Source organism: Arthrobacter ipis (assembly GCF_014694315.1).
GTDB lineage: Bacteria > Actinomycetota > Actinomycetes > Actinomycetales > Micrococcaceae > Arthrobacter > Arthrobacter ipis.
Genome location: NZ_JAAOXD010000009.1, coordinates 223,632 through 281,302, shown reverse-complemented (window position 1 = coordinate 281,302; position 57,671 = coordinate 223,632). Strand labels below are relative to the sequence as shown.

At 64.7% G+C, this 57,671-nt stretch carries 53 protein-coding genes and 2 pseudogenes (1 of these 55 only partly in view); 30 read left to right on the top strand and 25 right to left on the bottom strand.

Translation table 11 applies throughout. The features are described from left to right. The 3 genes in view from G9E11_RS20020 to tkt are tightly spaced (at most 30 nt apart) and all read right to left on the bottom strand, a layout consistent with a single transcriptional unit that may run on beyond the window. Positions 1-1,035, bottom strand: partial view of a glucose-6-phosphate isomerase gene (locus G9E11_RS20020; protein WP_190609071.1) — the 5' portion only. Its footprint begins 600 nt before the window's first position; only the first 1,035 of its 1,635 coding nucleotides appear in the window; its start codon is at positions 1,033-1,035; its stop codon lies off the left edge, out of view. Positions 1,036-1,041: 6 nt separating this feature from the next. Beyond that, a complete protein-coding gene (gene tal / locus G9E11_RS20015; RefSeq protein WP_190609070.1) occupies positions 1,042-2,160 on the bottom strand; it encodes a transaldolase in 1,119 nt (372 codons plus the stop codon). A 30-nt stretch (positions 2,161-2,190) separates the two neighbouring features. Further along, a complete protein-coding gene (gene tkt / locus G9E11_RS20010) occupies positions 2,191-4,308 on the bottom strand; it encodes a transketolase (protein ID WP_190609069.1) in 2,118 nt (705 codons plus the stop codon). A 518-nt stretch (positions 4,309-4,826) separates the two neighbouring features. On the opposite strand from tkt, the gene G9E11_RS20005 reads away from it, so the two are divergent. Next, on the top strand, positions 4,827-5,774 hold the full coding sequence (locus G9E11_RS20005) for a heme o synthase (protein ID WP_190609068.1): 948 nt from the start codon (positions 4,827-4,829) through the stop codon (positions 5,772-5,774). 296 nt (positions 5,775-6,070) lie between these two features. Here G9E11_RS20005 and G9E11_RS20000 read toward each other — a convergent pair whose 3' ends face one another. The 4 genes and pseudogenes from G9E11_RS20000 to G9E11_RS19985 form a co-directional block, all read right to left on the bottom strand. Next, positions 6,071-7,015, bottom strand: coding sequence for a COX15/CtaA family protein (locus tag G9E11_RS20000; RefSeq protein WP_190609067.1), 945 nt, complete (start codon positions 7,013-7,015; stop codon positions 6,071-6,073). A 7-nt stretch (positions 7,016-7,022) separates the two neighbouring features. Then, the gene (locus G9E11_RS19995) at positions 7,023-7,781 is read right to left on the bottom strand and encodes an ABC transporter permease (RefSeq protein ID WP_190609066.1); all 759 of its coding nucleotides are present in this window, start codon (positions 7,779-7,781) and stop codon (positions 7,023-7,025) included. Further along, positions 7,778-8,746: an ABC transporter ATP-binding protein gene (locus G9E11_RS19990; protein WP_190609065.1), complete on the bottom strand. Its 969-nt coding sequence runs from the start codon at positions 8,744-8,746 to the stop codon at positions 7,778-7,780. The genes G9E11_RS19995 and G9E11_RS19990 overlap by 4 nt, the downstream gene beginning before the upstream one ends. A 54-nt stretch (positions 8,747-8,800) precedes the next feature. Further along, positions 8,801-8,978: pseudogene (locus G9E11_RS19985) on the bottom strand (recombinase family protein); the annotation flags it as partial. 572 nt (positions 8,979-9,550) lie between these two features. Here G9E11_RS19985 and G9E11_RS19980 point away from each other — a divergent pair. Then, complete coding sequence (locus G9E11_RS19980; RefSeq protein ID WP_190609064.1) at positions 9,551-10,030, top strand: hypothetical protein; 480 nt, start codon at positions 9,551-9,553, stop codon at positions 10,028-10,030. An 84-nt stretch (positions 10,031-10,114) separates the two neighbouring features. On the opposite strand, the gene G9E11_RS19975 is transcribed toward G9E11_RS19980, so the two are convergent. Further along, positions 10,115-10,360, bottom strand: coding sequence for a hypothetical protein (locus G9E11_RS19975; RefSeq protein WP_190609063.1), 246 nt, complete (start codon positions 10,358-10,360; stop codon positions 10,115-10,117). A gap of 611 nt (positions 10,361-10,971) precedes the next feature. Here G9E11_RS19975 and G9E11_RS19970 point away from each other — a divergent pair. From G9E11_RS19970 to G9E11_RS19940, 7 genes are all read left to right on the top strand, one after another. Continuing rightward, positions 10,972-11,715, top strand: coding sequence for a GAF and ANTAR domain-containing protein (locus G9E11_RS19970; RefSeq protein WP_190609062.1), 744 nt, complete (start codon positions 10,972-10,974; stop codon positions 11,713-11,715). A 135-nt stretch (positions 11,716-11,850) separates the two neighbouring features. Next, a complete protein-coding gene (locus G9E11_RS19965) occupies positions 11,851-12,705 on the top strand; it encodes a helix-turn-helix transcriptional regulator (RefSeq protein WP_190609061.1) in 855 nt (284 codons plus the stop codon). Then, positions 12,705-14,168, top strand: coding sequence for a Fe-S cluster assembly protein SufB (gene sufB, locus G9E11_RS19960; protein WP_190609060.1), 1,464 nt, complete (start codon positions 12,705-12,707; stop codon positions 14,166-14,168). Before G9E11_RS19965 ends, sufB begins: the two co-directional genes overlap by 1 nt. Further along, positions 14,168-15,409 (top strand): Fe-S cluster assembly protein SufD, encoded by a 1,242-nt coding sequence (gene sufD / locus G9E11_RS19955; RefSeq protein ID WP_190609059.1) that lies wholly within the window; start codon positions 14,168-14,170, stop codon positions 15,407-15,409. Before sufB ends, sufD begins: the two co-directional genes overlap by 1 nt. Before the next feature lie 54 nt (positions 15,410-15,463). Beyond that, positions 15,464-15,823, top strand: coding sequence for a non-heme iron oxygenase ferredoxin subunit (locus G9E11_RS19950; protein ID WP_190609058.1), 360 nt, complete (start codon positions 15,464-15,466; stop codon positions 15,821-15,823). A 97-nt stretch (positions 15,824-15,920) separates the two neighbouring features. Continuing rightward, on the top strand, positions 15,921-16,709 hold the full coding sequence (gene sufC / locus G9E11_RS19945) for a Fe-S cluster assembly ATPase SufC (protein WP_190609057.1): 789 nt from the start codon (positions 15,921-15,923) through the stop codon (positions 16,707-16,709). Between the two features lie 12 nt (positions 16,710-16,721). Then, complete coding sequence (locus G9E11_RS19940; RefSeq protein ID WP_102973549.1) at positions 16,722-17,054, top strand: metal-sulfur cluster assembly factor; 333 nt, start codon at positions 16,722-16,724, stop codon at positions 17,052-17,054. A gap of 185 nt (positions 17,055-17,239) precedes the next feature. Here G9E11_RS19940 and ypfJ read toward each other — a convergent pair whose 3' ends face one another. Next, on the bottom strand, positions 17,240-18,136 hold the full coding sequence (gene ypfJ, locus G9E11_RS19935) for a KPN_02809 family neutral zinc metallopeptidase (protein ID WP_190609056.1): 897 nt from the start codon (positions 18,134-18,136) through the stop codon (positions 17,240-17,242). Positions 18,137-18,196: 60 nt separating this feature from the next. On the opposite strand from ypfJ, the gene G9E11_RS19930 reads away from it, so the two are divergent. Continuing rightward, positions 18,197-19,618: a class I adenylate-forming enzyme family protein gene (locus G9E11_RS19930; protein WP_190609054.1), complete on the top strand. Its 1,422-nt coding sequence runs from the start codon at positions 18,197-18,199 to the stop codon at positions 19,616-19,618. Further along, positions 19,590-20,831, top strand: coding sequence for a thiolase family protein (locus G9E11_RS19925; RefSeq protein WP_311764429.1), 1,242 nt, complete (start codon positions 19,590-19,592; stop codon positions 20,829-20,831). The genes G9E11_RS19930 and G9E11_RS19925 overlap by 29 nt, the downstream gene beginning before the upstream one ends. Positions 20,832-21,087: 256 nt before the next feature. On the opposite strand, the gene G9E11_RS19920 is transcribed toward G9E11_RS19925, so the two are convergent. From G9E11_RS19920 to G9E11_RS19910, 3 genes are all read right to left on the bottom strand, one after another. Beyond that, on the bottom strand, positions 21,088-21,438 hold the full coding sequence (locus tag G9E11_RS19920; protein ID WP_190609052.1) for a hypothetical protein: 351 nt from the start codon (positions 21,436-21,438) through the stop codon (positions 21,088-21,090). Then, positions 21,387-21,725 carry a methyltransferase domain-containing protein gene (locus tag G9E11_RS19915; RefSeq protein WP_190609051.1) on the bottom strand — a complete coding sequence of 113 codons (339 nt, stop codon included), beginning with the start codon at positions 21,723-21,725 and terminating at the stop codon, positions 21,387-21,389. The genes G9E11_RS19920 and G9E11_RS19915 overlap by 52 nt, the downstream gene beginning before the upstream one ends. 309 nt (positions 21,726-22,034) lie before the next feature. Continuing rightward, the gene (locus G9E11_RS19910) at positions 22,035-22,658 is read right to left on the bottom strand and encodes a hypothetical protein (protein WP_190609048.1); all 624 of its coding nucleotides are present in this window, start codon (positions 22,656-22,658) and stop codon (positions 22,035-22,037) included. Positions 22,659-22,734: 76 nt separating this feature from the next. Between G9E11_RS19910 and G9E11_RS19905 the strand changes: the two genes are divergently transcribed. Together G9E11_RS19905 and G9E11_RS19900 are read left to right on the top strand one after the other, a co-directional pair. Beyond that, positions 22,735-23,679 (top strand): alpha/beta fold hydrolase, encoded by a 945-nt coding sequence (locus tag G9E11_RS19905; protein ID WP_190609046.1) that lies wholly within the window; start codon positions 22,735-22,737, stop codon positions 23,677-23,679. An 86-nt stretch (positions 23,680-23,765) separates the two neighbouring features. After that, on the top strand, positions 23,766-24,071 hold the full coding sequence (locus G9E11_RS19900) for a hypothetical protein (protein WP_190609044.1): 306 nt from the start codon (positions 23,766-23,768) through the stop codon (positions 24,069-24,071). A 41-nt stretch (positions 24,072-24,112) separates the two neighbouring features. Here the strand turns inward: G9E11_RS19900 and G9E11_RS19895 are convergent, their stop codons facing one another. Next, on the bottom strand, positions 24,113-24,943 hold the full coding sequence (locus tag G9E11_RS19895) for an oxidoreductase (protein WP_190609041.1): 831 nt from the start codon (positions 24,941-24,943) through the stop codon (positions 24,113-24,115). A 189-nt stretch (positions 24,944-25,132) separates the two neighbouring features. Next, the gene (locus G9E11_RS19890; RefSeq protein ID WP_190609039.1) at positions 25,133-26,383 is read right to left on the bottom strand and encodes an Nramp family divalent metal transporter; all 1,251 of its coding nucleotides are present in this window, start codon (positions 26,381-26,383) and stop codon (positions 25,133-25,135) included. Positions 26,384-26,978: 595 nt separating this feature from the next. Between G9E11_RS19890 and G9E11_RS21425 the strand changes: the two genes are divergently transcribed. Together G9E11_RS21425 and G9E11_RS19880 are read left to right on the top strand one after the other, a co-directional pair. Further along, positions 26,979-32,813: a peroxidase family protein gene (locus tag G9E11_RS21425; protein WP_284691198.1), complete on the top strand. Its 5,835-nt coding sequence runs from the start codon at positions 26,979-26,981 to the stop codon at positions 32,811-32,813. A gap of 112 nt (positions 32,814-32,925) precedes the next feature. Further along, positions 32,926-33,405 (top strand): hypothetical protein, encoded by a 480-nt coding sequence (locus tag G9E11_RS19880; RefSeq protein WP_194718363.1) that lies wholly within the window; start codon positions 32,926-32,928, stop codon positions 33,403-33,405. 57 nt (positions 33,406-33,462) lie between these two features. Here G9E11_RS19880 and G9E11_RS21420 read toward each other — a convergent pair whose 3' ends face one another. After that, entirely contained in the window at positions 33,463-33,594 is a 132-nt protein-coding gene (locus G9E11_RS21420) for a hypothetical protein (RefSeq protein WP_284691197.1), read from the bottom strand. Positions 33,595-34,120: 526 nt separating this feature from the next. On the opposite strand from G9E11_RS21420, the gene G9E11_RS19870 reads away from it, so the two are divergent. From G9E11_RS19870 to G9E11_RS19855, 4 genes are all read left to right on the top strand, one after another. Further along, positions 34,121-36,610, top strand: a complete 2,490-nt coding sequence (locus G9E11_RS19870; RefSeq protein WP_190609035.1) for a PEP/pyruvate-binding domain-containing protein — start codon at positions 34,121-34,123, stop codon at positions 36,608-36,610. Positions 36,611-36,771: 161 nt separating this feature from the next. After that, positions 36,772-37,845 carry a DNA polymerase IV gene (locus tag G9E11_RS19865; RefSeq protein ID WP_479686154.1) on the top strand — a complete coding sequence of 358 codons (1,074 nt, stop codon included), beginning with the start codon at positions 36,772-36,774 and terminating at the stop codon, positions 37,843-37,845. 108 nt (positions 37,846-37,953) lie between these two features. After that, positions 37,954-39,018, top strand: a complete 1,065-nt coding sequence (locus tag G9E11_RS19860; RefSeq protein WP_190609034.1) for a spore photoproduct lyase family protein — start codon at positions 37,954-37,956, stop codon at positions 39,016-39,018. Between the two features lie 143 nt (positions 39,019-39,161). Then, positions 39,162-39,503, top strand: a complete 342-nt coding sequence (locus G9E11_RS19855; RefSeq protein ID WP_190609032.1) for a YciI family protein — start codon at positions 39,162-39,164, stop codon at positions 39,501-39,503. On the opposite strand, the gene G9E11_RS19850 is transcribed toward G9E11_RS19855, so the two are convergent. The 3 genes from G9E11_RS19850 to G9E11_RS19840 all read right to left on the bottom strand — a co-directional run bounded on the left by G9E11_RS19850 (position 39,500) and on the right by G9E11_RS19840 (position 41,932). After that, positions 39,500-39,784 (bottom strand): hypothetical protein, encoded by a 285-nt coding sequence (locus G9E11_RS19850; RefSeq protein WP_190609030.1) that lies wholly within the window; start codon positions 39,782-39,784, stop codon positions 39,500-39,502. The two genes, G9E11_RS19855 and G9E11_RS19850, sit on opposite strands and share 4 nt — an antisense overlap. 134 nt (positions 39,785-39,918) lie before the next feature. Next, positions 39,919-40,524: a dihydrofolate reductase family protein gene (locus G9E11_RS19845; protein WP_190609027.1), complete on the bottom strand. Its 606-nt coding sequence runs from the start codon at positions 40,522-40,524 to the stop codon at positions 39,919-39,921. Positions 40,525-41,368: 844 nt separating this feature from the next. Beyond that, entirely contained in the window at positions 41,369-41,932 is a 564-nt protein-coding gene (locus tag G9E11_RS19840; RefSeq protein WP_190609025.1) for a dihydrofolate reductase family protein, read from the bottom strand. A 290-nt stretch (positions 41,933-42,222) separates the two neighbouring features. Between G9E11_RS19840 and G9E11_RS19835 the strand changes: the two genes are divergently transcribed. From G9E11_RS19835 to G9E11_RS19830, 3 genes are read left to right on the top strand one after another with little or no spacing between them, the layout of a single operon-like run. Beyond that, entirely contained in the window at positions 42,223-42,621 is a 399-nt protein-coding gene (locus G9E11_RS19835) for an RNA polymerase sigma factor (protein ID WP_246469065.1), read from the top strand. Next, positions 42,530-42,784 (top strand): RNA polymerase sigma factor, encoded by a 255-nt coding sequence (locus tag G9E11_RS21305; RefSeq protein WP_311764428.1) that lies wholly within the window; start codon positions 42,530-42,532, stop codon positions 42,782-42,784. Before G9E11_RS19835 ends, G9E11_RS21305 begins: the two co-directional genes overlap by 92 nt. After that, positions 42,781-43,239, top strand: coding sequence for a hypothetical protein (locus G9E11_RS19830; protein ID WP_190609023.1), 459 nt, complete (start codon positions 42,781-42,783; stop codon positions 43,237-43,239). Before G9E11_RS21305 ends, G9E11_RS19830 begins: the two co-directional genes overlap by 4 nt. Before the next feature lie 285 nt (positions 43,240-43,524). Here G9E11_RS19830 and G9E11_RS19825 read toward each other — a convergent pair whose 3' ends face one another. Continuing rightward, positions 43,525-43,797: a DNA gyrase subunit A gene (locus G9E11_RS19825; protein ID WP_190609020.1), complete on the bottom strand. Its 273-nt coding sequence runs from the start codon at positions 43,795-43,797 to the stop codon at positions 43,525-43,527. 742 nt (positions 43,798-44,539) lie between these two features. On the opposite strand from G9E11_RS19825, the gene G9E11_RS19820 reads away from it, so the two are divergent. Beyond that, a complete protein-coding gene (locus G9E11_RS19820; RefSeq protein WP_190609017.1) occupies positions 44,540-45,088 on the top strand; it encodes a hypothetical protein in 549 nt (182 codons plus the stop codon). 95 nt (positions 45,089-45,183) lie between these two features. On the opposite strand, the gene G9E11_RS19815 is transcribed toward G9E11_RS19820, so the two are convergent. Then, positions 45,184-45,459, bottom strand: coding sequence for a hypothetical protein (locus G9E11_RS19815; protein ID WP_190609014.1), 276 nt, complete (start codon positions 45,457-45,459; stop codon positions 45,184-45,186). A 279-nt stretch (positions 45,460-45,738) separates the two neighbouring features. On the opposite strand from G9E11_RS19815, the gene G9E11_RS19810 reads away from it, so the two are divergent. Further along, positions 45,739-46,320: a hypothetical protein gene (locus G9E11_RS19810; protein ID WP_190609012.1), complete on the top strand. Its 582-nt coding sequence runs from the start codon at positions 45,739-45,741 to the stop codon at positions 46,318-46,320. An 87-nt stretch (positions 46,321-46,407) separates the two neighbouring features. Here the strand turns inward: G9E11_RS19810 and G9E11_RS19805 are convergent, their stop codons facing one another. Then, positions 46,408-46,683: a hypothetical protein gene (locus tag G9E11_RS19805; RefSeq protein ID WP_190609010.1), complete on the bottom strand. Its 276-nt coding sequence runs from the start codon at positions 46,681-46,683 to the stop codon at positions 46,408-46,410. A 380-nt stretch (positions 46,684-47,063) separates the two neighbouring features. Here G9E11_RS19805 and G9E11_RS19800 point away from each other — a divergent pair, with 380 nt between their 5' ends. From G9E11_RS19800 to G9E11_RS19780, 5 genes and pseudogenes are all read left to right on the top strand, one after another. Then, a complete protein-coding gene (locus G9E11_RS19800) occupies positions 47,064-47,516 on the top strand; it encodes a DUF6278 family protein (protein WP_190609008.1) in 453 nt (150 codons plus the stop codon). Positions 47,517-48,688: 1,172 nt separating this feature from the next. Continuing rightward, on the top strand, positions 48,689-48,853 hold the full coding sequence (locus G9E11_RS19795) for a hypothetical protein (protein ID WP_190609006.1): 165 nt from the start codon (positions 48,689-48,691) through the stop codon (positions 48,851-48,853). 244 nt (positions 48,854-49,097) lie between these two features. Beyond that, positions 49,098-49,544, top strand: a complete 447-nt coding sequence (locus tag G9E11_RS19790) for a hypothetical protein (protein WP_190609003.1) — start codon at positions 49,098-49,100, stop codon at positions 49,542-49,544. A 209-nt stretch (positions 49,545-49,753) separates the two neighbouring features. Beyond that, positions 49,754-50,200, top strand: coding sequence for a hypothetical protein (locus G9E11_RS19785; RefSeq protein ID WP_190609000.1), 447 nt, complete (start codon positions 49,754-49,756; stop codon positions 50,198-50,200). Between the two features lie 1,033 nt (positions 50,201-51,233). Next, positions 51,234-51,833 (top strand): annotated as a pseudogene (locus tag G9E11_RS19780) (recombinase family protein). A gap of 70 nt (positions 51,834-51,903) precedes the next feature. On the opposite strand, the gene G9E11_RS19775 reads toward G9E11_RS19780, so the two are convergent. From G9E11_RS19775 to G9E11_RS19760, 4 genes are all read right to left on the bottom strand, one after another. Further along, entirely contained in the window at positions 51,904-53,121 is a 1,218-nt protein-coding gene (locus G9E11_RS19775; RefSeq protein ID WP_311764427.1) for a multidrug effflux MFS transporter, read from the bottom strand. Between the two features lie 170 nt (positions 53,122-53,291). Next, positions 53,292-53,915, bottom strand: coding sequence for an energy-coupling factor transporter transmembrane component T family protein (locus G9E11_RS19770; protein ID WP_190608999.1), 624 nt, complete (start codon positions 53,913-53,915; stop codon positions 53,292-53,294). Further along, complete coding sequence (locus G9E11_RS19765) at positions 53,912-54,637, bottom strand: energy-coupling factor ABC transporter ATP-binding protein (RefSeq protein WP_190608997.1); 726 nt, start codon at positions 54,635-54,637, stop codon at positions 53,912-53,914. The genes G9E11_RS19770 and G9E11_RS19765 overlap by 4 nt, the downstream gene beginning before the upstream one ends. Beyond that, positions 54,634-55,323 (bottom strand): biotin transporter BioY, encoded by a 690-nt coding sequence (locus G9E11_RS19760; protein WP_190608995.1) that lies wholly within the window; start codon positions 55,321-55,323, stop codon positions 54,634-54,636. The genes G9E11_RS19765 and G9E11_RS19760 overlap by 4 nt, the downstream gene beginning before the upstream one ends. A 313-nt stretch (positions 55,324-55,636) precedes the next feature. On the opposite strand from G9E11_RS19760, the gene G9E11_RS19755 reads away from it, so the two are divergent. After that, complete coding sequence (locus G9E11_RS19755) at positions 55,637-57,235, top strand: ABC-F family ATP-binding cassette domain-containing protein (protein WP_190608993.1); 1,599 nt, start codon at positions 55,637-55,639, stop codon at positions 57,233-57,235. Positions 57,236-57,671: the final 436 nt, after the last annotated feature.

The window sequence follows — 57,671 nt, the reverse complement described above, 5'->3', positions numbered from 1 at the left end:
CCCGGCCACAGCAGTGGCGAACTCCCACACCATCATCTGCGAGGCCAGACCGCCGGCAATGGCAACTTCGTTCTCGCCGAGTTCGACGTCGGCATCCGTGCTGACCAGGCGGACTACCAGGACGTCTTCAGCGCCGGAAGTGACTTCCGGGGCATCCGGGCCGGCGACAACCGGCAGGACGCCGGTGCCGAGCTTGCCCGTGGATTCAGCGATGAGCTGTTCGGCCCAGTCAGCGAATCCCACGATGCCGGAGCCGTCCTCCGCGATGACGATTTTGTCGCGCAGCGGGTTGGTGCCGCCCAGCGCGGCGCCGAGGACCAGCCCGATGTTCTCGGGAGCGTCCTCGTTCAGGATCTCCGCGGCTTCTTCAGCCTCGTCCAGCAGGGCCGCAATGTCCACGCCGGCCAGGCCGGACGGGACGAGCCCGAAGGCCGTCAGCGCAGAGTAGCGGCCGCCCACGTTCGGGTCCGCGTTGAAGACCGCGCGGTAGCCGGCCTCGCGTGAGGCCTTGTCCAGCGGGGACCCGGGATCCGTGACCACGATGATCCGGCTCTTTGCATCGAGACCGGCCTCTGTGAAGGCGTGTTCGAAGATCCGCCGCTGCGAATCCGTTTCCAGGGTCGAACCGGATTTCGAGGAAACCACGATCGCGGTTTCCGCGAGGCGGTCCGCGAGGGCAGCACCGACCTGTTCGGGGTCGGTGCTGTCCAGCACAGTCAGCTCGACGCCAGCGGTGCCGGCGATGACCTCAGGAGCAAGCGAGGAGCCGCCCATGCCGCAGAGGGCAATGCGGGTAACACCCTCCGCTTTCAGGGCATCGCGGAGTTCCAGGATGCCGTCCACCAGGGGCCGGGAGACGGTGGCCGCCTCGACCCAGCCGAGGCGGATTGCCGACTCGGCTTCCGCATCAGGACCCCACAGGGTGTGGTCCTTGGCGAAGATCCGGGTGGCAACGCGGTCTTCCACGAGGGCGGGCAGGTGCTGCTCAAGAGCCTTCCGGGCGGAACCGGTGGCGTCGTAGCTGAGTGTGCTCATGTTGGGTTAGGAGGCCTTCCGTGCGGTGGCGAGGGCGCCTTCGACGTCTGCCAGGAGTTCCTTCCAGCTGGCAACAAACTTGTCCAGGCCTTCGGATTCCAGCAGGGCAACGACCTCGTTGTAGGACACACCGAGGGCATCAAGGGCGTTGAGGGTGGCGTTCGCTTCATCGTAGCCGTTGGTGACGGTGTCGCCCGTGACCACGCCGTGGTCGAACGTGGCGTCCAGGGTCTTCTCCGGCATGGTGTTCACGACGTTCGGAGCAACGAGCTCGGTGACGTAGAGGGTATCGGGGTAAGCCGGGTCCTTCACGCCGGTGGAAGCCCACAGCGGACGCTGCGGCAGGGCGCCGGCCTCGGCCAGCACGGCCCAGCGTTCGGTGGAGAAGAGCTCTTCGTAGACCTGGTAGGCGAGGCGTGCGTTGGCGACGCCGGCCTTGCCCTTGAGGGCCTTGGCTTCCTCGGTGCCGATCGCGTCCAGGCGCTTGTCGATTTCCGTGTCCACGCGGGAGACGAAGAAGGACGCGACGGAGTGGATCTTGGACAGGTCGTGGCCGTTGTCCTTGGCCTGCTCCAGACCGCTCTGGAAGGCGTTGATGACGGCGCGGTAGCGCTCCAGCGAGAAGATCAGGGTCACGTTGACGCTGATGCCCTCGGCCAGGGTTGCCGTGATGGCCTCCAGGCCCTCAAGGGTGGCCGGGATCTTGATGTGGACGTTGTCGCGGTTGACCTTCTTGTAAAGGTGCTTCGCTTCGGCGATGGTGCCGGCGGTGTCCCAGGCGAGGCGGGGGTCCACCTCGATGGAGACGCGGCCGTCCACACCCTTGGTTGCCGCGGCGATCGGGGCGAAGAGGTCGCAGGCGTCGGCGACATCCGTCGTCGTGATTTCGAAGATGGTCTCTTCGATGGAGGCGCCGGCAGCGGCCTGGGCCGCGATGGTGGCGTCGTAGTCCGTGCCGGCGGTGATGGCTGCGTGGAAGATGCTGGGGTTCGTGGTGACACCGACAACGTTCTTCTCGTCGATCAGCTTCTGCAGCGTTCCGGTCTTCAGACGGCCCCGGGAGAGGTCATCGAGCCAGATGGAAACGCCGGCGTCGGAAAGCTGCTGGGTGGGAGTGCTAGTCATTTCTAATCTCCTTGAACTTGTGGGGTGCTGTCAGGACTGGAGTCCGGCGAGGGAATCCTTGGCGGCGGCGGCAACAGCTTCTGCCGTGATGCCAAATTCCTGGAACAGGCGCTTGTAGTCGGCGGATGCGCCGTAGTGCTCGAGGCTGATGGAGCGGCCGGCGTCGCCGACGAACTCGCGCCAGCCCTGGGACAGGCCGGCTTCAACCGAAACGCGGGCCTTGACCGCTGCGGGCAGGACTGCCTCGCGGTAGGCGGCGTCCTGCTTGTTGAACCACTCGACGCACGGCATGGACACCACGCGGGCGGCGATGCCTTCGGCCTGCAGCGCTTCGCGGGCCTGGACGGCCAGCTGGACTTCCGAGCCGGTGCCGATCAGGATGACCTGCGCGTCCACGGTCTTGCCGTCTTTGGACGCCTCGGCCAGGACGTAACCGCCCTTGGCGACGCCAGCGGTCGAGCCGAAGGTGTCACCCTCGGCCGCGCCCTCGCCACGCTCGTAAGTGGGGATGTTCTGGCGGGTCAGGACGATGCCGGCCGGGTTATCGTGGTTCTCCAGCATGGTCTTCCACGCTGCCGCAACTTCGTTTGCATCGCCCGGACGGACGACGTCGAGGCCCGGGATGGCGCGCAGCGAAGCGAGCTGCTCAACCGGCTGGTGCGTCGGGCCGTCCTCGCCGAGGCCGATGGAGTCGTGGGTCCAGACGTACAGAGACGGCACGCCCATGAGGGCACCGAGGCGGATGGCCGGACGCTGGTAGTCGCTGAAAATCAGGAACGTGCCGGAGAACGCGCGGGTCTTGCCGTGCAGGCTGATGCCGTTCACGATCGACGCTGCCGCGTGCTCACGGATACCGAAGTGCAGGACCCGGCCGTAGGGGTTGCCGGACCAGGCGTTGGTCTGCTTGCCCGCGGGAACGAACGACGGCGAGCCCTCGATCGTGGTGTTGTTGGACTCGGCGAGGTCGGCCGAGCCGCCCCAGAGTTCCGGCATGACGGGGCCGATGGCGTTCAGGACCTTGCCGGACGCTGCACGGGTGGAGACGTCCTTGCCGGCCGGGAAGACCGGGAGAACGCCGTCGAGCTCGGTGGGCAGCTTGCGGGCTTCAACGCGCTCCAGCAGGGCAGCGCCTTCCGGGTTGGCGGACTGCCAGGCGGAGAAGGACTCTTCCCATTCCTTGCGTGCATGGGCGCCGCGGTCGACGACGGCGCGGGCGTGGGCCAGCACGTCCTCGTCTACCTCGAAGGACTTCTCGGGGTCGAAGCCGAGGACGTTCTTCAGTGCAGCCACTTCTTCCGAACCCAGGGCGGAGCCGTGAATCTTGCCGGTGTTCTGCTTCTTCGGGGCCGGGTAGCCGATGATGGTGCGCAGCGAGATGATGGACGGCTTGGAGGTTTCCGCCTTGGCCGCCTGAAGCGCCGAGTACAGCTCCTGGACGTCTTCCTTGTAGTCGCCGGTCTTGGTCCAGTCAACGCGCTGGGTGTGCCAGCCGTAAGCCTCGTATCGCTTCAGGACGTCCTCGGTGAAGGCGATGTCGGTGTCGTCTTCAATGGAGATGTGGTTCTCGTCGTAGATGACCACGAGGTTGCCGAGCTCCTGGTGGCCGGCGAGGGAGGAAGCCTCTGAGGTCACACCTTCCTGGAGGTCGCCGTCGGAAGCGATGACCCAGATGGTGTGGTCGAAGGGGCTGGTGCCGGGGGCGGCGTCGGCGTCGAACAGGCCGCGCTGGCGGCGCTGGGAGTACGCAAAGCCCACGGAGGAGGCCAGGCCTTGCCCCAGCGGGCCGGTGGTGATCTCCACGCCGGCGGTGTGCTTGTACTCCGGGTGGCCCGGGGTGAGGGAGCCCCACGTGCGCAGTGCTTCGAGGTCCTTCAGTTCCAGGCCGTAGCCGGAGAGGAACAGCTGGATGTACAGCGTCAGGGACGTGTGGCCGGGGGAGAGAACAAAACGGTCGCGGCCGATCCAGTCCGGGTTCTTCGGGTCGTGCCGCATCAGCTTCTGGAACAGGAGGTAAGCGGCCGGCGCCAGGCTCATCGCGGTGCCGGGGTGGCCGTTGCCCACCTTCTCCACGGCGTCGGCGGCCAGGACACGCACGGTGTCAACGGCACGCTGGTCAAGGTCGGTCCAAGTCAGTTCTTGCTCTTTCACATGTGCCACGGAATCCGGGCCCCTCTCTGTGTTAAACGACAAGCGGTAATGACACACAGCGGCAGGGCATAATTGGTGCCCGCTGCATTTGTGCCTACCAGCCGTTCACCATTGAAACGTTGATCTTCATTCAGTCGCCGGACGGTCGGAATGCGGTTTCTTGCCCGTCTTCCAGTGTGCGCTGATCTGCAGACAGCTTAGCTCGATTCCACACTTCGGGCGGCCAAAATCTCACCAGCTGGACGCAATTTCTCTTTTGTGAATCATCCGTGCGGTGAGGCTGCGTTAATGTGATTGAAGCAAGCACGAACGAATCATTTTCAGTGATTTGCCGTCACACACCGATGCCAGCGATCGATGCGGGACCGCGGTATGATATCGGGAGGCCACCGGCGGGCAGGGCGGGTTCTGGAACACACACGTCCGCCCCGTCAGCCGCCGATGAGGGATCGGTCCGGACCGCGTGTCCGGGCGAACCGATCAGATAAACAGCCAGACAGAAACAGAGTGACTGCCACGTGAGCACAACAGATACGCCGCTGACCTCTTCCCGGGTCCACGGAAGAGCCGGACTAGCCCGCAAGGCGAAGGCGTACCTTGCACTCACCAAACCCAGGGTTATTGAACTCCTGCTGGTCAGCACCCTGCCCACCATGATTTATGCACAACGCGGCTTCCCGTCCCTCGGCCTCATCCTGGCCACCCTCGTGGGCGGCGCGTTCGCCGCCGGCAGCGCCGGCGCTTTCAACTGCTACATCGACCGCGACATCGACAAGCTGATGCACCGCACCGAGAAGCGCCCCCTGGTCACCGGCGAGGTCACTCCGCGCGAGGCCCTGATCTTTGCCTGGCTGCTGGGCGCCGCTGCCATCGCCATCCTCTGGTTCGGCGCAAACCCGCTCTCCGCCTGGCTCGGACTCGGTGCCATCGTCTTCTACGTCGTCATCTACACGATGATCCTCAAGCGCCGCACCGCCCAGAACATCGTCTGGGGTGGCGCCGCGGGCTGTTTCCCCGTGCTGATCGCCTGGGCCGCCGTGACCAACACGGTCGAGTGGCCGGCCATCGTCCTGTTCATGGTGATCTTCCTCTGGACCCCGCCGCACTACTGGCCGCTCTCCATGCGCTACGGCGAGGACTACCGCAACGCGAATGTGCCGATGCTCGGCGCCATCGCCGGCGCCAAGGTCGTGTCCGTCCAGGTGGTCCTGTACGCCTGGGCCATGGTCGCGTGCTCGCTGCTCATGATCCCGGCCGGCAGCGCTGGCTGGGTTTACACCGCTGTTGCCGTCCTGGCCGGTGCATGGTTCCTGTACGAGTCTCACGCCCTCTACAACCGGGCGCAGGGCGGGGACCTCTCCGACAAGGGCGCCATGAAGGTCTTCCATGGCTCTATCAGTTACCTGACGCTGCTCTTCATCGCGCTGGCCGTCGACCCGTTCGTCGGCTCGCCGATCATGGGCTAGCCCACCCAGGAACCAGCCCTCCAGGACGCCCCCTCACCTCCTGCGGGTTTTCCTGCAACGCTTCCTCAGATCCTGCGGCTTTTCCTGCAACGCGTCCTCACCTCCTGCGGCTTTTCCTGCAACGCGTCCTCACCTCCTGCGGCTTTTCCTGCAACGCGTCCTCACCTCCTGCGGAATGACGAAACGCGCCTGCACTGCACATGTGAAGGGGCGTTTTCTCGTTGGCCGCCGGTGGCCCGATGTGAGGAAGCGTCGGGGATGGAGCGACAGGATATGAGGAAGCGTCGGGGGAAGGTTTACCTGACGGGGCTGGTGCGGGCGATGTCGGCGGCGTTGGTTGCCGCGCTCATGAGCAGGGCCGCACCCAGCATGTGCGCGCCGACGAGAAGCGCGGGAATGCCGTTGTAGTACTGCGTGAAGCCGATGACGGCCTGCAGCACGGTGACGCCGAGGAGCATCAGCACGGCCATACGGAACGTGCCGGAGATGCCGCGGCGGAACACGATGTACACGGCGAGCAGCGTGCCGGCGGTGACCAGGTAGGCGGGCACGGCATGGATGTGCGAGAAGAGGTCCCAGTCCAGGTCGTTGCGGGGCGCATTGGCGTCACCCGCGTGCGGTCCGGCGCCGGTCACCACGACGCCCAGCATGACGGCGATAGCGGAGAACAGCGCAACGGCGGTCATCACCGGCCGCAGGACCCCCGGCAGGGCGGTAAGGGGACGGGTGCGGAACCCTCCCGTCCTGCCGTACGCACGGTTGACCAGCAGCGTGGCAAAAACCACCAGGGCCATGGACACCAGGAAATGCAGGCCAACCACCCAGGGGTTCAGCTGGGTAAGCACGGTGATGCCGCCGATGACGGCCTGCGCCGGGATGCTCGCCAGCAGGCCCAGGGCCAGCAGGAACAGGTCCTTGCGCTCCTTGCGCAGGTTCCACAAGTAGACGAGCATGAGTGCCGCGACGGCGGCCAGGGCAAACGTCAGGAGCCGGTTCCCGAACTCGATGAAGCCGTGGATTCCCATCTCGGGGGTATTCACCAAGGAATTGTTCGTGCACCTGGGCCAGGTGGGGCAGCCAAGGCCGGAGGCGGTTAGCCGGACGGCGCCGCCGGTGACCACCAGGACCGTCTGCCCGATCAGGGACAGCACGGCAAGGCGGCGGACGGTCGAATCGACGGTGACCGGAAGCCTGGATGCCAGACGGCCGAGGAACTGGGGGAGGCGCGAAGCCGTACTCACTTTATTCTCAATTCCATTTGAACCAGCGGATGGCTGCTGCGCCGGCGAGAACCGTCCACATCAGCAGGACAAGGACAGCGTTGCCGTTGACGGCGCCGTGCAGGAAAGCGTCCCGCAGCCCTTCCCCGAGTGACCCGGAGGGCAGCAGGTGAACGGTGTTCTGGGCGAGTTCCGGCAGCCGCTGCATGGGGATGACGATGCCGCCCAGGGCGCCCAGCAGGATCCACAGCAGGTTGGTGATGGCCAACGTGGCTTCGGGCCGGACAGTGCCCGCCACCAGCAGCCCCAGCGCGGTGAACGCGGCCGCGCCCAGCACCAGCAGGCAAAGGCCGGGCAGGACGCCCAGCGGATCGGGGCGCCACCCGAGCGGGAAGGCGACAGCGGCGACGATGACCAGCTGGATCACCAGGACGGCCAGGACCGCGAGGATCTTTCCGGCGATGAGTCCGGCCCGTCCCAGCGGCGTGGTGGACAGGAACCGCAGCACGCCGTACCGCCGGTCGAAGCCCGTGGCGATGCCCTGCCCGGTGAACGCAGTGGACATGGCACACAGCGCCAGGATGCCCGGGACCGCGATATTGACCCGGCTGTCCCCCATGCCGTCGAGCAGCGGGGTGACCGTGAGGCCGATCAGGGCAAGAAGGGGTAGTACCACCGCGAGGATCAGCTGCTCGCCGTTCCGGAGCATGGTCGCGGCCTCGTACTTGCCCTGCAGCAGGATCCGGCGGAGCAGGGGAGCGGGGGCGCTGCCCGTGGCTGTCGTCATCGGATTTCCCTTCCGGAAATGTCAAGGAATACGTCTTCGAGGCTCCGGGCCTCCATGCTCAGCGAGCCCGGCATGATGCCGTGGTGTGCCCACCACGCGGTCAGCGCTGCGAGGTCCGCAGGGGTCAGCGCGCCGGTGGCCGTGTAGCTGCCAGAACGCGTCTCGCGGATCTGTATCTCAGCCGCCAGAACGCCGGTGAAGTCCAGCCCCGGCAGTGCTTCGAAGTGCAGCGTCCGGACATGGTCCCTGTGCGGCGTCTCCGGCATGTTGTGCTGCAGCAGCTGGGCGACGGTGCCCTCCGCAACGTTCCTGCCGGCGTCGATGATGTACACGTAGTCGGCCAGCCGCTGCGCGTCATCCATGAGGTGGGTGGTGAGAATGATCCCCATCCCGCTGTCCCGGAGTTCAGAGATCAGTTCGAAGACCAACTGGCGGGACTGCGGGTCCAGTCCGGCGCTGGGTTCGTCCAGGAACAGAACCTCGGGGTTGCCGATCAGGGCGGCGGCGAGGGCCAGCCGCTGCTTCTGTCCGCCGGAGAGCCGGCGGACGTTGGTCCTGCTGAAGCTGTCGATGCCCAGCCGCTGCACCAGCTCGTCCAGCGGCCTGGGATTGCGGTACATACCGGCAATGTGCCGGAGCAGGGGGATGGGACGGGCCGACGGCGGGAGGCCGCCGTCCTGGAGCATGACGCCGACGCGGGCGCGCAGTTCCGCTCCGGCGGTGCCGGGATCCGAGCCGAGCAGCGAAATAGTTCCGCCCGTGCGCTTTTGGAGCCCCTGGGCGCATTCGATGGTGGTAGTCTTGCCGGCACCGTTCGCTCCGAGCAGGGCCGTAACTTCGCCGCGGCCGGCGACGAGGGAGACGTCGCTCACCACCCTGAGCATCTTGCCATCGAGGGTGGGGAGCGGACCGACGTCCTTGATGAGCCCGTCGATGGTCAAGACGGGGGATTTGGGGGATCGCACCCCAGCATTCTACGTGAAGTAGTACTGTCACTGGTGAGGGCGTACTTCCGCGGCGGTAACCGGCCCGCCGAATCGTGTTCCGTTCTGACTGGCGGCGGCCGATGCCGGCATTGACGCGCTCGACGATCAGCTCTCGCTCATATTCGGCCAAGATGGCGAGCATGTTCAGCATCAGCCGGCCCGTCGAGGTCGCTGGGTCGATGCCGTTTGAAATGGATCGGACTTTGGACCCCAACGTTCTCGCCAGTCAGTTTTCGCCCGGCTCAGGTGGAACGTCATCAGCGGATAGCACCCTGAGTCAGGGAGGGCAGTGATGAGCCCGGAGATTGGGGTTGCCACCTGAATGAACGGAGATTCGGGAAGGACGACACTGAACCGGATGTTGCGCGGGGCTCCTCAAAAGATTCCATCAGGGCCGCTGGCTGCATAACGGATGACAGAGTTCCGATCGTCCGAACTGATCGGCGCTTGAGTTCACGAATCCAGGAATTAAGTATCCTGAGTATCCGGTGCCTCATCGCCCAGCATGCGCGCCTTAACGGTCTTAACCTAATCCGGGCGCCTGGATCAGAGCAGGATGGGCAAGTTTGAGGTGATCTAGTCGACCGCTGCCGGGCCTTCCATTGTCAGTCCAACTTTGAGGAAACGGATGAATCCGCTCCGCCGACAACGGCCGTGCCCCTTGTCGGAGGTTTTGTTCCGGCTCGAGGCGAAAGTATCCCTGGTAATACCGGTAGAAGGCAGTCCAATAGGTCTAGTGTGGGCTGGGTCGGCAATCGCCGCGATTACCCTCAGGGAGGGTGCATGAACTCCAAGCAGTCCAGCTCCGAGCAATTTATGAAGTACTTGAAAAGCGTTGGCGGTTCAGAAGCTGATCTCAACGCTGCGGCCTACGCGGCCAGCGATGACGACACCGTCGAGAGCGTGGTTTCACGCCTGCGGATGGAACAGCAGGAGAATGGGGGCAACGCCAAAGACCCCTCGATACTCCATGCCTCGGCGCAGGTGATGATCAGCAGACGGGATGAACGCGACCCAGTCCACCACGAGGGGGCTTCCCAGCCAGGGGAATACCAGCTGGACATCCATCACAGCGCAGGCGGTACCACACGGGAAAGCATCCCGGCGAAGGACATTGAAGCCGCCAAGGTCTGGGCGCAGGCACAAATCGAAGCCAGGGGCGCAGAGTTCGGAGCCATGTACTTTCCGGCCGGCGGAGGCGACTCACCAGGGACGGGAGCCCTCGTAGCCAGCTTCGACCGTTCGGTGGGCTGGTACCGCTAGCCGAAGTCGCGCCCGCGTTTCGACCCGGGCGCGGCAGGGCACGTGGGGTCTTCCAGGAAACGCCCTGACAGTGGGGAATTAAATTCACTGCTGGGTGGCTGGAGAGAATGTAGTCCGCTGCCGCCGGTCCCTCACGCGCAGGCACTGCCCCAAGATGCCGCGCAGGCTCATCGCGGTCCAGAAGGCGTGCTCTATTTTGGGCGTCCTGCGGGACACATAGAACGAGTTGGTGTAGAGGCCGTAGAAGGTGTCCCCGTCAAGGGCCCAGTCGAAATCCTGGTCAGGGTAGGTGGCTTCCTGGAGGAACTGGTCGAGCTGTGAATGCACCATGATGGCTCTTTTCCACGAGGTGCGATTGTCCGCCGTTCGGCTACAGCAACCTCAAGCTCAATACCGGGCACGGGGTACTGAGCGGAACTGCCGGACCACCCTCAGGGTGGCCCGACAGGGTGAAAGAATGGGTGAAGTGGGGCCAGCCCGGCACGGCACCCGTCAGGGGTGCCGCGCCAGGATCAGCGGGTTCCGGCGCGTGGGCGGAAGAGCGCGTGTTAGGCGTGGTTGTTACTAGCGCGTTTGCCGGCCTTCGCCAGCCGCGGGCTATCATCAGGCCGACCGTGAGGAAGATGATGTACTGCATCCCACGCAGTGATGATCGCCGCCGAACGCAAAACCATCAGCATCACCACGACCACGCGCTCCGCCCTAAGCTAAGGCGCAAACGTTGGCGTCCGCAGTAGAGGGCATTACAATTGGCTGTCACCAGGCCCGGCGGCCGGGGAACCGGGCCGCAGGCGCCGGCACACGTTGGGTGGACGAGCTATCTATTTCCGTTCTGGGCGCGCATACTCGAAAGAGCGCCGCGTATGCGGCTTCGCAAGTCCTCCGGTGTCCCCCCTTGCCAAGGGGTTGTTGTTTGGGCATGAAGAGGAATGAGGCCGGTCATGGCCACGGAAACACGTCAATTGCAGCCAGAGCTGCTCGTAGACCACCTGCAGGATCTTGTCCTGAAGACCGAGGACGTAAAGCTTATGCTCGACGAATTGGCAAACTTCACGGCTTCTACACTCTCCGATCCTGCTCTTGTTTTCTGCAGCATCACGCTCATGCGCCAAAAAAAGCCACTGACCGTAGCCAGCAGCGAAAAGGGCGCCGTCCGGCTGGACGAAACCCAATACCGCGCCGGCGACGGGCCATGCCTGACCGCCATCCGTGAAGAGACTGTCATCCACGTGCCGGACATGAGCAGGGAACACCGCTGGCCCGATTACGCTGCGGCGGCGCTCATGGAGAAGGTTGGCTCAAGCCTGTCCGTACCGTTGGTCCTGTCCGGGGAGGCGGAAGCGGGCCTGAACATGTATTCTACCCGCTCTCACGGGTTCAGCGGCGAGGACATCGAAAAAGCTGAGTCCTATGCCTATCACGCGTCCAAAGCTCTTCGGCTGGCGGTGAAAATCAGCCAGCTGGCTGAAGCCAAAAACAATCTCACTGCCGCGCTTGAATCGCGCACCGTCATCGACCTGGCCGCCGGGGCAAGCATGGCGCAAAACCGCTGCAACCAGGAATCTGCAATGAGAATCCTGAAAATCGCATCCAACACCCGCAACGTCAAACTCCGGGAAGTCGCGGCCTCAGTGCTCGCGTCACTGACTCAAGACCCAAAAGTCCGGACGCACTTCGACGCTTAGTCTTCACGGCCGGACCCAGACGCCTGCTATGCCGTACCGCCCCCGATCCTCGAGACGGGCCGGCGCAGCCCCACAGGGGCGCAGGTCAGCCTTGCCTTACTGGAACGCCGCAATAAATTACGACATGATTGTGTTGTGTATTCCATGACCAACACCACTGCCGTGCCATTGGCCGGGCCGGGCGCGCCTACAGGTGCGCTGCGCGGTGGAAAACGTGCTGCCCTGGCGTCCGTGCCGGCAGCGGCCGACGCCGACGAGCGCACGCGTGACCGCGTCCTAAGCGCCGTCCTGGAGCACGGGCCGGTCAGCGCAGCCGAACTGGGTGACCTCCTCGGTTTCACACCGGCCGCCGTACGCCGCCACCTGGACCACCTGTCCCGCGCCGGCGTGATCGAGGTCAAGCGCGTGGCCCGCGCAGGCGCCGGTGCCGGCCGCCCCGCACGCCGCTACGTCCTCAGCTCCCAGGGCCAGTCCTCACTGGGCGACGATTACCTGAACATTGCAACCCTGGCGCTCAAGCAGCTCGGCGCGGTGGCAGGGGACGAAGCCGTCCGCCAGTTCGCCGTCGAGCGTTTTGCCGAGATGGAACGCCGCTACGCCCCAGAGGTGGAAGCCGCCGGAACGGACATCACGGCCCGTGCGCAGGCCCTGTCCGCCGCCCTGTCCCGGGACGGCTTCGTCGCTTCCACGGCCACCATTGAAGCCAAGGCCCCGCTTCCCGCGGCGCTCTCCAGCGTCCAGCTGTGCCAGGGGCACTGCCCCATCCAGCAGCTGGCCACCCAGTTTCCCGTGTTCTGTGACGCGGAAACGGAAATGTTTTCGCGCCTCGTCGGTGTCGATGTCCGCAGGCTTTCCACGCTCGCCCGCGGGGGACACGTCTGCACCACCCACATACCCACAGGCCGTCCGGCCGCGACGGTGGCGGAAACCACCCGAGCCGTTACGGACAACCTGGACGAAGTATCCAACCATCTGCAAGAAAGGCCGTGATGACGGACCAACTATCAGAGAAGACGGTTGCTGAGACTGCTGTGATTTCGGAGATTCTCGAAAAGAATCCCGAGCTCCACGGTATCGGTACCTACGAGTACGGCTGGGCCGACAAGAACGACGTCGGCGCTAACGCCCGCCGCGGCCTTAACGAGGACGTGGTCCGCGACATCTCGGCCAAGAAGAACGAGCCGGAATGGATGCTGGACCTGCGCCTCAAGGGTCTGAAGTACTTCGACCGCAAGCCCATGCCCACCTGGGGCGCGGACCTGTCCGGCATCGACTTCGACAACATCAAGTACTTCGTGCGTTCCACCGAGAAGCAGGCCGCCACCTGGGAAGACCTGCCGGAGGACATCCGCAACACGTACGAGAAGCTCGGCATCCCGGAAGCCGAGCGCAGCCGCCTCGTCTCCGGTGTGGCAGCCCAGTACGAGTCCGAGGTTGTCTACCACCAGATCCGCGAGGACCTTGAGGCCCAGGGCGTCATCTTCCTGGACACGGACACCGCGCTGCGCGAGCACCCGGAGATCTTCCAGGAGTACTTCGGCACCATCATCCCCGTGGGTGACAACAAGTTCGCCTCGCTGAACACGTCCGTGTGGTCCGGCGGTTCCTTCGTGTACGTGCCCAAGGGCGTGCACGTCGACATTCCGCTGCAGGCCTACTTCCGCATCAACACGGAAAACATGGGTCAGTTCGAGCGCACTCTCATCATCGCCGACGAGGACTCGTACGTGCACTACATCGAGGGCTGCACCGCTCCGATCTACACGTCGGACTCGCTGCACTCGGCAGTTGTGGAAATCGTGGTCAAGAAGGGCGCCCGCGTCCGCTACACCACCATCCAGAACTGGTCCAACAACGTGTACAACCTCGTGACCAAGCGCGCGATCTGCGAAGAAGGCGCCACCATGGAGTGGATCGATGGAAACATCGGCTCCAAGGTCACCATGAAGTACCCGGCCGTCTACCTCACGGGCGAGCACGCCAAGGGCGAGACCCTGTCCATCGCGTTCGCCGGCGAGGGCCAGCACCAGGACACGGGCTCCAAGATGGTGCACATCGCGCCGAACACCAAGAGCTCCATCATCTCCAAGTCCGTTGCCCGCGGCGGCGGACGCGCGGCCTACCGTGGCCTGGTCCAGATCCGCGAGGGTGCCAAGCACTCCGCGAACACGGTTCGCTGCGACGCGCTGCTGGTGGACACCATCAGCCGCTCGGACACCTACCCGTACATCGACATCCGCGAGGATGACGTGCAGCTGGGCCACGAGGCAACCGTCTCGCGCGTTTCCGAGGAGCAGCTCTTCTACCTCATGTCCCGCGGCATGCGCGAAGACGAAGCCATGGCCATGATCGTGCGCGGCTTCATCGAGCCGATCGCCCGTGAGCTGCCGATGGAATACGCCCTCGAGCTGAACCGCCTCATTGAACTCCAGATGGAAGGATCCGTCGGTTAATGACTGCCGAAATTACTACTGAAAAGGCCCGCATCGGAGCGCCTTCCATCGCAGGTTTCACCGAGGAAGGTGAGGGGCTGGTCTCCGCCAAGGTGGACCACAGCCACAACCACGGCCTCACCGTCATGTCCTCGCGCGCCGAGCGGCTCACGAGCTTCGACGTCGCCGACTTTGCGCTGCCCACAGGCCGTGAAGAGGAATGGCGCTTCACCCCGGTCCGCGGACTGGCCAACCTGTTCTCCGACGCAGCGACGGACGGCGACGCGGCCGCGTTCACCGTGGAAGCCCCCGAAGGCTACGTCCGCGGCAGCCTGGCACAGGGAGCGGCCCCGCGCGGAACCGTCCTGACCCCGGCCGACCGGGCCGCCGTCGTCGCCTCCGCCAACACCGCCGAGGCCCTGCACGTGGTCATCCCGGCCGACGCCGAACCGGCCGAGCCGGTGCGCATCCTGGTCGACGGCGCGGGCGCAGGCCGCCGCTCCAACGCTCACTTCGTGCTGGAAGCCGGCGCCAACTCCCGCAGCGTCGTCATCGTGGAACACACGGGCGCCGCGGACCACAACGGAAACCTGGAAGTGATCGTCGGCGACGGCGCGCACCTCACCGTGATCTCCGTGCAGCTCTGGGAAGACGACGCACGGCACCTCGGCCAGCACGACGCCCAGGTTGGCAAAGACGCCGTCTACAAGCACATCGCCGTCTCCCTCGGCGGTTCCGTGGTGCGCTTGAACTCCAACGTCCGCTTCTCCGGTGAGGGCGCCGAGGCCGAGCTGCTGGGCCTCTACTTCGCCGACGCCGGCCAGCACCTGGAGCACCGGTCCTTCGTTGACCACAACGTGGCCAACTGCAAGTCCAACGTGCTCTACAAGGGCGCCCTGCAGGGCAAGAACGCGCACACCGTCTGGGTGGGCGACGTTCTGATCCAGAAGCAGGCCCTCGGCACCGACTCGTACGAGAAGAACCAGAACCTGGTGCTCACCGACGGCTGCCGCGCGGACTCCGTGCCCAACCTCGAGATCGAGACGGGCCTCATCGAGGGTGCCGGCCACGCCAGCTCCACCGGACGTTTCGACGACGAGCACCTGTTCTACCTGATGGCCCGCGGCATTCCCGAAGACGTGGCTCGTCGGCTCGTCGTGCGCGGCTTCCTCAACGAGATCCTCCAGCAGATCAAGGTACCGGCACTCGAAGAGCGCCTGACCGAGGAAGTCGAGCGCGAGCTCGCCGCCAACGAGAACTGACCGTACGGACCAGGCCCGGCCCACCAGCCGGAAAACGACAGCACAGGACAACGGATGACTGAACAGCCAAAGGGCGAACTCGTCTGCAACGCAAACGAGATCCAGCCCAAGCAGGCCCTGCGGATCCTGATCGACGACTACCCGGTCGCGATCGTCAAGGACTCCATGGGGGAAATCCACGCAATCGGGGACACGTGCTCGCATGCCGACATCTCGCTCTCCGAGGGCGAGGTGGAAGGCTGCGCCATCGAGTGCTGGGGCCACGGCTCCCAGTTCGACCTGCGCTCCGGCGAACCCCTGCAGCTGCCGGCCTACGACCCCGTTCCGGTGTTCGCGGTGGAGATCCACGGAGACGGCGTCTACGTGGACACCACCAACGTCCTGAACGGCGCCGAAACGCCGAACTTCAGCTGATCCGCAGCCCAGCCGCGCCTGTACCAGAACTTAACAACTTCCAGACCAAAGACCGCACCGCCGACAGAACGGCACGGTGCAGAGGAGAACAAGACACATGTCTACTCTTGAGATCAAGGACCTGCACGTCAGCATCGACACCGAGCAGGGCACCAAGGAGATCCTGAAGGGCGTCAGCCTGACCATCCGCACCGGTGAGACCCACGCCATCATGGGCCCCAACGGCTCCGGCAAGTCCACCCTGGCCTCCACCATCGCCGGCCACCCCCGGTACAACGTCACCGGCGGCACCATCACGCTGGACGGCGAAGACGTGCTGGCCATGAGCGTTGACGAGCGCGCCCGCGCCGGCGTCTTCCTCGCCATGCAGTACCCGGTTGAGGTTCCCGGGGTCACCATGACCAACTTCCTGCGGACCGCCAAGACCGCCATTGACGGCGAGGCACCCAAGCTGCGCACCTGGACCAAGGACGTCAAGGACGCAATGCAGCAGCTGCGCATCGACGCCGACTTCGCCCAGCGCAACGTCAACGAAGGCTTCTCCGGCGGTGAGAAGAAGCGCGTGGAGATCCTGCAGCTGGAACTCTTCAAGCCGAAGTTCGCCGTGCTCGACGAGACCGACTCCGGCCTGGACGTGGACGCCCTCAAAGTCGTCTCCGAAGGCGTCAACCGTGCGCACGCCACCGGCAACATGGGCACGCTGCTCATCACGCACTACACCCGCATTCTGCGCTACATCAAGCCTGACTTCGTCCACGTCTTCGTGAACGGCCAGGTTGTGGAAGAGGGCGGCCCGGAACTCGCCGACCGCCTGGAAGAAGAAGGCTACGACCGCTACGTCGCAGGTACCGGTTCAGCCACGGCTGCCGCCGCAGCCCAGGCCTAGTAAGGACACGCCATGACCGAAATCGACGCAGCCCGCACCGGGCTGGAGGATGTCGAAGAGGCACTCAAGGACGTCATCGACCCTGAGCTCGGGGTTAACATCGTGGACTTGGGCCTGCTGTACGGCCTCAAGTACTCGGAGGACGACGGCGCCCTGCTGATCGACATGACCCTCACCACCGCGGCCTGCCCGCTGACCGACGTGCTCGAGGAGCAGGTTGGCAAGGCGCTTGACGGCGTAGTGGATGACTGGCGCCTGAACTGGGTATGGATGCCGCCATGGGGTCCGGAGCGGATCACCGACGACGGCAAGGACCAGATGCGGGCCCTCGGCTTCAACATCTAAATCCCACAAAGCACGACGACGGCCGGTCACCTTCTTCACGAAGGTGACCGGCCGTCGTCGTACCCATCGACTGCTCCATGAGTGCCCTTGTGACCGTTCAAAACGGCTGGGCCCACGCCGGCAGGGTTCCCTGGCCGAGCTTGCGAGGCGAGGGGGCCGGTGGGGAGGAGCAGTCGATAAAAAAACTAGAGTGTTGCGGCGCTGAACGTGTCGCACTGGTTGATGTCGCCGGTCTTGTAACCCTGGTAGAACCACTTCTGCCGCTGGGCGCTGGACCCGTGCGTCCAGCCCTCAGGCGAGACGCGTCCCGTGGCGGCTTTCTGGATCCTGTCGTCGCCGACGGCGGAGGCGGCCGACAGCGCGTCGTTCAGGTCCTGCTGCTTCAGCGGCTCCAGGAACGGCTTGCCGGTCTTCGGTTGCTTCTGCGTGGTGGCGTACCGGGTCCAGAGCCCTGCGTAGCAGTCAGCCTGCAGCTCCACCCGGACGGCGCCGGACTCCGCGCCCTGCGGGTCCTGCTGCGCCTTGTCCAGGTCGCCCAGGATGTTCTGGATGTGGTGGCCGACCTCATGGGCCACCACGTATTCCTGGGCCAGCGGGCCGCCCGATGAGCCAAAGCGGGTCACGAGGTCCTGGAAGAACCCGGGATCGAAGTAGGCAGTGGTGTCCGCCGGGCAGTAGAACGGGCCCACCTCGGACGTGGCCGTGCCGCAGCCGGTGCGCGTGGCGCCCTCGAACAGCACGGCCTTCGGCCGCGGGTACTTTACGTTGTAGTCGGCGAGGTATGCCGGCCAGAACGTGTTGAGGCTGTTCACGGTACCGGCAATGCGGCAGTCGAGGTCCTTGTCTGCGTCGGAACCCAGCTTGCACTGGGTGAGGGCTGTTCCCGTGCTCTGGGCGGGCTGTTCCTGGCCGGTGCCCAGGAGCCCCCCGAGCAGCTGCGGATTGATGCCGAAGAGGGCAGCAAGGAGGAGGACGACGCCGCCCCCGATGCCTCCGCCGATTTTCGTGCCGCGGCCAACTCCACCGCCGCGCCGGTCTTCCACCTGGGATGGGTCCAGCTCGACCCCGTCATTGAAGCTCATGTTGTCACAATAGTCGTCACCGCAGAGCAGTGGCGGGTCCGGGCCGGTAAAGTTGGTCCGATGCCTTTTCTCAACAACCTTCAGCGTTGGGCCGATGAACGCCCCGACGACACCGCCGTCGTCATGGCCGGAAAACGGCTCAGCTGGGCCGAACTGCGCGACGGTGCGCAGGCCACCGCGGCCTCCAGCACCGCGCCCGTCACGGTCCTCGCCCAGCCAAATTCCACCGAGTTCGCCATTGATTTCGCCGCTGCCGTCGCCGGAAACCGCGAGTGCGCGGTCCTGGACGCCACCTGGCCCGACGCGCTGCAAAACGAGATTGTCCAGCGGCTGGGCAGCGGGGTTAACGGCGGCGGCGTCGACCCCATGCCGGGGAGCGCAGGCACCGGGCTGGCGGACGGGGATCCGGCGTCCTCGTTCCTTATCGGCCTAACCTCCGGCACCACGTCCGTGCCCAAGGCATTCACCCGCTCGCGCCGCTCCTGGCAGCAGTCCTTCGAGGCCTCGATGGAGTTCTTCGGGCTCAGCCAGCAGGACAAAACGCTGGCGCCGGGCCCGCTGGCCGCCAGCCTCAACCTGTATGCCCTGGCCGAGTGCCTCTACGCCGGGTCAGAGTTCCACACCCTCGAATCTTTCGACGTCGGCGATGTCCACGCCGCCATCACCCATGACGGCATCACCCGGCTGGTGCTGGTGCCCACCATGCTGCGGCTCCTTAGCGAACGCGGACTGCTGGGCTGTGTGGACGCCTCGGGTGTCCAGACCATCATCTGTGCGGGCTCGAAGCTGGATGCACGCACGCTGGAGGCGGCCCGCCGGTGGGCCCCGCACGCCACCATCTTCGAGTACTACGGTGCGTCGGAGCTGAGTTTCGTCTCCGGCGCCGGCCTGGCCGCCGGGGAGCCGTTCGCCGCCGGAAGTACCGCGATCGGCCGGCCGTTCCCGGGCGTCGAGGTGCGGATCCTGGACGACTCAGGAAAGCAGCTCCCCGACGGAACCGCCGGCAACATCAGCGTCCAAAGCGGCATGGTCAGCAACGGCTACCTCTGGGGCGACGACGGCCAGGCACTTCGCTGCTTCGACGGCTGGTTCACGGTGGGGGACCAGGGGTACCTGTCGGACGGAGTGCTGCACATCCTCGGCCGCCGCGCCGACATGATCATTACGGCAGGAAAGAACGTCTATCCGCATGAGGTGGAGCTGGCCCTTTCCTCCGTCCCGGGCGTGGCATCAGCGATTGCTGCTGGCATGGACGATGACCTCCGCGGCCAGCGCGTGGTGGCCGGCATCGTTCCCTCGCACGGCGGCGTCACTGCCACCCAGCTCAAGACCGGCCTCGAGGACGTTCTAGCCAAGGACAAGCGGCCGCTGCAGTACTACGCCCTGGATGAGCTTCCGGTGACGGACCGCGGAAAGGTCAGCCGCCGCCTGCTGCTCGACTGGATCGCCGCACGTGACAGCCGGGTCCGGCACCTTGTCTAACGGGGCGCCGAGCGGGGGGCTCGAGCTGCCCGACGACCGGCAGCCGGTAATCATCGCCGCGCTGCGCACACCCGTCTGCCGGGCCAACGGTGCGCTGAAGCACCTGCGCTCCCACGAGCTCCTGGCCCCGGTCCTCACGGCGCTGCTCGCCGAAACGGGGGTGGACGCGGGCGACGTGGCGGACGTCGTCATCGGCAACGCCGTGGGTGCGGGCGGCAACGTCGCGCGGCTTGCGGCCCTCGAAGCCGGCCTGCCCGTCAGCGTCCCCGGCCTCACCGTCGACCGTCAGTGCGGCTCCGGCCTCGACGCCATCGTCCTCGCATCGCGGCTAGTCGCGGCAGGCGGCGGCACCTACCTTGCGGGCGGCGTCGAAAGCATCAGTACCGCGCCGCTGCGCGCACACCGGAACGACGACGGCGAACCCGCCTTCTTCAGCCGCGCCCAGTTTGCCCCGCACGGCCACGGGGATCCGGACATGGGAGTCGCGGCCGAGAACGTGGCCCGGGAGTACGGCGTCAGCCGCGCCCGGCAGGACGAGTTTGCGCTGCACAGCCACCGCAGGGCGGTGGCTGCCCAGGCCGGCGGCGCGTTTGCCCGGGAGACTGTCCCGCTGCCTGGTGCGTCAGGTACCGCGCAGGAAGCCAAAACTGTCACGGCCGACGACGGTCCCCGCCCCAAGCTCAGCGAAGCCCTGATGGCGCGGTTCCCTGCGGCGTTCGTGGAATCCGGCACTGTCACCGCCGGAAATTCATGCTTCGACGCGGACGGTGCAGCCGCCGTCGTCATCACCTCGCTTGCCAGGGCGCGCAAACTGGTCGTTGCCGACGCCCTGGCCGTGCTCGGCACGGAGACCGCCGGGGTGGAGCCGACGCTGCTGGGCATCGGTGCCGCGGCCGCCGCCTCACGCCTGCTGGCGGCGAAGTCCGTTGATGCCACGGACGTGGACCTCGTGGAGTTCAACGAGGCCTTCGCCTCGCAGACCCTCGCCTGCCTGGACCACCTCGGAATCGACTCCGTTCGGGCCAACGCCGACGGCGGGGCGCTGGCTTTGGGCCACGCCTACGGGGCGTCCGGGGCCGTGCTGGTCACGCGGCTGCTGGCTCAGGCCCGGCACGCGCCGGCTGAGCCTGCCCAGGAAAAGCTAGCCCTGGCCATGATCAGCATCGCCGGCGGCATGGGTACGGCGGCGCTGTTCCGCCACATCCGGCTGTAATCCAGGAACAGGCGGCCGAGTGCCAGCCGAGTCCGGAAAACCTAGCCGGCTTCGATGAACTCCTTGAGGTTCTGAAGTCGGGCGACCTCGGACTCCATGGTCTTCGTCACCAGGGAGTCCAGCACCCTCATGAGGACGGGCAGCTTGACGTCAAGACTGAAATGGACGAGGTACTGTCGCCGCTCTCCGTCAGTGCGTACTTGGCGACCGGGCGCGCCGGACGGGCAACCACCTTAACGCCCAACAGACGGCCAGGCTAGGCATCCGTGATCTTGTAGTCGCCCTGCAGCGGCCGTCCCTTTGGCCCGGTCAGCGCCTGGCTGTAGACGGCGCCCGATTCACCGGAGGTACAGTCTTTGAGCGCGATGCTTTGCACTCCGGAGCGCCATTGTGGATTGTTGAGTCCGTCAGCCAGGAACGCGTGCACCACCGACGCGTGCGGGAATGGCTCACCGGCGGGACCATCGAAGAATCCGAGAAGAACGCTGCCTCCCGGCTTCACGCAACGGGCAAACTCGCCAAGAATGAGAGGCAGTTCCGCCGGTTCGAAATGGATCAGCGAATACCACGCGAGGATGCCAGCCAGATGTCCGTCCGGAACTCCCAACGCCCGGAGCGTCGCCACTCGAAACCGTGTCGCCGGAAACCGCCGTCGCGCCTCTGCAATGAAGAAGGAACCAGATCGATGCCCTCAACGTCCACACCATGGTCCGCGAGAAGGGCCGTCCAGTGCCCCGGACCGCAGCCTGCATCGATGGCTGAGCCGCGGAGGGAGTTGGCCCAGCCGGCAATAAGCCGCTGATCCTGCTCATGGGCTGCGTCAGTCGACCCGAACAGCGCCGTGTAGTCCGCCGCCCGGGTGGCGTACGCGTGCTGAACCAAGATGTCCGTCATCGTGCGAGCCTACCGGCGCCGGTCACAGACTGTCAGCCGGTCGCTTTCGCGGTTTCCGCATGGCTCCTTGGCCTGTCGCCAAAAACGTCGCCACACCCAGGACGAAGGAGGTGGCGATGGCTGCTGGCAACGGGATGTTGCCGTTCACCCAGAGGGCGCCGAATAGCGATATGGCCGCCACCAATAGCCCTGCGAATGCAGCAAATACCTTGGTCTTATTCCTCGTCCCCATGCCAAAGAGCTTACCGAGGGATCCGGAAGGGGCTAAGGCGTCCCGGCCGCGCGGCAAGGCGGGCGGTGTGCGGCGACCTAAAAGGATGCGGTAATGACGACTGCCAGAACTGCAAGAACCCCGACGGCGATCACAGGTTTGTTCCACGTTGACGAGACTCCATCCTGGCCGCGGGTGATTGCGCCGGCGCGGGCACGATGCCAGGCGTCCACGACGGCGTCCCGTCCGGTTTTCACTTCAGGCTGGCTGATCCGCTCGTTGCCCGGGAGGATGCTGTAGGGACGGCTCTTCAAATCGCACAGATGCTGGAACCCTGCTCCAAGCGCGGTAGGCGGCGTGGGGGCGCCCCAGCTGGCATACTTCCTGCCCGCCGCCCAGATGACCGTGGTGAAGCGAACCTCGATGTCCTCCACCGCCCCGAACGGTATCCGGTGATCGCGCCAACCGTTGATGACTTCGAACCCGCAGCCGTCAACCCGCAGGCATGGCCGCCACTGGGCAACGTAGACGAACCAGGACAGCAGGATCAGCCAGGGCGCTGCGTCTCCCGCGGCTGTGGTGGCGCCGCCCACCAATAACCACGAGAACGTGCCGGCGGCGAGTAGCCACACGGCGGCGGCGACGGCGCGGGCCGACGGAGCACGGTGCGTTACGGTCCGGCCGTCCTCCGCCTTGGCAACGCTATAACCGTCAAGCCTCATCGGTTTCCCCCAATTCCCAAACTGACGCTTGCCCCGACCCTACCCTTGCCGGAGCCCGTCTCGTAGGGTTTGCTGCATGACTGGGGCGAGTGCTGGCTGGGTCAAGGTCGATGGAGCGGAAATCTATTGGGAGACGTCGGGGAATCCCGCGGGGATTCCCGTGCTGTACCTCCACGGCGGCCCCGGCGCTGCTCCCGGCGAGGGTTACCGGACCCGCCACGACGCTTCAAGATTCTGGACCGTCGGGTTGCATCAGCGCGGCTGCGGCAGAAGCTCGCCGACAGTTCAGGATGACCTTTGCGCCCTGTCGGCCAACACCACCCAGGCCCTGATCGTGGACATTGAAGCCGTGCGCAAACGTCTCGGTATAGGGAAGTGGATTGTCACAGGGGCGTCGTGGGGCAGCACGCTCGCCCTGGCATATGCCCTTGAGCACCGGGACCGTGTGCACGGGCTCGCCCTGATGGCGGTAACCTCGTCGAGCCCTGACGAGGTTCAGTGGATCACAGAGGGCGTCGGGCGGATCTTCCCGGAAGCTTGGGAGGAGTTCTCGAGGAACGCCAAATGTCGGCCCGGGGAGCGGGTGGTGGACGCGTATGCCCGCCGCCTCGCGGGCCAGGATCGGGACGACGCCGCCGCGGCAGCCTTGGCGTGGGACCGTTGGGAGTCTACGCATATCTCGCTGGATCCGCTGTGGCAGCCCGGCGCGATGTTCGACGACCACCGCAAGCGCATGACCTTCGCCATTCTCGTCACCCACTACTGGTCCCATGACGGCTTCCTCACCGGCGGGCAGGCCATTATGGAGAGGGTCCACCAACTCAACGGAATTCCCGGCTACCTCATTCATGGCCGGAGAGACGTTAGCGGGCCCGTCATCACGCCCTGGAAAGTTCATCAGCGCTGGGAGGACAGCCGTCTCATCGTCATCGAGAACGAAGGGCATGGAGGCCCTGAATCCCTGGCCGCGCTGGTCGAGGGCGTTGAAGAAATTGCAGCCGGCCTGTCCCGAACGGACTGAAGGTGCACAACAGGAACGGGCATTGTGATCTAGGCTTACTCCACATCTCGCGTCCGCCGGTCGCGAGCTAGAGAGAGGCAGAGCCTATGCAGCCCGACCTTGGCCAGCGTGCCGCGAACGAGCACGCGGACGTCGCACGGTCCCTTCTCTCCGCCGCAGAGCAAGCACTCTCAGGCGCCGATGTCGACGCCGAACTGCAGACCAGGCTGGCCCAGGCCCATGCCACCCTTGCCCTCGCGCTCGAAACGCGCGCCGCGGCATATGACACCCGGACTGCCGCGTACGTCGCATATCTGGCGACGCTGAAATCGGATCCCCGCGCGGACAACAAGCAGCACGCCGCCGTCGTCGCGAAGCTCGTCCGCGACCGCCTCGGCTTCGAATCCGACTAGCCGGCCGGCCGCCCAGACGGGTCGTCAGCTCGTGCCGGATCCTATTCGCCGATGCCCGTGCTGAGGCTCAGCTCGCGCCACTGGTCCAGTTCCGCGCGCTGCGCATCGGCGACGGCGGCAAACGCACCATAGGCGTCCTGGCCGAGGACCAGCAGCGACGGCGGGTTCGGGCTTTCGACGACGGCGATGATCGCCTCCGCTGCCTTGCCGGGGTCTCCGGGCTGGGTCCCGTGGACGGTGTCGTTCTCCTTGCGGCGTTTGCCGGCCGTTTCCGCATAGTCCGGAATCGCCGCCGCCGACTGCGTGAGTGAGCGGCCGGCGAAGTCGGTGCGGAACGCGCCGGGTTCGATGGCCGTGACACTGATGCCGAGCGGCTGGAGTTCCTTATGCAGCGAACCCGACAGGCCCTCCAGCGCCGCCTTGGTGGCGGAGTAGTAGCCGGAGCCGGCCGGCGAGATGCGCGCGCCGATGGAGGAGATGTTCAGGATCGCCCCCGACCGCTTTGCGCGCATGTCCGGCAGGACTGCTTTGATCATGTCGACGGCGCCGAAAAGGTTCGTGTCGAACAGCTGGCGGATGTCGGCGTCGTCCGCTTCTTCCACGGCGGCACGGTAGCCGTAGCCGGCGTTATTAACGAGGACATCGATGCCGCCGAACCGGGCCTGCGCCTGCTGCACGGCCGAGCCGATCTGTTCCTTGTCGGTGACGTCGAGGGGGAGGGCCAGCGCGGTGCCGGGGAAATCGGCCGCGATGTCCTTCACCGCGTTGACGTTTCGTGCGGTGACGACGGCGTTGTGGCCGTGGGCGAGCACCGCCTGGGCGAGGGCCCTGCCGAGTCCGGTGGAGCAGCCTGTGATGAGCCATGTGGTCATTGGATTTGCCTTCCGTTGGTTATCCGGGTGGGTCACGTGTCCAGAAAACCGTACCCCCGGCAGGCGTGGGAGTGGCTGTTGATACAGGTAACGGCAGTGCCTCCCGCGGCGCGGCGGCGTCCCATAGTGTTGGGCGTCACATACTGTTGGGCCTTCGAACCGGTGGATCTGCCGGCCGGCGGCGGACCGTCAGGACGCACCCAGCGCGGTGAGGGCGATGAGCACGCAGTTCAGGCCAACGATGAGCGTGGCGCTGGTCCAGCCTGCGATTTTCAGTGGGGTGGAGTCGGTGTGGATGCCCATGACCTCGCGCTTGCCGGTGAGCCGGATCAGCGGAATCAGGGCGAACGGAATGCCGAAGCTGAGGAGCACCTGGCTCAGGACCAGGGCCAGCGTCGGTTCGATGCCGGCACCAAGAATCGCCAACGCCGGAATCAGCGTGATCACACGCCGGGTGAGCAAAGGTATGCGGACCTTCAGCAGGCCTCCCATGATGGTGGCGCCGGCGTAGCAGCCCACGGAGGTGGAGGCCAGGCCCGAGGCGAGCAGGCCGATGGCGAACACGACGCCGATTGCCGGGCCCAGTGCCGACGTCACCGCAGCGTGCGCGCCGGCGATGGTGTCCGTACCCTCCACACCGCGCAGGCTGGAGGCTGCCAGCAGCAGCATGGCGATATTGACCACGCCGGCCAGCAACAGGGCGCCGGCGACGTCGAACCGGGTGGCCTTAATGAGGCGGGTCCTCACGGCAGGGTTCTCCGAGAAGCCGTGCCGGTCCCGGGCAAGGGCGGAATGCAGGTAAATGGCGTGCGGCATCACCGTGGCGCCGAGCATGCTTGCGGCGAGCAGGATGGTGTCCGTTCCTTCGAAGCGCGGCACCAGGCCGGTCAGTGCACTCCCGGCATCCGGCGGATTGACGAACAGCCCGGACACGAACCCGACGGCGATCACACCGAGCAGGATCAGGATGGCCACTTCAAACGACTTCTGGCTCCGGTTCGACTGCAGCGACAGCAGCAGCATCGAGGCGAGTCCGATGATGATCCCGCCGGCCAAAAGCGGAAGCCCGAACAGCAGGTTCAGTGCGACGGCCCCGCCGATCACCTCGGCCATGTCGGTGGCTCCGGCCACGATCTCTGCCTGCGCCCAGTATGCCCGCCGGCGGCGGGTCCCCAGACGCTTGCCCAGAATCTCGGGAAGGCTCATGCCGGTGGCCAGGCCCAGCTTGGCAGACTGGTACTGCACCAGCACAGCCATGGCATTGGCCGCCACCAGCACCCACACCAGCAGGTAGCCGTAGCTCGCCCCCGCGGTCAGGTTCGCTGCCACGTTGCCCGGGTCGACATAGGCGATGGCCGCCACGAACGCCGGACCCAGCAGCAGCAGGCGCGACCAGACCCGGCCCGGCGCGGTGCGCTCTGAAAGGGTCGAAACAGCCATCATTCATCCTCGTCATTGGGGTACCGATAAAACGAGGATACCGAAATTTAGGTATACCGAAAAGTAGCGATTAGGCGAACGGGTGGACGTTGGTTCAGATCTGCAGGCATCCATCCCTTCGCCCTTAAGAGGAGAGTGCCCCGCACACCTCGGCGAGAGGCGGTGCGGGGCCTTCCTAGCGGCAGTTGCACGGAACGTTCGTGGCAACTGCGGACAAGCTACAAGAGCAATCCCTCGGGAAGGCTTGTTAACAGCTGGGAAATCCCTGAGAGTCACGGGATTCCGCAGCGGGACAGGCGCACCGCCCAGCGATCGGGCCCCGCAGGGCGTCCGAGCCTAGACAGTGCTACTTGCGGAAAGCCGCGGCCAGGTCGGCTGTCTGTAAGGGCTGCACCCCCTGATCTGGGGGACGGCGGGGCCGCTGCGCGGCTCCAACGGCCCAGTATTCACCGGGCGCAGCACCTGCCCCCAGGCCGAACGGCGTCTTTATCGGCAAAAACTGCCCAAGGTTTCCGCAGGGCAACGTCCGCAATCTTGCACCGTCCAATGCAACGTTCAACCAGAACGTGAAATCAACAATTTAGGCAGGTGCGTCATGAAAGCGTTCCACCCAATAAAAGCCATCGGAGGTGATCGGACGGCATCCCGTGGAGCGCCCCGGCGCCCGAAGGACCCTCATGGGAGCCGGCGGCGCCTGTTCGCCGCCCCCAACCGCGTCGTCGCGGCCGGCGTCGTCATGTCCCTGGTGGCGGCCATCGGCCAGTCAGCAACCATCGCGGCCCACGCGGTGACCGCACCTGTGGGCGAGGGCTTCACCGTTACGGCGTCAGACCTTGCCTTCATCCTCAAGCAGATCAAGATCGCCGAAGCGCACGTGGCCAACACGACGTCGGAAACCGGCCCCTGCGGTGCCCTCATCGGCACGGGCCCCAACCAGATCCCCGACGCCCTGACCTCGTACGGTCTCCGTACGGTCGACGGATCCTGCAACAACCTCCTGGCCGGGCGTGAAACCTACGGCGCCGCCGATCAGAAGTTCCCCCGCTACACCACGCCGGTCTTCAACGATGCAGACCCCGTGCCCGCCGGTTTCGGTCCCGCCGGCCCCACCTCTTACAAGCAGAAGAGCGGGAACGTTTTCGACAGCAAGCCGCGCGACATCAGCAACCTGATCGTGGACCAGACCTCCACCAACCCTGCAGCCGTGGCTGCCGCCGGCTTCCCGGTCCGCACCCAGGGCAACGTCGGCGTTCACCCCTGCACCACCGACCCGGATCCGCTGGCCACCCCGCCCGTCGATGGTGTTCCGGCCGGCTGCGTGCCGTCGCACAACACGCTCTTCATCCCGAACGTCACTACCGACGTCGGCCTTTCCCCACCCTACAACTCGATGTTCACGCTGTTCGGACAGTTCTTCGACCACGGCGTGGACCAGACCGTCAAGAGCGGCGGCAACGTGTTCGTGCCGCTTCGCGCTGACGACCCGCTGGTAGCCGGGCCGGACCACGTCTTCGGCAACGCCGACGACCTTCCCGCCAACCAGCGTTTCATGGTGCTGACCCGCGCCCAGAACCAGCCGGGCCCCGATGGTGTTCTGGGCGACAACCCCGCGACGCCCGCCGATGAAAGCGCCGACGACGTCCAGGAAGCCTCCAACACGGACTCCCCGTACGTGGACCAGTCCCAGACCTACACCTCGCATCCGTCCCACCAGGTGTTCGTGCGGGAGTACGTGAACAACACCGACGGCAAGCCGGTCGCTACGGGCAAGCTGCTCGGCGGCGCCGCAGGCACCAACGCCGCACACGGGATGGCCACCTGGAAGACCGTCAAGACCCAGGCAGAGACCCTCCTCGGTCTCCGTCTCACGGACAAGGACGTCCTTAACGTTCCGATGCTCGCCACGGACCCCTACGGCAAGTTCATTCCCGGGCCCGCCCGGGGACTACCGCAGTACGTGACCTCGACCGGCATGGTCGAGGGCGACACAACCAACCCCGTGCCGGTGCCGGCGAACGTCAAGTACTTTGATACCCCCTTCCTGACGGACATCGCGCACAATGCGGACCCGTCCCCGCAGGATACGGATCACAACCCGGCAACCCCTCCGGTTACACCGACACCCGACGTCGATGAGGTCGCCTCGGCAGATTTCGCCAGCCAGGCCCCCGGCACCTATGACGACGAAATGCTGAACGCGCACTTCATCGCCGGCGACGGCCGCGTCAACGAGAACATCGGCCTCACCACCATCCACCAGATCTTCCACTCCGAGCACGACCGGCTCGTGGAGGATTTCAAGAACACGCTGTCCAACGACACCTCGGTCACCGGCGTCGCGGCCCTGGCCGAATGGAAGCTGGCCGCCGGTGCTGACGGCTGGAACGGCGAACGCCTCTTCCAGGCCGCCCGTTTCGTCACCGAGATGGAGTACCAGCACCTCGTCTTCGAGGAGTTCGCCCGGAAGGTCCAGCCGGCGGTCCAGCCGTTCCACGTCTACCACACGGACGTCAACGGTGCGATCCACGCCGAGTTCGCGCATGCGGTGTACCGGTTCGGCCACTCGATGCTGACCGAGACCATCGCCCGCACCAACCCGGACGGAACGGACAACTCGATCCCGCTGCTGAACGGCTTCCTGAATCCGCCCTCGTATACCGACGACGGCCACGGAAACCAGCTCACCTCCGAGCAGGCCGCAGGCGCGGTTGTTATGGGCATGAGCGACCAGGCGGGCAACGAGCTCGATGAGTTTGTCACCGACACGCTCCGCAACAACCTGCTGGGCCTGCCGCTCGACCTCGCGACGATCAACATGACCCGTGCCCGCGAAGCCGGCGTCCCGCCGCTGAACGAGGTGCGCCGCCAGCTCCACGACTCCACCAGTGACGGGCAGCTTGCCCCGTACACCAGCTGGGCTGATTTCGGGCAGAACATCAAGCACCCCGAGTCGCTGATCAACTTCGTGGCCGCCTACGGCACGTACCCGAGCATTGCCAACGCCACCACCCTGGCGGACAAGCGGGCAGCTGCGAAGGCTATCGTTGATCCGGGCCCCGGTGCCACGCCTCCCACGGCGGACATGATCGACTTCATGAACGGCTCCGGCGCCTGGGCGGGCCAGGAGACCGGCCTGAACAAGGTTGACCTGTGGGTCGGCGGTCTGGCGGAGAAGACCAACCTCTTCGGCGGCCTCCTCGGCAGCACGTTCAACTACGTGTTCGAGAACCAGCTGACGGACCTTCAGAACGGCGACCGGCTGTACTACCTGGCCCGCACGCCCGGCATGAACCTGCGCACCCAGCTCGAGGGCAACAGCTTCTCCGAGATGATCATGCGCAACACCGACGGCGTGAACACGCTGAAGGCAGATGTGTTTGCGACGGCGGACTGCAAGTTCCAGCTGGGCAACCTCGCCGGCACGCCGGACGGGTTCACCGCGTCAGGTCCATCCGTGGCCGACGACACTACGACCACCGACTGCAACGAGAACGCTCTGCTCCTGCGCAAACCCGACGGCACCATCCAATACCAGGAGAAGAACACCGTCGATCCGTCCGGCATCAACGGCCAGTCCGTGTACAACGGCACCGACGGAGTGGATCGGGTCACCGGCGGCAACGACAACGACACGTTCTGGGGCAACGCTGGAAACGACGTCATTGCAGGCAACGGCGGTGACGACGTGGCACTCGGCGGCGACGGCAACGACAGGATCACTGACCTGGCCGGAGCCGATGTGCTCAAGGGCGGCCCCGGCAACGACTACGTCAATGCCGGGATCGGCGATGACATCACAATGGGCGGCGACGGCCAGGACTTCATGAATGGCGGCGCCAACGACAACGAGACGTTTGCCGGCCCTGGCAACGACTTCATTCGGGCCGGTGACGGCGCGGACGCGGTGTTCGGTGACGGCGGGGACGACTGGATCCAGGGCGGCTCCGGGCAGGACCTGCTCCAGGGCGACCACGGTGCCCCGTTCTTCGACGACCCGGCGCAGACCAAGCCGGGCAACGACATCATGGTTGGCCAGGTAGGTGAGAACGACTACGACGCTGAAGGCGGCGATGACCTCATGGCAGCCAACGCGGCCATCGACCGGTTCGCCGGCGCGGCCGGATTCGACTGGGCCATCCACCAGTACGACTCGGTGGGCGCCAACGATGACATGAAGATCAATCAGAACCTGGGCGGCCTGCCGCTCCAGATCGTGGTCAACCGCGACCGCTGGCAGGAGACGGAAGCCAACTCCGGATCCGCGTTCGACGATGTGATCAAGGGTGACGACCGGGCGCCCAGCACCGTGGGCGGAGCCGGCTTCAGCGGCTGCGACGTCCTTGATCAGGCCGGCATCGACCGGATCGCCGGACTGGGCGCGATCCTTCCCGCCCCGAGCACCCCGCTCGACCCGATCGCCGCTGCATCCGCCATGGGCGCCTGCCCCCTTGCGGGTCCGGTGTGGGGCGACGGGAACATCCTGCTCGGCGGCCTCGGCAGCGACAGGCTGGAGGGCCGCGGCGCCGACGATGTGATCGACGGTGACCGGTACGTCCAGGTGCGGATCAGCGTCCGCAACAACCCGAGCGATCCTGCCAGCGAAATCGGCAGCACGGACCTCATGGAGCACACCTACCGGGCGGACAGCACCCACACCCTGGAAGCCGACGTCGCCGCCGGCCTGATCGATCCAGGCAACCTGGTGGTAGTCCGGGAGGTCATCACTCCGACGGCCTCGCAGACCTCGGGCACCACCGACACTGCCGTTTTCTCCGGACCGGCGGCCAACTACACCGTGGCCACCACCGGCGGCGACGGTACGCTCGGCTCGCCCGGTTCCACCACCACCGTGACGGACAACGTCGGCACCGATGGAACGGACAACCTTCGGAACATCGAGGCCCTGGCATTCTCCGACACGACACTGCCGGGAGCTCCCGTCATCGGCGTCGCCACCGCCGGAAACGCCCGAGCCACTGTTACCTGGACCGCGCCGACCGTCGGCATCGCCAGCAGCTTCAACGTGAAGGTGCTTGATGTGACCACGAACCCTGCCGGCGTGCAGGTGGGCAACCTGCTCCCCGCCGCGGGAACCGACACCAGGCTTGTGGTGCCGGGCCTAACCAACGGCAACAAGTACGTGTTCCAGGTTTCGGCAACGAACGCCCAGGGCACGGGCCCGTTCTCGGTGGCATCCAACGTGGTGACCCCGGCGCAAACAGCCGAGCTGGCCGCCGCCGATGCTCCCACCGCGGTGACAGCAAGGGCGGGCGACGGAACGGCCACGCTGACCTGGACTGCCCCGGTCTCCGACGGCGGGTCGCCCATTACGGGCTTCCGTGTGCGGGCCTTCGACGGAGCCGCTGTGACAGTAACGCAGCAGGTCACCGGCAACGTGACAACCGCCGTCGTTACCGGCCTGACCAACGGGACGGCGTACACGTTCGATGTTGCCGCCGTCAACGCGGTGGGCACCGGGGCGGCCTCGGCCGCCTCGGCATCGGTTACCCCGGCGCCTGCGGCGGTGGCCCCGGCGGCGGCCGGCAACGTCAGGGCCGTGGCCGGCAATGCGCTGGTCACACTCAGCTGGGCCGTGCCGGCCTCTAACGGCGGGGCACAGATCACCGGCTATCAGGTCCGCACGTTCATCGGCACCGGAACCACCCCGGTACGGACGACCACCGTCGGCACCGGAACGGGTGCTGTGGTGGGCGGGCTGATCAACGCCACGGGTTACACGTTCGATGTCGCTGCGATCAACTCGGTAGGCGTAGGGGCGCGGTCGGCACACACGGCCATTACCACCCCGCGCTCCGAGTTCATCGCTCCGACCATCACCTCGCGCAACCCGGCACCGGGGGCCAAGTCGGTCAGCCAGGCCAACAACCTGACGGTGACGTTCAGCGAGTCGGTTACAAATATGAGCACACGAACCGTGGTGCTGCGGCTCGGAGCCGTCGTCGTCCCGGCCACGGTGACGTACAACAACGCAACCAGGATCGTCACGGTCAACCCGAGCGCGAACCTCCTGGCGGACCGCACGTACAGCCTGGCAGCCTCGTCGATCCGGGACACGGCGGGGAACACGATGGCACCAGCGTCATGGCAGTTCACCACAGGACCGGCACCCACGCTGGTTGCGGTCAGCCCGGCCAGCGGTGCACGGGGCGTAGCCCGGACGGCCAATGTGGCCGCCAGGTTCAGCGAACCCATCACCGGCGTCAACACAAGAACTGTTGCGCTGCGGCTGGGAACGACGGTCATTTCGGCGGCGGTAAGCTACAACAGCATCACCCGGACAGTGACCCTCAACCCGTCGCAAACGCTGGCGGCGAACCGTACGTACACCGTGTCGGTCTCGTCCATCCGTGACTTGGCGGGCAACCCGTTCCTCTCGCGGAGTTGGACTTTCGCCACCGGTACGCGGTGATCGGAAATAGCCACTGATTCACATTAACAAAGGATGCGGGGACCGCCTGTTGCAGGTGGTCCCCGTTCCGTTATGCCGTGTCTGTTGCACCCTCCGGGGCCATAATGGCGGTGTGGCTTCCTATCAGAAGTGCTGGAGATTTGCGGCTATTGCTTGGGCCGGCGCCATGGTGGTGGGCGCCGCTGCAGGCTGCGCTTCCTCCTCGGCCGGTGAACCGCCCTGCTTTCCGCCGCCATATTCGGTGGAGCCTTCAGAAGCCAGGCCGGGGGAGCCGGTGACCGTCGCGGCACCGGACGCCGATTGCAACCCCCGCTATGGTGCGAACGCCCGGATTCAGATCGGCGTTGCCGATTCCTTCGGGGCGAAGGTCGTCAGCACCACTTCCGCAATGAACGACGGCGGTGGCTTCTCTTACACTTTCGTTGTCCCCGCACGCACTGCTCCGGGCCATGCGACGGTCACGGCAGTGCCGTACAACGTTGACTGGTGCGACGACACCGGCAGAAACAACCGGGTGGCGGGCGCCGCCGTCGTTCAGCTGCAGCGGGCATCGTGTGTAATGCCGGTAAAGCCCCTGACCATAGGCCGATAGCGTTCCGCCACCCGTCCACCGCCGCCTGCGCTGCCTGATCATTCGATAATTATGGATTCACGGGCGTTTGCCGGCCGATACCTCGGAGGCTTTGCTTTTCGCCCTGATGAAGGACTGTTCGTCCGCCGACAGCTGGTGTTCGCCGTGCTGGTCCTGGGCGACGTGGCCGCCTGAGACCTGATGAACCACGTTTGCCACGGTCCGCGGAAGAACCACGCAACCGGGATTCTCAACGAGCCACTTCCTTGTTGGCTCATCAAGCTCATTCCACCACTGAACAATCGGCCTTTGGCCCATGATGTGCTCCTCGGATTTGAGACCCTACATTAATTGATGGCGGCCGCCCGATTTAGGCCTCACGGCGCCGCAGAACGTGCAGAAATCACCAAACGCGCACAGCCTACGTACTCATGCCCACCGGCCCCCAATCACGGCGCTGGCCCGTCAACACTGCGCTGTCCGGTTCCGGCCACGGCGCTGGGTGAGGTGTCGACAGGAATTTACGAATCTCTAAATTGGTAATCAGTAACGAGTGTGGTCCCGATGCACGGAGGGGTCAAGAGGCGCCCGTAACGTCGCGCAACCCGGCGGCGGATGCCCTTTTGTGCTCAAACACTATGCGCGGGATGTGGCGGTGGAGTACTTTTTACACGCCCGGGCGGCCACGCGGCGTCCGCCAGCCAGATCGCCAGCGTCCCGCCACGAGGAGCCTCGGATGACACGAAGGACAACCGGACCCCTCGGTGGTTTCGGCAGGGAAGACCTTGGGGCCGCCGGCGGAAAGGGTGCGGCCCTGGGTGAACTGCTGCGGCACGGGTTTCCCGTGCCTCCGGGATTCGTCATCACCACAGACGCCTACCGTTCGCTCCTAGCCGATACAGGGCTCGGGGCGGCCACGGAGGGCCTTGATGAGAACACGGACGACGGCGGCGGCCTCCGCGCACTGTTCGCCCGCTTTGGCATGCCCGCCGCTTTGCGGGCGGAGATCGGCGAGGCGTACACGGCTCTGGGCGGCGGCGCTGTAGCGGTCCGTTCCAGCGCCACCGCGGAGGACCTGCCGGGGGCAGCGTTCGCCGGCCAGCAGGATACGTTCCTGAACGTCGTCGGCGAGGAGGCGGTGGCCAAAGCGGTCACCGACTGCTGGGCGTCCCTCTGGACCGACCGGGCCATTGCCTACCGGCGGCGGCAGGGGATCGACCCCCGGGAGGTGTCGATCGCCGTCGTCGTTCAAAAGATGGTGCCAGCCGATGCAGCGGGCGTCATGTTCTCGGCGAACCCGGTCACGGGTGAGCGCGGTGAGATCGTTGTGGACGCCAGCCCGGGCCTGGGGGAGGCGGTGGTGTCGGGGAGGGTGACACCGGAGCGCTATCTGCTGACCCGCACGGGGAAGATCCGCAGCTTCGTTCCCGGCGGCGGCGAGGTGGTGATCAGCCCGGTCCCAGGCGGCGGGACGAGGGAACAGGCCGGCAGCCGCAGCCCGGTTCCCTGCCTGGCCCCGGCCCAGCTGCGGGAGCTGGCTGACCTGGCCCGCAGGGCGCAGGAGCACTTCGGCCGGCCGCAGGATATCGAATGGGCGCTGGCCGGCGGCCGGATCCATGTCCTTCAGTCGCGGCCCATGACGGCGCTGCCGCCCCAGCCGCTCCGGCTCAACGCCATCCAGCGGCGGGTGGGGCCGTTCTTCATCGAAATGTTCCAGGAACGCCCCTACCCCCTGGACGTGTCCGGCTGGATGAAGCAGGGGATCCTGGCCATGCTGCAAACGATGGCCGGAAGCGTGGGGGTGCGCTTCCCTGCGGTCGAGGAACTGCTGCCGGAGGAGGACGGGGTGGTGGTCCAGCTGGTGCCGCCGGTCCCGCGCCTCACAGTCCGCACCCTGGCTGCACCGCTGACCCTGGCCCGCCGTGCGAGGCAGTTCAATATGGCCGCCTGGAAGAGCGATTCCCGATTCATCACCTTTCTGGAACAGGTGCAGCGGCTCAACGGGCGGGACACGGAGTCCTTGCGCTGGTCAGAGGTTGTCGGCGTGGGGCGGGAGTGCTTCGCCACCATGCGGGGCATCACCGAGCTGCGCAGCTCCTACCTGCCCGGCATCTTCGTGCCCATGCTCAGACTGCGCCTGATGCTCCTGCTGCTGGGACACCTGAAGCTGGCGTCCGCCCTGATCGCGGGCGCGGAAACCAGGACAAGCCAGGCGAACCGGGCCCTGGAGCAGCTGGCTACGATGGTCCGGGCGGATCCGGGGCTGGCCACGGCCTTTGCATCATCCGAAACGTCCGCTCTTCTTCGGCTTGTGGAGGAGGAGCCGGCGCACGCCGCCTTCCGTGAGGCGCTCACCGGGTTCCTGCGCGAATACGGGAACCGTGAAACGGTAAGCGTGGTGCTCAGCAGTTCACCCACCTGGTCCGACGCCCCCGGGGTGGTGCTGCTGTTGGTCAAGGCACTGCTGGGCCAGCGGCCCCGCGCTGCCGACCAGACCGGCGCGGCGCTGGCAGCGCTGAAGCGACATCCGCTCCTCCGCTTCGGGCCGGTCCGGCGGCAGGTGCTGGCCGCCGTCGAAGACGCCCGGGCGGGCATGGCGTTCCGCGAGGACAGCCATTTCTACGCCACCAAGGTCATCCCGCCCATGCGCCGCGCGTACCATGAGCTGGGCCGGCGCCTCGTCGCCGCCGGCGTGATTGACGACGCCAAGGACGTCTACCACCTGCGGTTTGAGGAACTGGAGGCCATAACGGACGACGGCGGTGCGCTGCCGCCTTCCGTCCGGCAGCGTTACCGGCCGCTGGTGCAGGCAAGGGCGGCCAAGCGCCGCGAACTCGAGGGGATTCCGCTGCTGGACACGGCACTGCTGTTCAGGAACCGCCGCCGTGCTGCCGGCGTTCTGGTCTCCGGCACGCCGGCCAGCCGCGGCCGCGCCGAGGGGCCGGTGACGATCATCAGGGGACCGGAGGAGTTTGGCCGGCTGCGCAGCGGTGACGTGCTCGTCTGCCCGTACACCAATCCTTCCTGGACGCCGCTTTTCCAGCGGGCAGCCGCCGTCGTGGTGGACATGGGAGGGCTTGGCTCCCACGCGGCGATAGTGGCGAGGGAGTACGGAATCCCGGCCGTCATGGGGACCGGCACAGGCACGGGCATTCTGGCCGAGGGGCAGCGCGTCGTTGTGGACGGTGGCGCGGGGACGGTGCTGTCGGCCCTCGCGGACAAATAGGGGCCGGTAGTGGTGGGCGTGTTTCGGACATTGAGCCCTATTTGCAGGGCCGCCGTGCGCAACTCCGCGCGGTTCGCGGTGAGCTTTAGCTGCGCGGTTCCTTGGTCGCTGCGGCCTGCAGCCATGGTGCTTGACAGGCATGTTTGGGGCAGACTGGTGGCGTGAGCGGAATCCGGTGGGTGCTGCACGTCGATCTCGACCAGTTCATCGCGGCGGTCGAGGTGCTCCGGCGGCCGGAGCTTGCGGGCAAGCCGATCATTGTCGGCGGCCGGGGCGACCCCACGGAGCGAGCTGTGGTGTCCACCGCATCCTATGAAGCCAGGGCGTTCGGTGTGGGGTCCGGAATGCCCTTGCGCATTGCGGCCCGGAAAGTTCCGGATGCTGTGATTCTCCCCGTCGACCAGGAGGCTTACCTCGCGGCGTCTGAAACAGTGATGGCTACCCTGCGCTCGCAACCCGGCGCCACCGTGCAGGTGCTGGGTTGGGATGAAGCCTTTGTGGGCACTGAGACTGAGAATCCGGAAGCCTACGCCCGGCAGGTGCAGGCGGCAGTTCTGAAGCGAACCCAGCTGCATTGCAGCGTGGGCATCGGCGACACCCTGGTCCGAGCCAAGGTCGCTACCGGTTTCGGCAAGCCGGCCGGGGTCTTCCGTCTCACCTCCGGGAACTGGCTCGACGTCATGGGCGGTCGGCCCACCAAGGACCTGTGGGGCGTCGGAACCAAAGTGTCGGGCCGCCTGGCCAAACTCGGCATCAACACAGTCGCCGAGCTCGCCGCGACCGACCCTCAAGACCTGGTCCCGGAGTTCGGCCCCAGGATGGGTCCCTGGTACGCGGAGCTCGGACGCGGGGACGGCGCCAGCGTTGTGGACGACACCCCCTGGGTTGCCCGCGGGCATAGCCGGGAGACCACCTTCCAGCACGACCTGACCGAGCTCGCCCAGGTGGACGACGCCGTGAGGGAGCTGACCGCGCGTGTCCTAGAGGATGTTGTGGCCGAAGGGCGGCCCGTGGTTGGGCTGACGCTCAAGGTTCGGTACGCACCGTTCTTCACCAAGACCCACGCGAAAAAGATTCCCGAGACATTCGACCGGAACGAAATCCTCGCGCGGGTCCTTGACCTCGCAGCCGGAATCGAGGCGGACCGTCCAATCCGGCTCCTGGGCCTGCGGGCCGAAATGCCTATGCCCGACGATGCCCGAAAGGGACATACGCCCACGCGCGGCGGTTGGTGACGGCGTCGCTCCCTTCCTTACTGGCGCGGATGAACCGCTTCGTGGAAGAAACAGATGCCGTGGGCTTAACGGCCAACGGCATCTTTGGCGCCTTGGGAGAATGAAAGTATGGAATTCAACCGGCTGCTGCAGATCCGGCGCATCTATGCGCAAAGTGCTGCACTGGAGCTGCCCAGGGGCAAGGAGATCGTCGAACGCTGGCCGGATGCCGACGTCGTGCTTGTCGACAACCACTGGAACATCCCGGAGGTGCATGGTGATGAAACGAACGTGCCGCGCTGGTCCCGGATCAAGACGGAGGCCCTGGTCCTAGGCGTAAAGAAAGCGCTGACCGTCAAGCCGAACGGCCGGTCCGCGGACTTCATTGCCCCTTCCACCGCGAACGGCTGCGCCATGGCATGCGCCTACTGCTACGTTCCCCGGCACAAGGGGTACAGCAACCCCGTAACTGTGTTCGCCAACATCGACCAGATTTCCGGGGCGCTTGAACGTCACGCCACACGCCAGGGCATGAAGCTGGAGCCCAACCAGTGCGACCCGGAACTCTGGGTCTACGACATCGGTGAAAACAGCGACTGCTCCGTCGATGCGCTGATCAGCGACAACGTGGAGGACCTCGTCACGCTCTTCCGCGACCTGCCGACGGCCAAGCTGTCCTTCGCCACCAAGTACGTGAACCAGGCAATGCTCGACTGGGACCACGGCGGTCACACCAGGATCCGCTTTTCCCTCATGCCCGCGGATTTGGCCAAGTCGATTGACGTTCGCACGTCGCCGGTGGCTGAACGCATGGCTGCAATCAACGATTTCGTGGATGCCGGCTATGAGGTGCACGTGAACTTCTCGCCCGTCGTCATTACGGACACCTGGCTCAGCGATTGGGAGCAGCTGCTGCGCCAACTCGATGCCACCCTGTCAGACGCCGCAAAGGCCCAACTCGCGGCAGAAGTGATCTTCCTGACCCACAACGAGGGGCTCCACGAGGTCAACCTAGGGTGGCATCCGCAGGCGGAGAACGTGCTGTGGCGTCCGGACCTGCAGGAATCGAAGGTCTCGTCCAACGGCTTCACTAACGTCCGCTACCGTTCAAGAGCCAAGGCGGGCTACCTGCGGCAACTGACCGCGCTTATTGAAAAGATCGCTCCCTACTGCCGCATCCGCTACGCGTTTTAAGGTCTAGTTCCGGTTCCTCGGCGGTGGCAACGAGCTCCAGTGAGGGGGTGCCGGGATTGGGGGACCGCGGAGGCCTTGGCACGGCGCGATGGCATCGGCGAGGATGAATGCGATCCCCTGCTGTGCGAGAAGGAGCCGACGCGATGACCAAGTATCTGATCTCGTTTCCGAGTGCCGCCATGGTCTTGCCTAACGACGACCTGCAGGCCGTCTGGGATGCGTCGCACGCGGTCGTTCAGGAGGCGAAGGACGCCGGCGTCTGGGTGTTCGGCGGCGGCATCGATGAGAGCATCCCGCCTGTCATGGTCGCCGGCGATGGGACCGTGAGCGAGGGCACCTACCCGCAGACGACGCAGCTCGAAGGCGGCTACGCGGTGCTGGAGCTGCCCTCGTACGATGGGGCCTTGCAGTGGGCCGCGAAGATCGCGGTCGCCTGCCGCTGCGCGCAGGAGGTGCGCGCTTTCCACTACGACCCCGCCAGCTAGGTCCCGGCCGGGTGATCCTCGTGGCTGGGCCGCAGCCGGCATATGCCAAGTTCGTGGTGGCCGCGTTCCGGGGCTGCCCACGAGGCGAGGTAGACGGTGGTGGCAGCGGCGTTGCTGGCCGCGTGCATAATACCAACACGCTTTATCGGCCGGTCCTTGGTGATCCATTGCGCCCAGCCAGAGAGGGCAGTGGGTACAGCGGACGCGACACCCAGGGCCACCAGCCGTTTGGCGGCCTGGCGGGAACCATCGTCATTGAAGGGGCCCAGGAAGATACCCATCTACCGCGCCCCGAAGGGTGCGACGGCTAGGACGGTGTGCAACGGGATGGCAGTGGTGTCGCTGCGGATGAATCCCCGGACTCGGCGGTTGATTGACCGTCCTGCTGGGCGGGGAGCTGGCAGCGTCTGTGGATCTAGCTAACGCGGCGATAGCGGATGTGGGTGGCCAGCGGTGAGTGGAGCACCTCGGCGGGTTCGAAGCCGAAGGATTCAACCCCGTCGAAGATGCGCTCGCCCGAACCGAGCAGGACCGGTGCGACGTCGAGGGTGAGCTCGTCGATCACGCCGGCGATCAGTGCCTGGCGGACGGTCGACGCCCCACCGGCGATGTCCACGCCCTTGTCCCCGGCGGCCTGGCACGCTGCCGAGTACGCAGCTTCGAAGCCCTCGGTGACGAAGTGGAAGGTGGTCCCGCCGCTCATCTGGATCGGGTCGTGTCCGTGATGGGTCAGCACGAACACCGGCGCGTGGTATGGCGGTTCGGGGCCCCACCACCCCGCCCATTCCTCATCCCAGTCCCCGCGGATCGGGCCGAACATGTTCCGACCCATCACATACGCGCCCCGCGGGCGCATGAGCCATTCGTTCGCGACCTTGTCGGCATCATTGGCTCGCGGGTCGCCGATGTGCCAGCCGTGCAGCTCCCGCCCCCGCTTGCCTAGGGGGTCTTCCCGGCTCTGGTCCGGCCCGGCGACGAAGCCGTCAAGCGAGATCGACATGTGGCAGGTGGTGTCCGGCACAGCGAACCTCCTGAGTAATTGCGACTTGCACGCGGTCGTGTGTTGCGGTTCTGGGGATACTAGCACGTGATGGCATCTGCGCCGACCGCCTTCAGCGGCTGGTCGCGGATGGTCTCCCTCCAGGTGCAAGGGCGAGCTGCTGGCCGACGGCGGTCCGATCTATGGGATGAAGCCGACAACAGGCGAACTCGAGAGTACGGACGCTCCTTTGCTTGCAGTTGGCCCATCGAAGCCGGCACCGATGAGCTTCGTGGATGAGGATGCCCTACCCCATTGGGCCAAATTTCAGGGTCAGACGCTTGGCCTACGGTCCGCCCATTAGATCGCACCCGAAAGTGCCCTGATTCGTTCGCACGATAATGAAGACTCTAGCTTCAGCAGAAGGTGACTGCGCAAATATCTCAGCCCCTCCCGCTGTCCTACCCTGGGAGGTCAGGCCGGTCATATCGTGCTCGGCGGGCTTGGCATCGGGACCGCAATTATATTCGCGGTCGGCAAATTGCACTTTGGAGGGCACTTCCTTCGGCGAAAGGGCCCAGTCCGACGTCTGTTGATGGACATTCCATAACCTCACAGCGGCGAGAACCCCCGCAAGCACCAACGAAGTACATATCAACGACAACGCGATTGGCTTCCCCCGGCTCATGGAGCAAACCATCCACGAATGCAACGTGGAAATCAATCAAGAGATAAACGAGCATTGACGTCTCCGCGAAGGGAACGGCATCCGGGTGGATCTTCTGTGGTGAAGAACGGATTCGGCAGGAACGTCACGATCGCTCGGAACACAGGGCCCCGAGATCCTTGGGTGGCCTGAAGCCCGCGCTGATTCGACGTCGGGCACTCAGCGCCTGGTCTCGTACCTGGTCAGGAGCACGCCGTCGGGAAACGTCCGGGTCTCGACCAGGCTCAGGTTCACCCAGTTGTCCAGGGCTGTGAAGAACGGCGTGCCGCCGCCCACCAGGACCGGATGGGTGACGATCGCGTACTCGTCGATCAGCCCGGCCCGCATGGCCGCCGCGGCGAGTGTGGCACCGCCGATGTCCATGGGGCCGCCGTCGTCGGCCTTGAGCCGGGTGATCTCGGTGACCGCGTCGCTCGTGACCAGGCGGGTATTCCAGTCGACGGTGCTGGTCGTCGAGGAGAACACCACCTTCGGCATGTCCCGCCACCGCCGGGCGAACTCGACCTGCGCCGGTGTGGCGCCAGGCTGCTGGTCGGCGGTCGGCCAGTGGGAGCTCATCGTCTCCCACAGTTTGCGCCCGTACAGCGCCAGGCCCGTCGCCCCCACCCGGTTGGACCACCATTGGAACAGCTCGTCGCTCGGTACGCTCCAGCCGAGGTCGTCGCCGGGCGCGGCGATGTAGCCGTCCAGGCTCACGTTCATGCCGAAGGTCAGGTTGCGCATGGCGTCAGTCTCCCGTGAGTCGGTATTCGTTGTACAGACCAGCACGGCGCGGAAAAGTCATCGGTCAGGTCACACCGAGAGCCAGTCGACCACCACGCCAAGCAGATGCTCCGTACGGAAAGGATCCGCGTGAGGAACGCTGAGCGGGACGGATTAGGCGCTGGTAACCCGGCTCCGCTCTCTCTTTGTCGTCCGTGATTTAGTGATGGAACCAGGATGGGGTTGCCGGACACTTATAGATATGGGGGACAGTAGAGAAGCATCCACAGACAAGGAGCTTTGGCTGCGCCATGGACGGCGACGGTTCGGCTTTTGCCTCCCTCTTTAAACGCTACCGGGACCGGGTCTTCGTTCATAGCCTCCGGCTGGTGAAAACTCCTTTCGAAGCCGAAGACGTAACCGCAATGGTATTCCTTGAGGCCTGGCGCTGCAGGTCCAAAATACGGCTGGTCAACGATTCGATGCTCGGTTGGCTGCTGGTAACTGCCACGAACGTGGCCAGGAACAAGCTGCGGTCAACACTGCGCTATGAACGCCTCCTCCGAAAGTTCCTAGTGCCAGGTGGTGCCGGATCACAGCGACTTGGTAGCCGACACTGTGGACGGGGACCGCCGGTCGCAGCTCCTGCACCGGGCCTACCGTTCACTGGGTCGCCAGGACCAGGAAGTGATTGCGCTCTGCGTTCTTGAGGATATGACCACAGCTGAGGTGAGCGAGCTGCTTGGCATTCCATCGGGCACCGTGAAGTCCCGGCTCTCCCGCGCTAAACGGAGACTTTCACAGCTGATGAACCCACAAACCGGGTTCCTGCCGCCAACGGCCCCACTCACTTCTGAGGAGGAAACACCATGAATGACAATCGGCGTTCGCCACTCTTCAACGAGGAACGCAGCGCCGCCATCGGGGAGCTCTTAGCCAATGTCGCGAAGGACGGAACCCCGGAAAACCGGCACTTCCAGAACACCAAGGGCAAACGGATTCTGCTTGCCGGTGTCGCCCTCGCCCTGGTGGCAACCGGAGGAGCCATCGTCATGCAGCTGCCTGTCACCGACAAAGGCTCAATTGATTGCTTTGCTAGAGCCGAACTTCATGGCAACCAGTTCCCCGGCACCACAGTTGTTCTGGGGGAAGGAACAAGGGTCGGCGAGCCATCGACGCAACGCAACCCGATTCCGATTGAGGATGCACTGTCCGCCTGCCGGGGGCTGTCTGGGCTCAAAACGTGCTCGACGCCGATGCCCCTGACGGCAGAACGCCTCCAAACCTCCGTGACGGCAGCTCCTCCTATCCGGTCCCGAACCCACTGACCGTTTGCGTTCTGAGTGACGGCCGAGCCGCTGTCATCCCCGGTGACGAAGGCGTGTGCGGTGCACTGGGACTGGCCTTGAAAACAGACACAGCACCTTGAACCGGGGCGATCAACAGCTTCGTCCCGCAAGCCGGTCGGCCCGGGAACCTCAACCGGGTCAGTTTCCTTGGTCTACTCCGCATGGGGAAGCCGGACAAGTCGTCGCTGAGCCACAGCACCTATCGGGGACTTGGCCGGACCCGTTCGATCAAGGAACCAGTAATCGGCGGAGAGCACGAGGTCCTCAGCGGCCATCAGGCAACATTGATCTCAGTTCTTCGGCACGCGAAGCGATGGCCCGACGCTGGTCTCGGGTCAATCTTCTGGCCTGCAGGTCGAGGACCGCCCGGCTGCCCAACTCTCCCACACCCAACAGCTGACCCACCCGACGTCTTGCTTCATCCACGTCCTCGGAATCCTCAATCACCCGGAAGACCTCGTCACGCCGATCCATCGCCCGCACTAGGGCATCGACAATCATCAATTCCTGCCTGGTGCGCCGCTCATCCTCGTCCATGCGGCGATTCTTGCACGACGGAAGTCATTGGGGCGTCGCGTCCAGTTGAGGATGGTCACTTGGCGCTCGATCCTTCAGGAACGGTAAACGGAATGGTTTCGATGGGTTACGCCAATGGGCTTTCGGCAGAGCTCCGGCCTATACCCATACGACAGTGCGGGCGTTATCGTCGGAGCAGTCAACATGGGGATGTGCGAAAAATGACTAGCCCAAACCAGGTAGCGGCACCGTCGGACATTCGTAAGGGTGCGGCCCTTTCCATAATCGCCGCTTTGCTCGGGCCTCCGCTCGTTATTTTCCTGGCGGGGTTTTTGACGATCCAGCTGGATCTGTCACAGGTCGGGGCGAATGGGTGCCGTACGTGATGCGAGCCGGGCTCGTCCTGCTCGCCTTCGCTGCAGGTCTCGGATATCGCTCTCTGTCTCTCACCTGGACGGGCAAGGTCGTAACACTGCTGGTCCTCGTCACGGCCGCATTCGTCGGTGCCTACACATTGCGTCCTATACCTGCAGATGGTGAGCAGCACCCCATCGCACTGGCCAGCTTCATGTACGGCGCAGTATCACCGTTTACCCTCGCACTGATCGGAGCAGTTATCGCCGACATGGTTTTTGCCCAGCGGAGAAGACGAGCGAACCTGCAATAGAAATTGACGCACTTCAGCCGCCGTCACCGTTGTACCGGTCATGGTTAGTCCTAGGGACTGCTGTTCGGATGCCTTCTCCAGCATTTAGAGTCAGACATGACTGAGAAGCGCAGGCTTCTATATTTGGTTCTTTTGCTTGTCGGCGGGGGTGGGACCTATTTTCTATATGATCTCCTCTCTGGCGAACCTTCAGACGATGCGGCAATAAGCACGCTCATTTTTATAGGTGCCGTCAGTCTGATGCTCATTGTCTTGGTGCGTCGGCGGCGCCGGTCATCGCAACGGCTGGCCGAGCGTGGCCAGATTGAGTGTTACATCCGTCGACCGGATGCGCCCGAGGGAGACCGCTACAGGAAGTGGAATATCGGACTTGTAACGCCAGGCCAGGGAGTTTTCACCTTCCAGCCGGTCCTGGGTCGGACACGCATAGCGAGAGGTGAGGCCTTCGAAATTCGCGTTACCGCGACGGCCGGATCCCGCTATCCCGCTACGAAATGGGACAAATTCAACCGACTGGAGGCCAACGCTATCGTTCTGCCGGTGAACACTGATGATGGACCCGTCGAGATTGCGAGTCAGACCGATACGCTCGACAAAATTGAGGCATTCCTAACAGGGAAGAAGTCCCGAGACCGTCGTACCTAATCAGACGTCGGAAACAACTCTGGCGTCCTCTCCGAGGTTCCTGAGGGAAGCCATGGACTAGACTTAGCGACTTTGTGCCGTGTGGGGTTCCTGGATCAACTCTGATCCGTAGCGCTGTCGTCCTCTTCGTATCGATACTCGTGTTGAAGCTTCTTGATCTGCTTGTTCGTGAAGAACCAGGAGAGGCCGGCGGCAATCATGAATGCCGCCGCCCACCATAGACGCTCAGCCGTAGGATTCTGTACGGCGACAAAGATGAAAAGCAAAGCAAAACACGTGATCCCGATTGCCTGCATGGTCCAGTAAATGGTGCCCCGCTTCACCGTCGGATGAACCCAATCTGTCGTCCATCCTTTGAATCGGTGGTCCATAAATCCCCCTTGTTCAGGCGTCCCGAAATAAGGCCTTCAGCGTAATGCCGCGTCGGCCAGTTTTATAGAAGGGGTCAGGAACAAGTACACCGGCTGCGGCTCGGGAACGCCACTATCAAGCAAAAAGATCAAAGCCCTCAGGCGCACGTCCCATAGCGGCTTGTTCCAACAGACCAAGCGATCCGTCCGCACGGCAGGGCTGCCACACGATGGACAGCGTCGATCGGAGCACAGCCGTTTGCCCTGTTCAGGCAGTAACTAGCTGTGTAACACTGCAGCATGAACGATCCACGAAGCCGGATTCTGCCCCTCCTTCGCCAGGGCGAACGGCTCCTTTGGGTTGGTCAACCCGACCCCCGGATCCGCTTTACAGGGGCTGACGCGTTTCTCGTGCCATTCAGTATCCTCTGGGGCGGATTTGCGGTGATATGGGAAATCATGGCCGTCACTAGATCCGAGTCACCTTTGTTCGTAATTTGGGGAATTTCGTTCGTCATGGTCGGCCTCTACTTCATTTTCGGCCGTTTCATTGTTAAAAGACGGCGAAAGATCGCCACAGCCTATGGACTCACAGACAGTCGGGCGATCGTTTGCACAGGGAACAGGTCAGTTGCTGATACACCCGTCAGGGCTATGCCAACCAAGGTGGACAGGTCCAAGGACGGCCAACATGTGAGTGTGACTTTCGGGTATCAGGGCGCAATGGGCATGTTCGGCATGTATCAGAACACGGGGATGGACGTATTCAGCCTGGGTATGGGCCAAAATGTAGCCTTTTTCGACGTCCCAGACGCCGACGGCCTGCTGATGGCATTGGACCAGGTCCAAGCCGGACGCGGTGCAACCGATCCATCGAGCTAGAGCATGCAGCGGGCCCTGTCGTCCCGGCTAAGGTTCATCAAAGGGAGCGCGTGTGAGCGGTTGAAGCTGTCTTAGGCGCTCGAAAGTTCAAAGTGGCTGCTGCACGTCGTAAACGCTGCCCCACATGGTCGAATCGCAGTCTGGCGGAACCGTCACGTGACCGAAACCGCCGCCCAGGCCCACCACCGTGTCGAAAGCAAAGGGCTTGCCGGACAACCCCAGGACGGCCTTGCCGTCTTCGGCCAAGCTTGTCCCGGCGGGCCAGCGTCGGAGTATCGGCCTTGACTTCGACCCAGCCGGAACTCCCAGCCCGACGCAGCCGTCCGACTGTTTAATGAGGACTCCGGAGTACTGGGCCAGCATGGCGTCATCTCCTTTGCGCCAATCGGTGACGATGAGGTGGGCGGCCGTGGGTGAACTGGAGCCGGGTGTGGTATTAGCGGCGGGCTCCAGCGAACAAGCGGCAAGATTCAGGCCCATAAGCATCATCCCAATGCCTGTGACAAAGCCAGTCGGTGAGCATTTCCTCGACACGAGACACAACCTCCCAACCGGGAATGAGGTCCGAAACTAGACCATTCCAGAAAGATCTGGTGACTAAGAATGCAGGACGAAATCACAGCAATCAATAGAGCGGTGTCGGTCTAAACCTGCGCCCCCGATTAAGTGCCGAAACGGTCCCACGCAAGGTTCGGCTCTCGGCAATCCGACCAGGTCGGATTGTGTGTGCTTAGGATGACCTCATGAGCATCCCCGAAGATCCCGCCGAGCATCTGCAGAAACTGCCAGAGGGAATGCCGATAAGGTACGCAGAATATAGGCCAGTCCCTTCGGATGCCGTGGAACCCCCGCCAACTAACGTCGGCGGATACGAAGAACTCCTCGGCTATTTCCAGCAGCGGGGGCAACCATTGCCGCGCACGGCAGAAAGCCTTGCCACTCTGGATCAAGCCATCAATGATGGGTTGCCGGCCGAGCTTGTCCGCCCCGTTGGGATGTTCTACGGAGATCTACTCACGCACACTGTTCCTGGCGCGCACTGGGAGGTAGTTGAGGCGGCGTACCCGCTGGTGCGTGTCACCAGGAATGTCGCTATCGACGTCGTCCGGATTGCACTGCGGCGCATGGCTATCCCGAACCCCACATTCGAGCAAAACTATGCCCACGTTCTCGAACTCGTCAGGCAAGAACCGTAAAGGGTTCCCCATGCGCGCGATACGCCGGTGCTACTTGTTCGGGTCGGTTACTTTGGGAGTTCCACTGTCCGGGGTCCCGGGCACCGCGTTGCCCGTCGGCCTGTACCTTGATACCCCCAAGTCGAGATTCCAGCGTCCATCGTTCCAAGAAATCGTGTACTTGATTCCAGTTGTTCCGCGGGGTTTGATTGCCTCGACTTGTGCGATTTCCGGGAAGTCATTGCTCAGTCTGAGCTGGACAGTTGCCGGATCCCAGCCCTGTGCCGAATCGACCAGACGCTGAGTGTCAGGGCGGACATTGACGTAGACCTTTGGCACCAGCTTCTCGACCTGTTCCACGGACCCTGATGCGGCCGCCGCCACAACGCTCCTGGCAAACGGCTCTCGGCTGGACAGGTCTGGTGTGTTGGATCCGGGCTGCAAGCCACCACCACTAGTGCCGACGCAATAATGAGTGCGCCGATGCCGAAGAAACGGCAGACATGCTTCACTACGACGCCTGAGTCGGGCATGAGGATGACGATACCGTACGACTCAGCGAAGGCACTGCTGAGACTTCAAGCACGCGGAGCGGGAGCACAAACTGTCCCGCTCACGGTTCCCGAAGGAAATGGACTAGACCTAACGACTTGTGCCGTGAGCGGTTTCCGGCACGGCGCCGGCGGTGCGGTGGGGTAGCCCTAGCCCCGGACGAATCAATAGCATGAGGCATGGCCGCGTGTATAGGTTCAAAGCTGATCAGGCACGTATTGGTTGTCCTGCTCGGTTGTTCTCTCTTCGCTACGTCTTGTGCCGCACCGGGGCCTGCGGTCTCCGGTGGCCCGGCGGCCACCCCGCCTACGCGTGAACCGACTGCCAGTCCGCCTATGGATGAACCGATGCCCGAACGGCCTGGTAACCCGGCGGTCAGTCCTGAGTCCTCGCCTGCCGACGGATCAGTAGCACAGGCGGCCAGCACGCTTAGTCGGGAGCTGTCAGGGGATGCTCGGTTCGCCTCTGTCGAGGTACTCGAGGGAAAGCGGCTCATTGTTCATTGGCATGGCCTCGTGGATCCGAAGCTACGGGGGCTGCTGGCTCGGTTTCCAGACGTCGGCATTTCCGTTGAGCCAACGGCCTGTTCGCCTGGGAGACTTCGGGACGTTGCCAGCGAGCTGCTGGACTCGGATCCTACGGTGAACATCACTTCGGTATCGCCTGATGCGTCGCACCTGACCCTCACGCTGGATGAATCAGTGAAGGCAACCTCAGACGTTGCGGACCTGGAGCACAAGTACTCCGAGGCAGTTGGCTGCCCGGTTAAAGTGGAGTTTGGCGACGTAGCTCCTGCCAGCGGTTGATCCGTCCGGCGACACTAGTTGAGTTGTGACGTAACGGAACTCCTGTCTTTGCCGACGTGTAGACGGGCATTGATGCTGAAGTCGACCCCGGCAAATGTGCCATCGAAGTAATCCTGTTGTTTGGCCGTGACGTGAGCCTTTCCGGCTAGCGGGGCAATAACCCAGGAACCACCTACGGGATACTCCGCGGCACTACGCCAACTATCTGAGGTCGTACCGTGAGTCACGAGGCTAGGCTAAGCGAATGAACCCGGAGGCAGGTAAACACGGCAACAAGTATGAATGGCAATCCTGGCCTTCCGATTCGCTGGAGGGCATGCCGCCGAAGCGACGGCGACTTGTTGTCTGGGGTCTGTGGTGGTTCCTCTTCCTAGGCGTGCTGCTGGGTAGCGTTTTGGACGCTGCCAATGTTCCGCAACCTTGGCGTACTTTATTGGCCATCGCTGGTATAGCTGCGCTCTTCGGTCCATTGATCCGTGGGGCCATGGTTGAAACCCGCAAGCTCCGGGCCGAGGGCATCGTCCTGCCCTCCTATCCGGTCACCCGCAAGTCACTTATTTCCATAGCTGTCATCACCGCTATTCTCTGGGTCGTCTTCGCCGTCCTCGTCGCTACGGGCCGACCCACGTTCCCTCTTCTGCCAATCGTCGGAACGATTTGGCTGGCGTACCAATTGCTCCGACGTCGATGACTGCCCCATTGAGGAAGACAAGTTGAGACCCCCCGTTCTCAGGCGGTTCACCAACCCTTCATGGGACGGTTTCAGAACTTGGGAGGTTGCCTGCGGCTTTGATCAGGTACCGCCTTATTGCTTGCTGCGTTTTCGTCCTGCATTCTTAGTCACCAGATCTTTTGGAAAAGTAGAGCTCCGGCTTAATCCTGGTTAGGAAGTTCTATCTCGTGTTGAGGAAATGCTCGTCCGCAGGCTCTGCCATCTGCATCGCTGTGCTGGTGATGGGCCTCAACTTGGCCGCTTGTTCGCTGGAGCCGACTGCCGATATTGAACCCGCCGCAAGTTCGCTGGCTGTGGCCCACCTGATCGTCACCGATTGGCGTAATGGAGATGACGCCATGCTGGCCCAGTACTCCGGAGTCCTCATTAAACAGTCGGACGGCTGCGTCGGGCTGGGAGTTCCGGCTGGGTCGAAGTCAAGGCCGATACTTCTACGCTGGCCCGCCGGGACGAGCTTGGCCGAAGACGGCAAGGCCGTGCTGGGGTTGTCCGGCAAGCGCTTTGCCTTCGACACGGTGGTGGGCCTGGGTGGCGGTTTCGGTCACGTGACGGTTCCGCCGGACTGCGATTCGAGCATGTGGGGCAGCGTTTACGACGTGCAGCAGCCACTTTGAACTTCGAGCCCCTAAGACAGCTTCAAGCGCTCATAGCTTACTTTCATGAACCGCTACCGGAATGGTTTTGATGGACTAGCCCAATCGACCCGGTAACTTGAGCGTGCGCCTGCTAGCTGTGATGTTTACGGAGGCACAGCATAGTGGGATGCTGATCTCGGTTCTAACCTGCACGAACAAATTTCAGACGACTAAGGAGTCAGCCAGATGCCGCGTGAATTCTTGGAAGTTCTGGCCTGGGTCATTCCCATCGTTGCGGTCTTTGCGGTAGTAGGTATTGTTGCCATCCGTGTCAGGCGTCGAGGGCCTATCTCTGGTCATCACCAGAAAGGGATCCACATCAGACGCAACGACTGATCTGCTTTCCCCTTTCCTAAGGTCAGCCGGTCAAACGATCACGGCACACAGACGGGCTTCGTCGTTCACGACACCTCTTGACGCTACCGCTAGGCTCAGGGCATGGGCACCAGCGGCTGGAAGCGGCCGACCAAAGTGCAAGCCGTGTCTATGGGCCTTTTCGCTGTGTTGCTGTTCGCCAGCAACCTGTACGCCGTGCTTGCAGAGGGGGCCAAAGTAACAGTCGGGTACTGGATCGTGCAGGCTGCGGACCTAGCCCTGTTGGCCTTCAGTTTCTGGTGGTACCACCGAGCCGCGAAGAATCCACCAGCGCGAAGCTAGGCGTCACGGCAAAGCGGGGCTGACGGTTTCCCTAGTCCGCCTGTCATTCTGACGACCCGGACCACCGCACGACTGGCGGTGGTGCCGCTGACAGCTTGCGTTTCCCAGTTCACGACAGCGCGCTGCTTAACTTCAACATTCGTTTTCTTAGGCCGCTCAGCCGTGCCGTCAGCGGCATCTCGTATAGACCGCGCACATCGTCCCGCAAGCCGGTCACTCACCGGACGCACAGCCATTTGATCTGCAGTATTGCATCCAGCTCGGCCCGACCGTCCCGCAGGACCGGTCCGATGAAAAGTCCGGTGACGGGCTCCTATATGGCGCACTGCTACGCCTATGGCGGACACTCCTGTTCATGGGTGAAATAAAGGTTGGCTACGCAAGGGTTTCCACTGATGAACAAGACCACACCGTCCAACGGGATGCCTTGGCGGCCATGGGGGTCGAAGCTAACCGCATCTAGGTCGATCGTGGTCTCACTGGCAGTAATACGAACCGTCCAGGCCTGCGTGAAGCGCTGGCTGCGTGCCGAAGCGGCGACACCTTCATAGTGACGAAACTCGACAGGCTGGCCCGGTCCGTCCGGGACGCGCATCAGATCGCCGACGACCTCGCCGCGCGCGGAGTGAAGCTAAGCATCAATGGTTCGTTACATGATCCCGCGGACCCCATAGGCAAGCTTCTCTTCAACGTCCTGGCCATGGTTGCTGAGTGCGAGGGCGATCTCATTCGGGCTCGAACGCGGGAGGGCATGAAAATAGCCAAAGCAAAGGGGCGGCTGCGTGGGCAACAGCCCAAACTATCGGCGAAACAGGAAGCACTCCTAGTCCAGTTGCATGACGCTGGCGAACACACCATGTATGAGCTGGCCGAACTCTTTTCTGTTGGCCGCTCCACCGTTTATCGCGCGCTCGAACGCGCGCGCCAGAGGGCGGAAAAGAAGGCTGGCTCCTGACAGTCGGATAGCTGGCCCACCAAAACTTAAAGCAGGCCAAAGCGGACCCGCTAACGTGAAAAAGCCGGGTTCACACCGTCATCGTGCGCGTCCTGATCAGCCCCAGGCAGACCACTGCCGCCGCGACGGACGCCACTGTGACGATCCCGAACGGGAGGGCGTTGTCCGCCCCGCCGATACCCACCAGCGGCGCCGCCACGCCGCCGAAGGCGAACCTGGCCAGGCCGAGCAGTGAAGACGCGGTGCCGGCGATGTCCGGATAGCCCTTCAGCGCCAAAGAGGTCGCGGGCGGGCTGGCCGCAGCCACGCCGCCCACCATGGTGAATAGGGACAGGATGACCGCAATCAGCGGCAGGTGCAGGAGCGCGGTGATCAGCAGGCCAAGGGAACCGGCAGTGGCCATGGCCAGTCCGATCACCATCGTGGCCTTCTCGGACCACCGTTCGGCCAGCCGGCCGCCGAGGAAGCCAAAGATCATGAACCCCAGCGAATTCAGGCCGAAGGCCAACGAGTAGCCCTGCGGTGAAAGCCCGTAGATGCCCTGCAGGACGAACGTGGCGCCGCTGAGGTAGGCGAAGATAGCCGAGTACGTAAACCCCGTGATCAGAACGGCGCCGACGAACACGCGGTCCGCAAGCAGGCGCCGGAAGTCCTGCAGGGTATCGGCAAACCCGCCCGCCGCCCGCAGCGAAACCGGCAGTGTCTCCTTGAAGATGACGAGGCAGGCCACCAGAATGGCCACCCCGACGCCAGCGAGAAACAGAAAAACACCGCGCCAATCGGTGAAGGCTGCCAACTGGCCGCCGATGACCGGACCAACGATGGCTGCCAGCCCGCCGAGCACCGTCAGGCGGCCGTAGTAACGGAGGAGCTTCGCGCCCTCGTACACGTCCCGTCCGGCCGCCTGAGCAATCACGATGCCCACGGCGCCGGCCAAGCCCTGAACGAACCTGGCCGCGATCAGGGTTTCAACGGTCGGGCTGACAGCACAGAGAACGGACATGACCGTGTAGGCGGCGACGCCGATCAGCAGGGGGAGCCGGCGGCCGAAACGGTCCGACAGCGGACCCGCAATGACCTGGCCGATGGCCAGGCCAAGCAGGCAGGCCGTAATGGTCAGCTGCGCCGTGGATGTGGAACTCCGCAGTTCCGCCGTCAGGGCCGGCAGGACCGGTAAATACAGGTCCATGGAAATGGGACCGAAGATGGTCAGCAGGCCAAGGACAATTGCCAATGGCCGTCCGACTGCCTGTTCGCGCGTGGTCGCCGGAGCGTGGGTCACGGTCACGCCGCCTCCGTTCAAGGGGTAAGGGCTGCCGCCAGATCGACGGCGGTGATGGGGGTTTAGTTCCACCTAACCAGCGTTCACAACGCTGTGGGAGTCCCTGTTGGTACCCCTTCTGAGAGGACCTCCATGCCCCTTGCCACTCCCGGAGCCGGTCCCGGACGTTACAGCCCTCAGTCCTCCGGCTCGCCCAGCCCCCGGGCGGCCAGCGCCTCGCCTGTGTGGCGGGCATAGGCAACGGTGGTGATGAACACCGGCAGGACCAGCGCGCGCGGGTTGCGTTCCAGTCCACGCGCTCGGGCCGAGTCCCGGACATCCGAAAAGGCGCCGGCGATGAACGGGATGCTCCGCAGCATGATGGCGATGGTCAGGGCAAACCGCTCGGGGTCAGCGCCGAAGCGCCGGAATGGGCGGGCAAGGGAAACAACGCCGTCGAGCAGCCGGTGCAGCGGCGTGGTGGCCGTCAGCAGGGACGCCGCCACCACGCACAGCAGGATGTTCAGCACAATCCGCGCGGCCACGGGCCCGCCCAGCTGCCACCACTGGAATGCGCCGATGACCAGCAGGATGGGGAGCAGCGGCCGCACGGCGCGGAAGAGGCGCGTGGGACCGGCGCCGCTGAGCAGGAACAGTCCGCAGAGAACGGCGAGGGCTGCGGCTGCCAGCCGCCAGTCGACGATCAGGAACGAGGCCATTCCGCAGGCCAGGACCAGCAGGAACTTCAGCCACAGCGGCATGCGGTGGACCAGGGACGTGCCGGGCACGTAGTTGGCCAGCAGGAAGCCGTGGCCCCTCACCGGAAATCCCCGCCTGACAGGCTCCGGGCAGACAGCGAGCGGTAATGCTCGACGGCGGCGGCAGCACCGCCGTCGTACGCAATCCGTCCGGACTCGACCACCAGAACCCGGTCCATGTCCAGCGCCAGCTCCAGGTCATGGGTGGACATCACGATCTGCTGGCTCAGGCCGGCCAGTGTGCGGCGGAGCAGCTCGCGGTTCCGGAGGTCCAGGAGCGTCGAGGGCTCGTCCAGCACCAGGACTCCGGGTTCCACCGCCAGCACGGACGCCAGGGCAAGGAGCTGCCGTTCCCCGCCGGAGAGTTCGTAGATGCTCTGGTCGGCCAGGGGCAGAAGCCCGAAACGGTCCAGGGCGGCGGTGGCCTGCTCCCGGCGCTCCTTCCCGCTCCGCACGGAGCGCCGGAGCGAGAGCTCCACGTCCTCACGCCCGGTGGGCATGACCAGCTGCGAGAGGGGATCGGTGAAGACAAAGCCCACCTGCTGGCGCACGGCGCGCACGTTCCGGACCGTGTCGGCCCCGTTCACGGTCACGGCCCCTTCGCTGGGAACCACGAGGCCGTTGAGCAGGCGGAGCAGCGTCGATTTGCCGGAACCGTTGGCCCCAATGACACCGACCCGTTCCTCGGTGAGCTCCAGCGAAATGTCCTGCAGCAGAACCTTGGGGTCAGGGCGGCCGTCCACGGCCACGCTGACCCCTGCGTTCCTGAGGGAGATGGTGCTCACTGCTGTGCAGAGGCTTCCGGCGTAGTGGTTCCCGGCGTCGCGGCGCGCGGTGCTGCGGCCTTCTGCGGGAGCTGCCGGACGCGGCGGACCAGCAGGTCGGGGAAGGCCTTGTGCAGGGCGATGGCCACCGTGACGGCGAGGACGTTCTTGATGATGTCACCCGGGTAGAAGGGGAGGTCGGCGAGGAACGCCTTGGAGAAGTCCAGCTTGGCGTTGACCATCATGCCGGCGATGCCGAGGCCGTGGACCAGGACAATGCTGGTGGCCATCGCGGAGACAAACAGGAGCACGGCGCGGAACTTCACGGTGCGGCGGATAACGACGGCGGCCAGCCAGCCCACCGCCGCGGCCGCGAGGGGGAATGCGATGATGTAGCCTGCGGACGGGCCGGCCAGGATGCCCAGGCCGCTGCGGCCGCCGCTGAAGATGGGCAGGCCTGCGAGGCCAAGCAGGGTGTACAGCCCGACGGCGGCGAACGCCCGGCCGGGGCCGAGGGCAAGGCCGGTCAGCATGACGGCGAGCGTCTGGAGCGTGATGGGGACGCCGAGGCCGCCCACCGGGATGGCCGCCACAAGGGCTGACGCTGCCACTAGCGCGGCGAAGACGGCGATGAGTCCGAGGTCGGTGGCGTTCCAGCGTCGGCGTTTTGCCGGCTTCAGGGTGCCGGCGGCATGGGTCTGGGTCATGGGAAGTCCTGTCGAGGGGGTACAAACAATTATCAGCTCGTCTCGACGTTACTGGCCCGGTAATGGCCGCATTTTGTTGCTCTCCTACAAGAGGGACGCCCCGGGGTCTCGTGCTGGGCACAAATACTCCCCTCTTGGGGTGGGGAAGGCGCTCTTCGCGGGTGCGGAAGGCATGTTCTGGCAGGGTTGCGCCGGCCGGTAGACTTGAACGGGCCGTTCTCACGGCCGGCATCCCCGGCGTTCCAGACTTTTCGCCGTGCGGCATGCAACCCGCCGTGCTGCGGCTTCCCTGTTGTGAAAGGCCTTACCTGCTTTGATTACCGTTCAAGATCTTGAACTGCGCGCCGGCGCCCGCCTGCTCATGGACCAGGTGAGCTTCCGGATCGACAAGGGCGACAAGATCGGCCTCGTGGGCCGCAACGGTGCCGGGAAGACCACACTGACCCGCGTCCTCGCGGGCGAGGGCCTGCCTGCCGCCGGCAAGGTGACCCGGAGCGGCGAGATCGGGTACCTGCCCCAGGACCCCCGGACGCCGGACATGGAGCAGCTGGCGCGGGACAGGATCCTGTCCGCCCGCGGCCTGGACATCGTCGTCGGCAAGCTGAAGCAGGCCCACGACGAGATGGCCAGCGAGGACGCCGCGGTCCAGCGCAAGGCGATGAACCGCTACGACCGGCTCGAATCCGAGTTCCTGGCCGCCGGCGGCTATGCTGCCGAAGCCGAGGCCGCAGCCATCTGCTCGAACCTCGCCCTGCCGGACCGCCTGCTGAACCAGCCCCTCAAGACCCTGTCCGGCGGTCAGCGGCGCCGCGTGGAGCTCGCGCGCATCCTGTACTCGGACGCCGAGACCATGCTCCTCGATGAGCCCACCAACCACCTCGACGCCGATTCCATCGCGTGGCTCCGCGATTTCCTGAAGAACCACCAGGGCGGACTGATCGTGATCAGCCACGACACCGAGCTGCTCGAAGCCACCGTCAACAAGGTGTTCCTCCTGGACGCCAACCGTGCCCAGATCGACTTCTACAACATGGACTGGAAGCGCTACCTGACACAGCGCGAAACAGACGAACGTGCCCGCAAGCGGGAACGCGCCAACGCCGAAAAGAAGGCCCAGGTCCTGTTCGACCAGGCCAACAAGATGCGCGCCAAGGCCACCAAGGCCGTTGCAGCGCAGAACATGGCCAAGCGCGCCGAACGTCTGCTCAGCGGGCTCGAAGCGGTGCGCGAAAACGACCGCGTGGCAGCCCTCCGCTTCCCGGATCCTTCGCCCTGTGGCAAGACCCCGCTCACGGCAGAGGGCCTCAGCAAGTCCTACGGCTCGCTGGAAATCTTCACTGACGTGGACCTTGCCATCGACCGCGGCTCCAAGGTGGTCATCCTCGGCCTCAACGGTGCCGGCAAGACCACCCTCCTGCGCATGCTCGCCGGCGTGGACCGCCCCGACACCGGTGACATTGTCCCCGGGCACGGGCTCAAGGTGGGCTACTACGCCCAGGAACATGAAACCCTCGACGTGGACCGCACCGTCCTCGAGAACATGCGTTCCTCCGCCCCCGACATGAAGGACGCCGAGGTCCGCGGCATCCTGGGTTCGTTCCTGTTCTCCGGTGACGACGTCGACAAGCCCGCCGGCGTGCTCTCCGGCGGTGAGAAGACCCGTCTCGCACTGGCAACCATCGTGGCCTCCAGCGCGAACGTTCTTCTCCTGGACGAGCCCACCAACAACCTCGACCCTGCCAGCCGCGCCGAAATCCTGGGTGCACTGCGCAACTACACCGGCGCCGTCGTCCTGGTCAGCCACGACGAAGGCGCCGTGGAGGCCCTCAACCCGGAGCGGGTGGTACTACTGCCCGACGGCGTTGAGGACCTCTGGAACGAGGACTACCTGGACCTCATCACGCTGGCCTAGCTTCGCCGGAGAACTGTCACCCGCTTTCCCTGCTATCTCCCCAACTGGGCGTCAGCACAGGGCGTTCTCAGCGCTGAGAACGCCCTGATCTGCTACCTAGTTCTCGTTCTCGAGTCGATCTTATGAGCGATGGGGATTGACCGCAGAGCGGGCCTTCGGGCTCGGTGCCGGCGCGCTGGCTACCGCTTCCGGGAACGACTGCGGTGGCTGGCTTGGGCGATTCGAACCCGACGACGGCACTTCAGAATGATCCCCCAGCAGGACTAAAATGTCGTTCCCCCTCATCAGAATGGTTACATGGAAGCCATTGGGGGATACACCGCAGACCGGGCCATAGAGTCCGGTGCCGGTGGGTTGGCTTCCGTCTCAGGGAACGACGGCGGTGGCCGGCTCAGCGGCGGGGTTTCCGGCTGCGGGGCTAATAATGTCGTACCCC

Coding starts and splice junctions, on each gene's coding strand:
- G9E11_RS19905 (WP_190609046.1), top strand. CDS start 22,735: ATGACTGGGGCGAGTGCTGGCTGGGTCAAGGTCGATGGAGCGGAAATC.
- tal (WP_190609070.1), bottom strand. CDS start 2,160: ATGACTAGCACTCCCACCCAGCAGCTTTCCGACGCCGGCGTTTCCATC.
- G9E11_RS21425 (WP_284691198.1), top strand. CDS start 26,979: ATGAAAGCGTTCCACCCAATAAAAGCCATCGGAGGTGATCGGACGGCA.
- G9E11_RS19810 (WP_190609012.1), top strand. CDS start 45,739: ATGAACGATCCACGAAGCCGGATTCTGCCCCTCCTTCGCCAGGGCGAA.
- G9E11_RS19950 (WP_190609058.1), top strand. CDS start 15,464: ATGACTGAACAGCCAAAGGGCGAACTCGTCTGCAACGCAAACGAGATC.
- G9E11_RS19930 (WP_190609054.1), top strand. CDS start 18,197: ATGCCTTTTCTCAACAACCTTCAGCGTTGGGCCGATGAACGCCCCGAC.
- G9E11_RS19975 (WP_190609063.1), bottom strand. CDS start 10,360: ATGGTGCATTCACAGCTCGACCAGTTCCTCCAGGAAGCCACCTACCCT.
- G9E11_RS19760 (WP_190608995.1), bottom strand. CDS start 55,323: ATGACCCAGACCCATGCCGCCGGCACCCTGAAGCCGGCAAAACGCCGA.
- ypfJ (WP_190609056.1), bottom strand. CDS start 18,136: ATGAGCTTCAATGACGGGGTCGAGCTGGACCCATCCCAGGTGGAAGAC.
- G9E11_RS19995 (WP_190609066.1), bottom strand. CDS start 7,781: ATGACGACAGCCACGGGCAGCGCCCCCGCTCCCCTGCTCCGCCGGATC.
- G9E11_RS19820 (WP_190609017.1), top strand. CDS start 44,540: ATGACTGAGAAGCGCAGGCTTCTATATTTGGTTCTTTTGCTTGTCGGC.
- G9E11_RS19850 (WP_190609030.1), bottom strand. CDS start 39,784: ATGGGTATCTTCCTGGGCCCCTTCAATGACGATGGTTCCCGCCAGGCC.
- G9E11_RS19895 (WP_190609041.1), bottom strand. CDS start 24,943: ATGACCACATGGCTCATCACAGGCTGCTCCACCGGACTCGGCAGGGCC.
- G9E11_RS19900 (WP_190609044.1), top strand. CDS start 23,766: ATGCAGCCCGACCTTGGCCAGCGTGCCGCGAACGAGCACGCGGACGTC.
- G9E11_RS19815 (WP_190609014.1), bottom strand. CDS start 45,459: ATGGACCACCGATTCAAAGGATGGACGACAGATTGGGTTCATCCGACG.
- G9E11_RS19825 (WP_190609020.1), bottom strand. CDS start 43,797: ATGGACGAGGATGAGCGGCGCACCAGGCAGGAATTGATGATTGTCGAT.
- G9E11_RS19790 (WP_190609003.1), top strand. CDS start 49,098: ATGAACCCGGAGGCAGGTAAACACGGCAACAAGTATGAATGGCAATCC.
- G9E11_RS19870 (WP_190609035.1), top strand. CDS start 34,121: ATGACACGAAGGACAACCGGACCCCTCGGTGGTTTCGGCAGGGAAGAC.
- G9E11_RS19890 (WP_190609039.1), bottom strand. CDS start 26,383: ATGGCTGTTTCGACCCTTTCAGAGCGCACCGCGCCGGGCCGGGTCTGG.
- sufB (WP_190609060.1), top strand. CDS start 12,705: ATGACGGACCAACTATCAGAGAAGACGGTTGCTGAGACTGCTGTGATT.
- G9E11_RS19840 (WP_190609025.1), bottom strand. CDS start 41,932: ATGCGCAACCTGACCTTCGGCATGAACGTGAGCCTGGACGGCTACATC.
- G9E11_RS19970 (WP_190609062.1), top strand. CDS start 10,972: ATGGCCACGGAAACACGTCAATTGCAGCCAGAGCTGCTCGTAGACCAC.
- G9E11_RS19940 (WP_102973549.1), top strand. CDS start 16,722: ATGACCGAAATCGACGCAGCCCGCACCGGGCTGGAGGATGTCGAAGAG.
- G9E11_RS19800 (WP_190609008.1), top strand. CDS start 47,064: ATGAGCATCCCCGAAGATCCCGCCGAGCATCTGCAGAAACTGCCAGAG.
- sufC (WP_190609057.1), top strand. CDS start 15,921: ATGTCTACTCTTGAGATCAAGGACCTGCACGTCAGCATCGACACCGAG.
- G9E11_RS19855 (WP_190609032.1), top strand. CDS start 39,162: ATGACCAAGTATCTGATCTCGTTTCCGAGTGCCGCCATGGTCTTGCCT.
- G9E11_RS19980 (WP_190609064.1), top strand. CDS start 9,551: ATGAACTCCAAGCAGTCCAGCTCCGAGCAATTTATGAAGTACTTGAAA.
- G9E11_RS19910 (WP_190609048.1), bottom strand. CDS start 22,658: ATGAGGCTTGACGGTTATAGCGTTGCCAAGGCGGAGGACGGCCGGACC.
- G9E11_RS19830 (WP_190609023.1), top strand. CDS start 42,781: ATGAATGACAATCGGCGTTCGCCACTCTTCAACGAGGAACGCAGCGCC.
- G9E11_RS19835 (WP_246469065.1), top strand. CDS start 42,223: ATGGACGGCGACGGTTCGGCTTTTGCCTCCCTCTTTAAACGCTACCGG.
- G9E11_RS19915 (WP_190609051.1), bottom strand. CDS start 21,725: ATGACGGACATCTTGGTTCAGCACGCGTACGCCACCCGGGCGGCGGAC.
- sufD (WP_190609059.1), top strand. CDS start 14,168: ATGACTGCCGAAATTACTACTGAAAAGGCCCGCATCGGAGCGCCTTCC.
- G9E11_RS19860 (WP_190609034.1), top strand. CDS start 37,954: ATGGAATTCAACCGGCTGCTGCAGATCCGGCGCATCTATGCGCAAAGT.
- G9E11_RS19805 (WP_190609010.1), bottom strand. CDS start 46,683: ATGCTGGCCCAGTACTCCGGAGTCCTCATTAAACAGTCGGACGGCTGC.